Raw genomic sequence first — 53350 nt, 5'->3', positions numbered from 1 at the left:
GGGCGGCGCGATCGCGGCAGTGGTCCCGGGCGTGGGCCCTGTGGGGGTCTCGATCTGGCTGGAATCGCACACCGCGCCGGAGCCGGACCTCGCCGGCGACGATCCACTCGTGCGTCGCATGCGCGCCGTGCATGCGGCGACGAACGCCGTGCGGCCCACCGAGCCTCATGTCCACCTCGCATCGATGGCGGTCCTCCCGCGGAGCCGGGGGCGCGGGGTCGGTGCCCTGATGCTCGCAGAGGGGCTGCGTCGCGCCGGCGCCCGAGGGCTGATGTGTTACCTGGAGGCGTCGTCGCAGGACAATCGGCGCCTGTACGCGCGGAACGGCTTCGTCGACCTCGGTTCGCCGATCATCGTCGCCCCCGACGCACCGCCGTTGTGGCCGATGTGGCGCGCTCCGCGCTGACCGGCAGGCGGGCGTCAGCGCGGCGTGAGGACGAAGACCCTCGCGCCGCCCTCGAACGCACGGCGTAGATCCTCCGGATCGGGGGAGCCGTCGGCGGTGAAGCCGATGTGGTTGAACGAGGCGAAGTTCGCGTTGTCCGCTGCGATCACGCCGTACAGGTCCACCACTCCGGCCTCGTCGGAGACCACTCGGACATCGGCGGTCCGGCGGCGGCCTGCGAGCTGAATGTCGATGGGCTCGCCCGTGCGCAGGTTCTTCCCCCAGGCGAACGGAGAACCGACGAGCAGGTTCCCCTCGTGTTTCGTGTAGGCGACGGGTACCTCGAAGACCTTGCCCGACTTCCGCCCCACGACGTACAGCGTGAGCAGGCGCTCGCCGAGGAATCGCGAGACACCGGGCGCTCTGAGCAGCGTCCGCATCACGGCGTTCACGACGCCCTGCAGCGGCATGGTGCTGGCGGTCCCCGCGGTTCTGCTCATGTCTCGACAGTAGACCCGCCCGACCGCGCCGACCAGGTCGTCGGCGCTCGTGAAAACCGCGGAAATCGGGCACACGAGGCCGAATCCGGCCTCGTGTGCGCGTAGAACGCGGAATTCACAGATCAGACCGGCGGCCGATGTCGAAAAACCTGTCAGTGGTTCGTCGTATTGATGAGGGCGATCGACAGGTCGCCGGGAAAACTACTTCGAGGAATCCACCATGACCACGCACACTGAACAGATGGACCAACCCCCGACCGACCTGACGAAGCCCGCCGAGGTGCCGTCGACCGAGCGGATCGTGCAGGCCGGGCGCACGCCGCTGGTGATCAAACTGCTGGTGGCGGCCACGTTCGTCGTGATCCTCAACGAGACGATCATGATCAACGCGATCCCGCGGCTCATGACCGATTTCCACGTCGACGCCCGCGCGGCCCAGTGGCTGTCCACCGTGTTCATGCTGACGATGGCCGCGGTGATCCCGGTGACGGGCTGGTTCCTGCAGCGGGTCAGCACCCGCACCGCGTACGCGGTCGCCATGGCGACGTTCAGCGCCGGCACCGCCCTCGCCGCGATCGCGCCGACGTTCGAGGTGCTGCTCGCAGCGCGCGTGGTCCAGGCGGGCGGCACCGCCGTGATGATGCCGCTGCTCATGACCACACTGATGACCGTCGTGCCCGAGAACGACCGCGGCCGCGTGATGGGGCAGGTGACCCTGGCGATGTCGTGCGCCCCGGCGCTCGGCCCGGCAGTGTCCGGCATGATCCTGCACCTCGGCTCGTGGCGCCTGATCTTCGTCTTCGTGCTCCCGATCGCGGTGGCGGTCGGCGTCGCCGGGATGCGGCAGCTGCAGAACGTCGGGGAGACGGAGAGCACCCCGATCAGTTGGCTCAGTGTGGCGCTGGCGGCCGGCGGCTTCGGCAGCCTGGTGTACGGGCTCAGCGAGATCGGCACGGGCGACCTCACCGGTCCCGTCCTCATCGTCGTCGCCGGTGTTCTCCTGATCGCCGCTTTCGCCGCCTACCAGGTGCGCCTGCAACAGCGCGAGATGCCGCTGCTGGACCTGCGGGCCCTGCGGCACCGCACGTTCACGGTCTCCCTGCTGCTGATGACCGCCGGGTTCATGGCGTTCCTCGGCTCGATGATCCTGCTGCCCCTGTACCTGCAGGACCTGCGGGGCCTGTCCGAACTGCAGACCGGCCTGCTCGTCATGCCGGGTGGCCTGGCGATGGGCCTGCTGGGCCCGCAGGTCGGCAAGCTCTACGACCGCGTCGGCGCTCGCCCGCTCGTCATCCCCGGCGCCATCGGCATCGTCGTCGCCCTGGCGGCCCTGAGCCGGATCGGCGCGACCACCCCGTATCCGGTCATCGTCGCCGTGCACATCGGGCTCATGGTGTCGCTGGCCGCCGTCTTCACTCCGGTCTTCACCGTGGGCCTCGGCGACCTCCCGGAACACCTGTACTCGCACGGCTCGTCGCTGCTGGGCACGCTCCAGCAGGTGGCCGGCGCGATCGGCACCGCGGCCCTCGTCGTCGTCATGTCGAACCGCTCGTCGCACCTCGCCGAGGCGGGCGCGTCCCAGCCCGAGGCCTTCGTCGGCGGCCTGCAGTGGGCCTTCGCCGCTGCCGCGCTGATGGGCCTCGTGGTCGTTCTCTGCGCACTGTTCCTGCCGTCGAAGGTCGCCGGTGCCGCCCCGGCCGCACACCACTGATCGGGGCGCGTCATGGACCTCTTCGCACGCCTCGCCGTCACCGACCTGCCCCGGGCGATCGCGTGGGGCGACCGACTCTTCGGCGACGTGGAGTCGTTCGCGCCCAACGAGGTCGAGCACGTGTGGACGCTGGGGGAGCACGTGCACGTCTACGCGGAGCTGCTCCCGGAGCACGCGGGACACGCGGCGGTCACGCTGTTCCTCGACGGTTACGAGGACTTCCTCGCCGCGGCGGCGGAACGGGGAGTGCGCCCGCAATCGGAGGAGATGTACGAGAACGGCGTGCGCAAGGCGATCTTCGTCGACCCCGACGGCAACGAGGTCGGCATCGGCGGTGCCCCCGCGTAGGCCGACATCGGGCACGGTCCGGTGTTCGTATCCCGCCCCGCGCCGCAGCGGGCACCATGGACGCATGGCACTGCGCGTACGAACCACCCTGGAACCCGTCGGTCCGGCCACGGCGATCGAATTGAGCGACGCGCAGGTGGAGCAACTCGGTGGCGGCAAACGTGCAGCGGTACGGGTCACCATCGGCGACCGCACCGCGCGGTTGCGGCTCGCGGGCATGGGCGGATGCAATCTGATCGGCCTGTCCAAGGCCGCGCGGAAGGACTTGCAGGTCGAGATCGGCGACACGGTCGACGCCCTCGTCGAACTCGACGAGGATGAGCGCACCGTCGACATCCCGGACGACCTCGCGGCCGCGCTGCACGAGGCCGGTGTCAGGGAGGCGTTCGACGCGCTCAGCTACACCCGCCGCAAGGAGGCGGCGCGGGGCGTGACCGAGGCGAAACGCGCGGAGACCCGGGAGCGGCGCATCGGGGCGGTCGTCGAGAGCCTGCGCGCGCCGCGGAGGTGACCTATCGCCTGGCCTGCTCGGGGACGGCTCGCGCGGGCGGTGTCCGCGGAATCCGGCGGCTCCGCACGAGGATCGTGACCTCGCGGGTGAGGCTCATCGCGAGTGCCGCGACGAGGAAGAACGCGGCCACCCCGTCGGGGCTGCCGTGGATGCGATCCAGGAATGCGCCGAACCGGATCGCGAAGTCCTCCGAGTGCTCCACTGCGGCGATGAAGGCGCAGCGGCTGAGCAGGACGCCCACCCAGATGGCGAGGTAGGGGAGCCCGGCCCGGGTCACGAGGTGTCCGCCGCGGGCCGGGTCCCGTCGAACGTCCATCACGGCGTTCAGTGCCAGACCGCACACCGCGCCCACGACGATGCCGGCGGCGATGAGCGCGCCGTCCCCCGCCGCGTACCGGTGCGACCCCGTGCCGAGGACGGCGTAACCGATCACCGCGCTGGTGATGAAGGGCATGACGGCGAGGACGAGCGTGTGACGTCGGGTGCCCAGCTGCGTCGTGAGCACGAGCACCAGGAAGATCGCGGCCACGATCACGGCGTCGGCCATGAGGTCCACCTTCCGTCTTATTTAGCATTCCTCTGCCAAATCAATGTAGCAGAGTCGTGCTATAAAAAGATGTGCCCAAGATCGTCGATCCCGACCAGCGACGCAGCGCGATCGCCGACGCCGCCGTCACGGTCGTCGCTCGGGGCGGCGCCGATCATGCGACGCTCGCGAACGTCGCCGCAGAAGCGGGGCTCGCCATCGGCTCGGTGCGTCACTACTTCGACGGCCAGGCCGCGATGGTGGAGTATGCGATGCGGTGGCTCGCCGATCGCATCGGCGATCGTGTCCGGTCGATAGCGCAGCCCGTCCTCGACGGTGACGTGACCGGCGCCGACGCCCGCCGCCGCGCCACCGTCGACCTGCTCAGCGAGCTGCTTCCGCTCGACGAGAACCGGCGTCGTGAGGTGACCGCGTGGCTCGCGCTGAGCACGTCGGCCATCCACCGCCCGGAACTCCGCAGAATCGTCGACGACCTGCACGGCGCGGTCCGGGCGCTCACCCGGGCGATCGTCGAACGGTCCACGGCCGCAGGCGGCGTCGATCCTGGCGACCGCGCCGTCGTGCTCGATGCCGAGCGGCTCGCGGCGCTCGTGGACGGGCTCGCCGTGGATGCGGTGCTGTGTCCGGACCTGTATCCGCCGGAGCTGCTCCGCGCGGTGATCGAGCGGCACCTGGACCGGGCGGGGCAGGCCGATCCGGGGCGGACGTAGCATCGCGGGAAAGCTGCCGACACCCAGGAGACACATGATGACCCAGTACCGGGCACTGATCGCCGATCGCGCCGACGACGCCGTGACCTCCCGTGTGGAGACCCGCGAGCAGGCGGCGCTCGAGCCCGGTCAGGTGCGGATCGCCGTCGAATTCTCCGGCGTGAACTTCAAGGACGCGCTCGCCCTCACGCCCGGTGGCGGCGTGGTACGCGAGTACCCGATCGTCCCGGGCATCGACGTCGCCGGGACCGTCCTCGAATCCACCTCCGGCGAGTTCGCGGAAGGCGACCGGGTCATCGCGCACGGCTACGAGATCGGCACCGCGCGCGACGGGGGCTACGCCGAACAGGTCGTCGTCCCCGCCGACTGGGCCGTCAAGCTCACCGAGCTGAGCACGCGCGAGGCCGCCGCCATCGGCACCGCCGGCTTCACCGCGGCCATGAGTGTCGCCGCGATCATCGATGCCGGCATCGCCCCCGGGGACGGCCCCGTGGTCGTCACCGGGGCGACCGGCGGTGTCGGTTCCACGAGCATCGACCTTCTGGCCGGCCTCGGTTACGAGGTCGTCGCCTCGTCGGGCAAGCCCGCCGCCGCGGATCGGCTGCGCGAACTGGGCGCGGCCGAGGTCATCGGCCGGCTTCCGCTCGATCCCGACGCCAAGCCCCGACCGCTCGGGAAGAGCCGCTGGGCCGCGGCCGTCGACTGCGTGGGCGGCGCGGCGCTGGCCGATGTCCTCAGCACCCTGAACTACGGCGGCGTGGTCGCCGCCAGCGGCCTCACCGGTGGCGCCGGGCTCGCGACCACGGTCATGCCGTTCATCCTCCGCGGGGTCACCCTGGCCGGCATCGACTCGGTGCTCATGCCGATCGGGCCCCGCCGCGCCCTCTGGCAGCGGATCGAGACGGATCTGCGGCCGCGGCACCTCGACCTCGTCGCCAACGACATCGGGATCGACGGTGTCGGTGCGGTCGTCGAGGCCCTCCGCGCCGGCGAGTACACGGGGCGTGCGGTCGTGGACCTCGGCCGCGGCTGGTGACCCTCACGCCGCGGCGATGATCTCCCGCATCGCCGCGACGGTCAGCGCCCGCCACTGATCCCGCGGTGGCTGCGCCGGTGCGGCGGATCTCGTCAGGTGCGCGAGGGCGACCCCGAGGATCGGGGCGTGCGACGGGAAGAGCGCGCGGGCCCGGCGCGCACCGTCGGCCTTGCTGACGACGACGCCCGTCGTGGTCGTGACGTGCATTCGTGCCGGGCCCGCGAGGCACCACGCGACCCGGCCCGCGCGCAGCGGCCGGACGCCGCGCTCCACGCGGCACGCGAGGGGGAGCCAGTAGTCGCGGAGATTGCCGCGGACCCACTCGGCCAGCCGGTCGGGCTCGGGGTCGAGACCCCACGACGCGACATCGGGGCCGCGGACCGTTGCTCCGCCGACGGCGAGCTCCGCCCACACAGCGGGGTTGACATCGAACGCGCCACGCGGGTCGAAGATCTCACCGACGTGCGAGGCGACCGGCGTGATCTCCGTGACGGGGCGGCGCAGGTCCGACGCCCAGATGAAGGACGTGTTGACCGTCGCGCTCACCCCGAGCCCGCGTGCGATCCGGCCCGCGATGCGCGGCACCTGGGACAGGTGCAGCATCCGCAGCCTGTTCGTCAGGCCGGGCCGCCCCCGCCAGGTGTCGTCGAGTGCGGCGACCATGTCCAGGTCGCTCGCGCCCGGGCGATAGGCGTCCAGCGCTACGGAACCGCCGAGCGCGGCGGCGGTCACCGCGCCGGGGAGCAGGCGGTCGGCGGCGGTGAGGTACCGGCGCACGGCGTCATCGATCTCGGGATGCGGAAGAGGAGCCACACTGCACAGTACGTGCGGGAGCGGAGGCGCCGCCGTGCCGCGGAAATCAGGTCGTGAACCGACCTGATCGCTCGCTACGGTGATCCCATGACTGTCAGGCAGATCCAGGTCACCTTCGATTGTGCGGACCCGAAGCGCGTCGCGCTGTTCTGGTGTGAGGTGCTCGGGTACGTCGTGCCGCCGCCCCCGCCCGGCTTCGCGGACTGGGACGCCTTCGAGGCGACGCTGCCGGCGGAGGTGCACGGCTCGGCCTTCGCGTGCGTCGATCCGAACGGCATCGGCCCGCGCCTCTTCTTCCAGCGCGTGCCCGAGGGCAAGGCGGTCAAGAACCGGGTGCACCTCGACGTTCGCGTCGGCACCGGGATGGTGGGGGCCGAGCGCCTCGCGGCGTTGGAGGCGGAGGGCGCGCGGCTCGAGAAGTTGGGCGCGACCCGCCTCTACCTGCAGGAGGCCGATGGCGAGAACGAGTCCTGTCTCACCATGGCCGACGTCGAGGGCAACGAGTTCTGCCTCGATTGAACGGGTTCGCCCTGGACGAACGGGGTGGCCGTCGACTCGCCGGGCGTGGACACTGGAGTCACGGGGGTCCCTACGGCTCGAGGAGTCAGACATGGCAGGCAACGACAACCCGTTCGGGTTCGGTCCGGGCGAGTTCGACGACCTCGCGCGCGAGGCCCGGGACATGATCGGCAGGCTCGTCGGAGGCACCGCGGGCCGGGAGGCGTTCTCCGGGCTGTTCGACGATGCCGTGCGCCGCCCGAAGCGCCGGCCGGAGACCGCGGGCGAGACCGGCGACGGGGTGTGGGCGATCATCGCCACCGACGAGGACGGTGGCGCCCGCGTCGAGCAGGTGTACGCGACCGAGATCGACGCGCTGCGCGCCAATCAGCACAACACCGACGTCACGCGAAAGGTCCGGTTCCTGCCCTACGGGATCGCCGTCACTGCTCTGGACGACTGATCGCCTGATCGGGGTCCGGCCCGGCCGTGGGCTCGGGGGCCTGCGGGTCATCGGGCGTGGGCTCCTGCGCGTCGCCGGGCATCGGCTCGGGCCGCAGCCAGAGCCAGATCGCGACGACCGCCATGATCCCCGTGCCGATCGTGGCGATCCACCACGCCGGGGTCACGAGGAACAGGATCACCGCGCACACGGCCATACTGCCGACCGCCATGTACTTGGCTTTGCGGCTGACGGCGCCGGTGGCCTGCCAGTCCCGGATCATCGGGCCGAACACCCGGTGCTCGAGCAGTTTGCGGTGCAGCGTGTCGGACCCGCGGGCCGCGCAGTACGCCGCGATCAGGATGAACACGGTGGTCGGCATGAGGGGGACCACAACGCCGACGATGCCCAGGCCGAGGGCGATGTAAGCGAAGATCCACCACATCCACTTCAATCGGGACCGGCCTGCCATGGAACCAGTGTAGGGAGGCGGAACGGGATCAGGCATCGCCGTGCTCGACCAGCCAGTCGAGCAGAGGCGAGGTCTCGCGCCAGTGCTTGCGGATCTGCGGTACCAGCTTCGGCGTGTGGATGATCTCCTCGAAGCCGTAGTCGCGCATCACGGTCAGCGACTTGTGGCGCAGGAGCTCGATCCGCGGGTGGTCGGCGTCCCAGCCGCGGGGCGCGGTCTTGAGGGTCTCGCCGCCGATCTCCCAGCCCTTGCGGCGCAGCTTCGCGATGATCTGCTCCAGCGCCGGGCCGTACAGGTCGTTGTCGATGGCCTTCCGGAAGGCGGCCAGCCGGGTGGGGCTCGCCTCGTAGAAGCCCGCGCCCACCCGCACTCCGGGTGCGCCGATCTGCAGGTAGTAGCCGGTCGCCGGGCCCACGGCGACGAAGGCGCCCTGATGCGTCTTGTACGGCGTCTTGTCCTTGGAGAAGCGGACGTCCCGATAGGGGCGGAAGATCTTCGCGGCGCCGAATTCGTCGGCCAGCTCCTCGGTGAGCGCGGCCATGGGTGCGGCGACGGCGGTCTTGTAGACCTCCTTGTGCGCCTCCCAGAAGACCTTGGAGTTGTCGGCCTCGAGGTCGTCGTAGAAGTCCAGCGCGGCCTCGGGGAATCCGGTGAAGCTCATGCCGCCGAGGCTACCGCCGCCACGGATATTCGGTGGCGCCGGTCGGCGGCTCCGCCTACCGTTCGTCCGATGCCCATCGACTTGACCGGCGAGAACCGGGACGTGACGCGCGCTGTGGAAGTGATCCGCGCGCTGCTCGGCGATGCGCACATCACGCCGCGCACCGCGACCTCGTTCGCGGAGGACGCACTGGGCGTGCTCGAAGCGCAGCACACGGTCATCAAGATCGAGACCACTCCCGCGACCGCCACCGCGATCGGCCTCGCGGTGGCGCGGCTCGTCGCCGAGCATGACGCCGAGTCCGGTCCGGCCAGTCACACCGATCCGCCGTCGTGGATCTCGGTCGACCTGGGAGGCGCGCCCGACCGCATTCCGGGCGACGCGGCGTTCGCCTTCCGCGCCGGAACCCTCTCCGGTGTGCCGGTCGTGCTGCGCTGCGAGACCGAGTACCGCGAGACGCTCAGTGTCGGCGTCGTGACCCGGTCGGACGACGTCGCGGCGGGGGAGGCAGTTCGCGACCGGATCCGCACGGCGGCAGAGGAACTCAACCCGCTCAAGGGGCGGGCGCTCGCCGCAGCGTTCCAGGGCGGCCTGGCCTTTCGCGCGTTCGAGCTCACGGGCGATCGCGCCGACGTGGTGGTCCCGGATCGGGTGTGGGCCGAGATCGATCTCTCGGTCCGCGCGGTGACCACGCACGCGGAACAGTTGCGGCGCCTCGGCTTCCGGGCTGCGCGCGGTGTCCTGCTCTGCGGACCTCCGGGCGTCGGGAAGACCGCGGTGTCCCGCGCGGTCGCCGCCGAGCTGGTCGGCGATTTCACCGTGATCGTGGTCGGCGCCGCCGCGGTCGGTACGGGCCTCGCGTCGGTCTACGCGGCGGCGGTCGAGCTGGGGCGGTGCGTCGTCATCCTCGACGACGTCGACCTCGCGGTTCGTCGGCGCGGTGACGGCGACGATTCCGCGCTCGCCTCGCTGCTCGACGCGCTCGACGGCGTCGACCAGTCCGCCGAGGTGCTCACCATCGCGACGACGAACGACCCGCGTTCGCTCGACGGTGCCGCCACCCGCGCGACCCGCTTCGACAGCGTCGTCGAGGTCGGGTACCCGAGCCGAGAGGCGCTGATCGGAATCCTCGGGCGGCGCACCGTCGGCCTCGGTCTCACGGGCGATGACGTCGCCGTGATCGTCGACTCGCTGCCGCCCGAGACCAGCGGCGCCGACGTGGGCGCGCTCGTCCGGCGCGTCGTCCTCGCCAACACCGGTACCGGCCTCGACGCCTTCCTCGCGGAGGTGCGTCGCCGCGGCTGGCTCGCGGCCGTCCCGGTCGGTCAGTACCTGTGACGCCGCCGACGCGGGCGCTCGCGCGGACAGGGGACTAGCGTGGACGACATGAAACCCGGTGACACCGCTCCCGACTTCGAACTGCCCGATCAGGACGGCACTCTGCGGAAGCTGAGCGAGTTGCTCGCCGCCGGCCCCGTCGCCCTGTTCTTCTACCCGGCGGCGTTCACGCCGGGCTGCACCAAGGAGGCGTGCCACTTCCGCGACCTGGCCGCGGAGTTCGCGGAGGCGGGCGTGCAGCGTGTCGGCATCAGCCGCGACGCGGTCGCCAAGCAGCAGGACTGGACCGCCAAGTACGGACTGGATTACCCGCTGCTGTCCGACGTCGACGGTGCCGTCGCGACGGCCTACGGCGTCAAGCGCGACGGCCTGCTCAAACTGGCGGGCATGCCCACCAAGCGCACCACCTTCGCGATCCGCGCCGACGGCACCGTCGCCGACGTGATCGCCTCCGAGGTGAACATGCAGGTCCACGCCGACCGCGCCCTCGCCGCTCTCCGGGGCTGAGGTTCCGCGGGGCCCCGACGCAGATTTGCTTTCAACCTCGCGAGTGTTCATGATCACGGATATGAGTCGAAGGTTCGGCAGTGGAGCTCTCGGCCACGAGGTCCCGTCGGCGCTCGTCGTCGGGTTCGGGTTCCGCGGTGCGGGGTTCATCGCGCTGGCGGCGTATGGCAGCCTTGCGGTGCTCGCACTCATAGCGAGCTTCGGCCTGGCGACTGAGGGCGAGTCGGCCTCCGCGGTGGCACTCGTGGGCGTACTGGGGGTGGCTTCGGCGGGTTTCGCAGTGGCGCTCGTGGCTCTCCTGGCGTCGCGCCGCGTCGCAGCGATCCTGTCGCCGGGTGGGATCACTCTGCCCTGGGTCGCGGATCCGGCACTCCGCGAATGGGATTGGTCGGAGATCCGGATGATTCAGGTGATGACGCGAGATGCGAGGGGCGTGACCTATCGGTCGGACTTCCTACTTCAACTGCATCCGTCCGCGCGTGCCTCCGCACTGGAATCGGTGCCGGACGACCTCACAGGTTGGCAACGGCGATGGGTTCATCCCGCCGGTCCCGCGTCGTTCTCGATCGGGTGGATGACCGCGCCCGCACCCCGCCACGTGAAGCGTTACATCTACGGGGTCGCACCGGAACTCGGCTTGCCGTTGATCCCGCCCAGGCATCGCCCCAAGGGATACCCGTGGGGCGAAAACCGCTCGACAGGTCCGGAAGAATGACCGGAGTGATCACGCTCCGCAATGGCACCGGCGCCGACCATCCCGCGCTCGTGCGAGTGTGGCGCAGTTCCGTCGACGCCACCCACGACTTCCTCGCCGAGGCCGACCGCGACGCCATCGAGGCGCGGCTCGCGAGCGACTACTTCCCGCAGGTCCGGCTCACCGTCGCGGAGGTCGACGGTGCGGTGGCCGGGTTCGCCGGCACGGTCGGTAACGACCTGGCCATGCTGTTCGTCCACGACGACGCCCGGGGGCGCGGCGTCGGACGTGCGCTGGTCGACCACGCCGTCCGCGAGCTCGGCGTGCGCACCGTCGACGTCAACGAGCAGAACGCGCAGGCGGTCGGGTTCTACGCACACAGCGGCTTCGTCGTGACCGGCCGCAGCGCGACCGACGGCGAGGGCCGCCCGTACCCATTGCTGCATCTGATGCTCGAGCGCGCCTAACCCGCGCAACCGTCGCGCGACGTCCGGGCCACGATCGCGACCGCGCGGCGCAGCGCGTCGGCATCGGCGGGGGAGAGGGGCCCGAGCAGCTCGGCCTCGGCGGCGCTCACCTTCGCGACCACCTCGCGCAGCATCGCCAGGCCGGCGTCGGTCGGCACGACCCGCCGTGCGCGCCGGTCCGTGGGCGAGGGCTCCCGGCGCACCAGGCCCGCGTCGACGAGGTCGTCCACCACGTAGGGCATCACCGACTTGTCGATCAGCAGGTAGTCGGCGAGCGCGAGTTGCGTCGGCAGGTCGTAGGTCGCGGCGGCGTACAACGTCTGGTAACCGCGCACTCCGCGCGGGATCCGGTCGAGGATCGGCGCCACGGCCTCCGCGTACGCCTTGTTCAACACCCCCACGGACCAGCCGAAATCGCAGGTCTCCTCGTGCTCCGCCACCGCACCATGCTAGCAGGCATCACATATCAGTTGATTCACATATCAGTTGTGATACGGTTCAGTTGTTGGACAAATCAAATTGGAGGAGTACATCGTGAGCCGTGTCCTTGTCGTCACCACCAGCGTCCCGTCCTACGCCGTGAGCGGCCGCCGCACCGGCCTCTGGCTCGGCGAGCTGACGCACTTCGTCGATGCCGTCGAAGCCGCCGGGCACACCACCGTCATCGCGAGCGTCGACGGGGGCTTCGTCCCCATCGATCCCGAGTCCCTCAGCCACGAGGTCCTCGCGCAGGGCGGCACGCGCGCCCGGTACGACGACCCCGAGTTCATGGATCGCCTGCGGAACACGCCCTCCCTGTCGGAGGTCGACGCCGCCGACTTCGACGCGATCTACCTCACCGGCGGGCACGGCGTCATGTTCGACTTCCCGACCGACGAGCGTCTCGCCGCCCTGCTCCGCGAGTTCGACGGTGCCGGCAAGGTCGTCTCCGCCGTCTGCCACGGCACCGCCGGGCTGCTCGGTGCGACGAAGGCCGACGGCGCGCCGCTCATCGCCGGTCGTCGCATCGCGGGCTTCTCCTGGAACGAGGAGGTCCTCGCCGGGCTGGACGCCATCGTCCCGTTCAACCTCGAACAGCGGATCGCCGAGCGCGGCGCCACCTATGTGCAGGCCGACGAGGCCTGGGCCCCGTTCGCCGTCACCGACGGCACCGTCGTGACCGGGCAGAACCCGGCCAGCGCCCACCCCGTCGCCGAGGCTGTCCTCGCCCTGCTCGCGACGCGGTAGGAAATGCCGTAGAGAAATCCTGCGCGGTGTGTCGATTCCGCGTCGCCTCGATCGTCATCACTGTGCCCCGCCCCTGGGGCACAGTGGACATCAGGAGGAATCATGCATTACGCACTGCTGCTCAACAACGCCGAGCCCGCCGAGGGCGAGGTCCCGCGCGAGACCATGCTGCAGATGCAGCAGGCGATGGCCGACTACACCGCCGCGTTGCAGGCGGCGGGTGTACTGATCGGCGCCGAGATCCTGGAACCGCAGGCGCAGACGGTGACGGTCACCCGGCGCGACGGCGACCTCCGGATCGAGGACGGCCCCTTCGCCGACACCCGCGAGGCACTCGCGGGCGTCTTCCTCCTCGACGTGCCGGACCGTGACGCCGCCCTCGCCTGGGCTCAGAAGCACCCCGCCACCCAGTACGCGGTGATCGAGGTCCGCAAGGTCGCCGCGGCCTGCGACGAGGGCATCTGGAACGTCGCGGCCTGCACGGACTGATGACCGTCGACGCCGAGGTGCGGGCGGAGCTCGCCGCCCGCACCTCGTACGGCCGGTTGCTCGCGCTGCTCGCCGCCCGGTCGCACGATCTCGCCGCAGCGGAGGACGCCCTGGCCGACGCCTTCGAGCGGGCACTGACCCGCTGGCCGGTCGACGGAATACCCGACGACCCGGACGCGTGGTTGCTCACCGTCGCTCGGAACCGGCAGCGCGACCGGTGGAGGTCGGCGGCCGAGCGTCGTTCCGTGCCCTTCGACGAGGCGGCGCACGACGCGGCCGCGGAGGGCGAACTGCCGGACCGGCGGCTCGAACTGCTCCTCGTCTGCGCGCACCCCGATCTCGCCGGCGCGAGCGTGCCGCTCATGCTCAACACCGTGCTCGGGTTCACCGCCGCGCGGATCGGCGCGGCGTTCCTCATCCCCACCGCCACCATGGCGGCTCGCCTGACCCGCGCGAAGAAGCGGATCGCGCGGGAGAAGATCCCGTTCGCCCTCCCCGGAGCCGGGGACCTCGCCGCCCGGCTGGCCCCGGTTCTCGAGGCCGTCTACGGCTCGTACTCGATCGAGTGGCCCACCCCGCCGCGCGAGCGGCACGCGCTGCTCCTCGGCCTCGCCGGCACCGTCGCCGAGGCCGCCCCCTCGGTGGCCGAGGCGCACGGCCTGGCCGCCCTGATGTACCTCTCGAGCGCCAGGCTGCCTGCACGGGTGGACGAGGACGGACGGTACATCCCACTCCCGCAGCAGGATCCGCGACGCTGGGACGGGAACTTCATCGCTGCCGGGCATCGGCATCTGCGCGCCGCGCATGCACTCGGCACCGTCGGACGGTTCCAGCTGGAGGCGGCGATCGGTGCCGTGCACTGCGCCCGCCGCCCCGGTGCGGCGCCCGATTGGGCGCACCTGCGGAGCCTGTACGACGCGCTCGTCGCTCTCGCTCCGACCCGTGGCGCGGCCGTGGCACGTGCCGCCGTCGTCGCCGAGACCGACGGTGCGCGTGCGGGACTGGAAGCCCTTGAGGCGGTCCACGGCGTCGAGCGGCTGCAGTCCGCATGGGCACTGCGCGCATCCCTGCTCGAGCGTCTCCGTGACCCCGCCGCGGCCGCCGCGTACGCCAAGGCGATCTCGCTCACCACCGATCCCGCAGAGCGTGAACACCTGCAGCGCCGCGCCCGCGGAATCGGGCGGTAGCGGCGGAATCCGGACGTGATCGCTAGGGTCGGGCCCATGACGGACAGCGATGGTATCCGGGTGGGCGACCCCGAACGGGAACGCGCCGTCGAACTGCTCGGGGAGGCGATGGCCACCGGCTACCTGACGGTGGAGGAGTTCGACCAGCGCACGCACGCGGCGTACGCCGCCGTGAATCGCGGTGAACTGCAAGCGCTCATCAACGACCTGCCGATCCGCGACCGGCTCTTCCCGGCGGCGCCGGACGCCGCCGACCGTCCGGTCGAGGTGCTCGACCTCGAATGGACGACGGTGCATCGCAAGGGCGTATGGACGGTGCCCGCGCGACTGCGCATCGCCGGTTCGACGGGCACGGCGAAGATCGACTTCCGCAGCGCCGACTTCCCGTACGGCGGGGTCGAGATCGACGTCCAGGTCTCGTGGAGCACGATCAAACTGCACCTGACGCCGACCATGCGCGTGGACGCCTCCGGAATGGGTTACTCGGGCTGGAGCTCACTCAAGGACAAGGCGGGGCCCGCCGCCGGCACCGCGGGCCCGCTCGTGGTGCTGCGCGGCTCGGCGTCCGCGGGGAGCACCATCCAACTTCGCCGGTGAGGGCGCGGGTTCCGCGCTACGGTGAGCGGGACGAAGGAGTCGCATGTCCGATGTCTGGCAGCTGGTCCACGCGGAACGCCGCGCCCTGATCGCCTTCCTGGAAGGCATCGACGACGCGCGGTGGGACACCCCTTCGCTCTGCCCGGGGTGGCGCGTCCGCGACGTCGTGGCCCACCAGATCGCCACCGCCGACACGACGCGCCTGGGCTTTCTCAAGGGGATGCTCCTCGCCCGCTTCGATTTCGACCGGGACAATCAGAACGGCGTGGATCGTGAACTCGGCCCGGCCGCGCAGATGCTCGACCGGTTCCGCTCGATCGTCGACCGCACCTCGGGGCCGCCCGCGCCGCTCGACACGCGCCTGGTCGAGGTCGTCGTGCACGGCGAGGACGTCCGCCGTCCGCTCGGCACCGTCGGCGACTACCCGATGGAGGCCGTCGAGCGTGCGCTCCGGCTGCAGGCGCGGACGGGGAAGGGGATCGGCGGTGCGAAGGAGCACGTCGCGGGGCTCACGCTGCGCGCCACCGACGCCGACGTCACGATCGGCGACGGCCCCGAGGTCACCGGACCGCTGCTCGACCTGCTGCTCGTCGTGAGCGGGCGCACCGTCGCCCTCGGGGCACTGGGCGGTCCCGGCGCGCCGTCCCTCGCCGCGCGCGTCGCCTGACGACGGCCGTCATTCCGGCGTGTACGCCGACAGCACCTCGCGCACCGCCTCGTCGATCATCGTGTGGTCGACGCCGAGCTCGTTCAGGATGACCGCCCCGGGGCCGTCGCCCTCCGCGAGAACGCCGAGCAGGACGTGCTCGGTTCCGACGTAGTTGTGCCCCAGGCGCAGCGCCTCGCGCAGCACCATCTCGACCGTCTTCCTCCCGGCCGCCGAGAACGGGATCTGCTCGGGCGCGTCGCCGTCCTCGGCCACGGGGACGCGAACCCGCACCGCGGTCTCGGTGACGCCGCGTCCGACGAGGAGGCGCGCGGCGATGCCCTCCGGTTCGCGGAACAGCCCGAGCAGCATGTGATCGGTGTCGATCACTGGGCTCCTGGCGGTACGGGCCTCGTCCTGTGCGGCGACGACGACGCTGCGGGCGCGCGGCGTGAAGCGCGAGTAGGGCGAGCCGGTCGCCTCGATCAGCGCCGACGGGTCGATGCTCGGCGGCGCTGAGCGCTGCTGCGCCGCCTGTTTGGTCATACCCATGGACGCGCCGATCGACGTCCAGGTCGCGCCACTGCGCCGCGCCTGGTCGACGAAGTGCCCGACCAGGTGGTCGGCGGTCTCTCCCAGGTGCGCGGCGACCGCGACGGCGTCGCCGAGGTGATCGAGCGCGTCTCCGTCCGGGTGGAGCGCGTGCACGGTGCGGATGAGGGCGTCGAGGCTGACCGGCTCGTTCTTCTCAGGCATGCGTCAAGCATGAGTTGACGCGGCGTGCTTGTCAAGCGTTGATTGACGACAGCTCAGGCGGCGGCCTCGCCGAGGGTGCGTGCAGCGATCTCCGCAGCGGCGTCCTCGGCCGCGGTCTCGCGGGCGCGATGCCGCTCGGTGTCGGCCGATTCCCCGTCGCCGAACAGGAACAGCCCGGAATCCTCCGCGCCCATGTAGTTCGCGAGCCCGTCGACCAGCTGGGCGCGCATCGCGTCGAGATAGCCGTGCTTGCGGTACGTCGACTCGCCGGCGGCGCCGATCGCGAAGAAGTACAGGCGCTTCGGTGCCGCGAGCACCGCGCCGGAACCGGTGTCGTCGTACGCCCAGTCGCGTGTGAAAACCCGGTCGACCCAGCCCTTGAGCGGCCCGGGCAGGCTCCACCAGTAGACGGGGAAGACGACCGCGATCGCGTCGAACTCCTCCAGGTGCCGCTGCTCGGCCCGGACGTCCGGAGGGACGGCGCCGCCGGCGCGGTAGGCCCCGAGATCGGCCCGACCGAAGGTCGGATCGAAGCCGGCGATGAGGACGTCGTGCCGCTCGACCTCGGCGTATCCGCCGCGCAGCAGGCCGCGGGCGACGGCCGCGGCGGTGCGGGCTGTGGCGGAGTCGGCGTCGGGGTGAGCGGTCACCACGACCGCGCGGGACTGCTGCTGATTCGTCATACTGAGAGCATGAACTCTGACACCAGTGTCATGGTCAAGTCGGGGCTGCGGATGCGCGACCTGTGCGCCCGCACCGGCGCCACGCCGCGCATGATCCGGCACTACGAGAAGACGGGCATCCTCGCGCCGGGGCGCGAGTCGAACGGCTACCGGGTGTTCACCGAAGAGGACGTGCGCACCGTCGCCGATGCGCGGTGCCTCATCGAGGCCGGGCTGTCGGCCACCGAGACGGCGGAGCTCGTCGGCATCGTGTGCGGCGAGGGCGACGCCCGGCCCGAGGAACTCGACGCCGCACTGGTCCGCATCGGGGAGCGCCGCGCTGTGCTCGACGAGCGGATCGCGCAACTCGTCGCGGCGAAGGCGAAACTCGACGAGCTCCGCGACTACGTTCACGGTGTTCGCGGCGTCACCAGATGACGGCGAGTCCCGCGGCGGTCAGCGACAGCAGTCCCGCGGCGTAGAACATTCCGCGTGGGACGGGCTCGCCGGTGCGCTTCTGGCGCGCGCTGCCCATGCCGAGCAGGCCGCCGAGCACGAGCAGGATGACGAGCTTGATGCCGATCTTGGGGTAGTTCAACTCGATTCCGGCGGGCCATGGCGCGGCGAGCGCGAGGCCCGTGACGAGCGAGACCAGGAGTCCGTAGTCCATGACCCGCTCGAATCGGAACCGGCCCGCGGCCGCCGAGGCGACCCAGCCGCCGAACGTCACGGCGAAGCCCACGATGTGCACCAGAACTATGACGTTGCGTAGTACTTCCATGCTTCGAGCGTAGCGAACCGGACGAATCGTGCAGCCGGTACGCCGATTCCGGAGGATTCGCCGGTCATCTCCGAACGAACCGCGCCGAGGGGTTCCGCTCTCCGGCGGACGCGGCTACGGTCTACAGGCATGGCTGCGATCATCATCGTCGGAGCAGGGCTTGCAGCCGCGAAAGCGGCGGAGGCGCTGAGGGATCTGGGCCACGACGGCCCGATCACGCTGATCGGCGCGGAATCCCACCCGCCGTACGAGCGGCCCCCGCTGTCCAAGGACTATCTGCAGGGCAAAGCCGACCGTGACAGCGTCTTCACGTTCGACGCCGCCTGGTACACCGACCACGACGTCACCGTGCGGACCGGTGTCCGCGCCACCGCCCTCGACCGCGAGGCGCGCACCGTCGGCCTCGACACGGGGGAGTCGCTGCCCTACGACCACCTCCTGCTCGCCACCGGATCCCGGGCGCGTCCGCTGCCCGGGGCCGACGGGGTGCACTACCTGCGCACGCTCGACGACAGCGACGCCCTGCGCGCGGTGTTCGACAAGGGCGGCTGCCTCGGCGTGGTCGGCGGCGGGTGGATCGGGCTCGAGGCGGCGGCCGCGGCGCGCGAAGCCGGACTGGAGGTCACCGTCGTCGAGCCCGCGGAGCAACCGCTCCTCGGCGCGCTCGGCCCCGAGCTCGGCAAGGTCTTCGCCGACCTGCATCGCTCGCACGGCGTGGACCTGCGCACGGGCACCGGCGTGCGGGCCGTCGAGCCCGGCGGCAGGGGACTGGTCCTCGAGGACGGGACCAGGATCGAGACCGACGCGGTGCTCGTCGGAATCGGGGCGATACCGAACATCGAGCTGGCCGAGGCCGCCGGCCTGGAGACCGCGGAGGGCGGTGTCGCCGTCGACGCGGGTCTGCGCACCTCCGACCCGCACGTCTTCGCGGTCGGCGACATCGCCGCCGCCGAGAACCCGACGGTGGGCCGGCGCGTGCGGGTCGAGCATTGGGCGAACGCGCTCAACCAGCCCCGCGTCGCCGCCGCGAACATGCTCGGCGGTTCCGAGGTCTACGACCGCCTGCCGTACTTCTTCACCGACCAGTACCAGCTCGGCATGGAGTACCTGGGGCTGTCCACCGGCTACGACGACGTGGTGATCCGCGGCGACCTCGACGCCCTGGAGTTCGTGGCGTTCTGGACCAAGGAGGGGCGCGTGCTGGCGGGCATGAACGTCAACGTCTGGGACGTGGGCGACGACGTGCGTGCATTGATCACGTCGGGGAGGGCGGTCGACGCGGCCCGCCTCGCCGACCCCGGCATCCCCCTCGCCGAGGTCTAGGTCGATGACGCGCCGGCGGGCGTGGATCGCCGGCGCGGTGCTCGCCGTCGTGATCCCGGCGGGCGTTGCGACGACCGCCGCCGCGGCACCGTCGCACTACTGCGGCAGCGCGCTGAGCCCCGCGGAGAACGCCCGCGTCGTCGCCCTGTCCGACCCGCACGCGCTGCCGACCGCGCCGACCTTCGCGAGCCTCGACGACGTCACGGAGCGGCAGCGCGGCATCGCCGACATCCTGGCCGCCCACCGCGACCGGCGCGGCCTGTTCGGGGTGGGCATGGACGGCGTCATCCGTGACGCCGTCACCCCGACGCAGCGCGACGAGGCCGGGCTCGACGATCCGCGCTACGCCAAGTCCCTCTCGATCGACCTGGTGAGCCGCTACCTGCGGGCGGTCCACGCCCAGTGGACCGGCGGCGCCGTGCCGCAGTGGTGGGGCAACTACTTCCACCTGGCCGCACGGTGCGACCTCCCGCCGGGGAGGGTGGCCATGGCGGGGTACAACGCGCACATCACCGTGGACCTCGCCTACACCGTCGCGTACAGCCGCAGCACCCCGGCGAACGCTCTCGACTTCTATCGCATCGTCGACTCGATCGCGAAGAACGGCAACGTGATCCCGGAGCGCAGCAAGCGGATCTACGGCGCCGACCTGTGGGGGCTGTGGACCTTCTACTTCTTCGGTCAGGGGCTCGACCGCATCGCCGGCGCGGGCGTCGCGTCGAACCTGATGCTCCGCGCCGCCGACGACGGCTACAACACCCTCACCTTCGCCAACGGCCTCGCGCTGCAGAACCCCGGCGCGCGCCCGGTGACCGAGGGCGAGATCCTCGCGTTGTGGCAGACGGGTGAGATCGCCTTCGACGTCCTCTCCGGTCTCGGTGGCCTCGGCACCCCCGTCGCGCCCGCCGCCCCGGCGCCCCGCCCCGCCCCGGCTCCGGTGCTCGCCGCGAGCGGGCGCTGAGCGCCGGGTGCGATAGTGCTGGGGTGACCTTCGAGGAACTCGTCAAGTACAACGCGTCCCTGCCGTTCAACCGGTGGGCCGGTATCGAGGTGCTCAGCGCCGACCCGCAGGAGGTCGTGCTCCGCCTCGAGCGCCGGGACGATCTGTGCCAGAACGTCGGCGGCCTGCACGCCGCGCTCATCGTGGGCGTCCTCGAGAACGCGTGCGGTTACGCGCTCGCCATGCACCCCGGCGCGGGCGGCCTCGTCACTCAGATGGACACGCAGTTCCTGCGCCCCGCGCAGGGTGAGGCCTTCCTCGCCGTCGGTCGGGTGATCAAGCCGGGCAGCAAGCAGAGCTTCTCCGAGGCCGACTTCTTCGTCGAGGTCGACGGTGCGCGCGGGCCCCGGTTCGCCACGGCGCGCGCGCTCATCGTCCCCTCCTAGCGGTTCAGGAGCGGCGGACACGGCGCACCGCCCGGTAGGCGCCGTAGAGCACCAGCAGCAGCGCGGCCCAGGGCAGGACCGCGCCCAGGATCACGAGCATCCACCGTCCGGCGCCGAGCAGCGCGTCCCAGCCGTCCTGCAGCCCGCCGGTGAACCCGGACCGGTCGGTGGTGACCGTCGGCTTCTCGATCGTCACCGTCACCGTCGACAGCGCGACCTGGTCCCCGATCGACGCGCGCCGCGACTGCAGCGTCTCGAGCTCCTGTTGCCGGGTGGTGAGGGCGGACTCGGCTGCGATCACCTTGTCGGTGGTGTCGGCCTTCTCGAGGATCGCCGTCAGCCGGTCGACCGAGACCCGGGTCGCGCGGATCCGCGCCTCGAGGTCCACGACGGTGCCGGTCACGTCCTCGTGCTCGAGCCGCACGGACCCGACCTCGCCGAGCCCCCCGACGTTCTCCACCAGCTCGTTCACCTTGTCGTTCGGCACCCGCAGCGTCAGCCTGGCGCGGGCGTCCTCGCCGCCGGACTCGGTACGCGCGTCGACCCGGCCGCCGAGCCGCTCGGCGGTCGCGGCCAGTTCCCGCGCCGCGGACGCCGGGTCGGCGTTCGTCACATCGACGGTGCCGGTCGTGATCACCTGCCGGTTCGTCGGCGCGTTGGCCGGGGTCGACGGTGCGTTCGGCGCGGTCGTGGGCGCCGCGTTCGGGGCGGTCGTGGGCGCCGCGATCGGTGCGCCGCCGGTGATCGGCGCGGATTCGGCGGCCCGGGTGCTCCCGGCCTGCGGGGCCGGGGGCCGGTAGAAGGCGGATTCGCTCGCGCTGCCCTGGAACTGGCTCACGACGACACCGCCCACGGCCACGACCGCCACCGCGGCGGCCGCGGCGATGCCGATGGTCCGGTGCCTACGGCTCCGCCGGCGCGTACGCAGGTCGTCGTTCACCTCGGACATGACGGTGGACCGCATGGCGGCGAGCCGGTCGTCGGTGAGGATGTCGTCGGGGGTGGTGCGGGTGGTCATGACTGCTCCCTCAGGGTGCTCAGGTCGGCGCGCAGGCGGCCGCGCAGCCGGGAGACGCGGTTGCGCACGGCGGCGTGGGTCACGCCCACCTCGGCCGCGGCCCGCTCGTAGGTCTGTTCGCCCTCCACGCACAGGCGGTAGAGGCGCTGGTCGGTGGGCGACAGGGCGCTCACCGCCTCGGCGATGATCGTGCGGACCTCGGCGGCGAGCACCTCGTCCTCGGGCGAGGGCGCCGCTGCCGGCGGCGCCGCATCGTCGAGCGGTGCGGCCCGGTCCCGGACCACCGAGAGGCGCCTGCCCGCGTTGAGCGCGGTGTACCGGGCGGTGGTGAGGAGCCACGGGAGCACCGACTCGTCGACGATGCGCACCGAGTCGATGCGGCGCCAGAGCGTGAGGAAGGTGTCCTGGGCGACTTCCTGCGCGGCGTCGGCGTCGCGCAGGACGGTGTACGCCTGCCAGTAGACGGGGCGCACGTGGCGGTCGTGGATCGCCGCGAACGCCGAGCCGTCGCCACCCGCGGCGCGGGCGAGGAGGGTCCGGTCCGCGGACTCGTCGGTTCTCATCGTGGACGTCACACCCCCTCTATGTCGCCGGGCCGGGCGACCGTCTCATCCCCGGCGGCGGGGTCGTCAGATCGCCACGTGGATGCCCTCGCCGTCGACGGTGACCGTCACCGCGGTGAGATCGTCGACCTGCACGTCGGGGGCGAATCGCGCCGCCTGGGGCCCGACGCCGACCACGCGCATCCCGGCGGCCCTCGCCGCGGCGATGCCGGCCTCGGAGTCCTCGAAGACGATGCAGTCGGCGGGGTCGATGCCGAGCAGTTCCGCGCCGCGGAGGAAGCCCTCGGGGTCCGGTTTGCTGGCCCGCACGTCCTCCGCGGTCACCCGGACGGCCGGTAGCGGCAGCCCCGCGGCCCCCATCCGCGCCGTCGACAGTGCGACGTCCGCGGAGGTCACCAGGGCGTGCGGGGCGCCGCCGAGCGCGGCGAGGAAGGCGGGCGCCCCGGAGACGGGCACGATGCCCTCGGTGTCGGCGGTCTCCTGCGCGAGCAGTGCGCGGTTCTCCGCGAGGTTGACCTCCACGGGGCGCTCGGGCAGCAGCGCCGCCATCGTCGCGTGCCCCTGCCGGCCGTGCGCGACCGCCAGCACCTCGGCCGGGTCCAGGCCCTTCTCCCGTGCCCACCGGCTCCAGCACCGTTCGACGACGGCGTGCGAATCCACCAGCGTGCCGTCCATGTCCAGCAGTAGAGCGCGACCGGTGAGCATGCATGTCCTCCTGGGATCGGCGTGGTGGGCACCACGATACGGACCGGCCCGGGAGCGGCGGTGCGGATCAGCGGGCGACGACGAGGTCCGGCGACAGCTCGCCGAGGCGCGTCGCGCCGGCCAGGCCCATGCCGTGCCGGAGTTCGTCGTGCAGCCCGGCCAGGACGGAGCCCACCCCGTCGGCGCCGGCGTCGGCCAGGCCCCACAGGACCGGGCGCCCGACGAACACGGCGTCCGCGCCGAGCGCGAGCGCCGCCAGCGCGTCGAGGCCGTCGCGGACGTCGCCGTCCACGAGGACCGCGGCGTCGGCACCCACGGCGGTGGCGACCTCGGGCAGCGCCCGCGCCGGGGCGACGGCGCGGCCCAACTGCCGCCCGCCGTGATCGCTGACCCACACCCCGGCTGCGCCCGCGTCGACGCACCGTCGCGCCTCGTCGGCGCGCAGGACGCCCTTGACGATCACCGGCAGCCCCGTCAGCGCGGACAACCGGGCGATGTCGTCGACGACCGCGCCCGCGTGTTGCTCGATCGATGCCCACGCGTCGGCCCCGGGCGGCAGGTGACGGGCCACGTTGACCAGCGCGAGGTCGTCGTCCAGCGGCGGTAGCCCGCGGCCGCCCGAGCGGCCCACGTACGGTGTGTCGCCGGTGAGTACGAGCGCCGTCGCGCCGGCCGCCGCGGCACGTTGCACCAGAGCCTCGGTGATGCTGCGGTCGCGCATGAGGTACACCTGCTGCCACCACGGCCCGGCGACCGCGGCACCGATGTCCTCGATCAGCGTGGTGGCCCGCATGGACAGCACGAACGGGGCGCCGCAGTCGGCGGCGGCGCGGGCCACGGCGGCCTCGCCCTCGGGATGGATCAGGCGATGGAAGGCCGTCGGTGCGACGCCGATCGGGGAGCGCCAGGCCCCGAAGAGGCTCGTCGCGGTGTCGACGGACCGGACGTCGCGCAACACCCGCGGCGCGAACCTCCACCGTTCCCAGGGGGACTCGCCGACGGTCGCGCCGCGCATCAGATAGGCCCAGACCTCGGGCGTGAGCTCCCGCTCGGCGCGTTCTGCGAGGCCGGTCATCCTGTCGTCCCCCACACTCATGGCGCTGACGCTATCCGACCGGATGCCGGCCGCTCTCGCGCGGCTTCGCAGTGGGTACGGCACGACGCGCGACGTCTTCTGCTTCGACACGGTGGTCGTCAGCGGCGGTCGCAACGTCGTCAAGGTCACCGCGCACTGCAACACGCTCGTCGTCTCCGGTGACGACAACGTGGTCCGCGTGACCAGCCCGGTGAAGTCCGTCGTGGTGAGCGGCAACCGGAATTCCGTGCTCTGCGACTGGAGTTTCGCGAAGACTTCCGACACGGGGCTCGGCAACACCGTCAAGTGCTAGCCGGCCGGGGCGATCGCACCGGTTCCCCGCGCGACGACCGGAGCGCAGGACTAGGCTGAGCGGCATGACGAGGTTCAGCCCCCTCGAATGGCCCGTGCTGCGGCAGCTCCGCTCCGGGGACGTGTTCGGCCGCGGCCCGGCCGTCGAGTCCCCGCGTACCCGCGCACTCGAGCCGCGCACGAAGACCGCCGACCGGGTGGTGCAGAGCGTCTGCCCGTTCTGCGCCGTCGGCTGCGGCCAGAAGGTGTACGTCAAGGACGAGAAGGTCATCCAGATCGAGGGCGATCCGGATTCGCCCATCTCGCGCGGGCGGCTGTGCCCCAAGGGCTCGTCCAGCGAGCAGCTGGTGAACAATCCGCTGCGGCAGACGAAGATCCGCTACCGCGCGCCCTACGCCACCGAGTGGCAGGACCTCGACCGGGACACCGCGATCGACATGATCGCCGACCGGTTCGTCGAGGCGCGGCGCCACGGCTGGCAGGACTTCGACGAGCACGGGCGGCCGCTGCGCCGCACCATGGGCATCGCCTCGCTCGGCGGCGCCACGCTCGACAATGAGGAGAACTACCTCATCAAGAAGCTGTTCACCGCGGCGGGCGCCATCCAGATCGAGAACCAGGCCCGCATATGACACTCCGCCACGGTTCCCGGTCTGGGAGCCTCGTTCGGGCGCGGCGGCGCCACCCAGTCCCTGCAGGACATGGCCAACGCGGATTGCATCGTGCTCATGGGCGGCAACATGGCCGAGGCGCACCCCGTCGGATTCCAGTGGGTCGCTGAGGCGAAGGCCCGCGGCGCACGGGTGATCCACGTGGACCCGCGGTTCACGCGGACCTCCGCGGTGGCGGACCGGCACGTGCCGATCCGCGCGGGCTCCGACATCGTGCTGCTCGGCGGGCTCATCAACCACGTGCTCGCCACCGACGCGTACTTCCACGACTACGTCGTCGCGTACACCAACGCGGCGGAGCTGGTGGGCGAGGACTACCGCGACACGGAGGACCTCGACGGCCTGTTCTCGGGGTTCGACCCGGAGACCGGGAAGTACGACCAGTCGACGTGGCAGTACGCCGAGGGCCGCGACGAGACGCTGCAGGACCCGCGGACCGTCTTCCAGGTGCTGCGCCGCCACTACGCGCGCTACACCCCGGAGGTCGTGGCCGACATGTGCGGCATCTCGCCGGCCGAGTTCGCCTACCTGGCGGATTCGATCACGAGCAACTCGGGGCGCGAGCGCACGACGTGCTTCGGCTACGCGACCGGCTGGACGCAGCACACGATGGGCGCTCAGTTCATCCGCACCGCGGCGATCCTGCAGCTGCTGTTGGGCAACGTCGGGCGGCCGGGCAGCGGCATCATGGCGCTGCGCGGGCACGCCAGCATCCAGGGCTCGACCGACATCCCCACGCTGTTCAACCTGTTGCCGGGATACCTGCCGATGCCCTCGGTCGGCAAGCACGACACCCTGGCCGACTACATCGCGTCGGTGAGGCCGGACACGGGCAAGGGCTACTGGCAGTACGCGGACGCCTACATGATCAGCCTGCTCAAGGCCTGGTGGGGCGACGCGGCGACGGCGGAGAACGACTACGCGTACGACTACCTGCCGAAGCTGAACGGTCCCGCAGGCACCTACCAGACCGCCGTCGACATGCTGGACGGGAAGGTCGACGGGTACTTCGTGCTCGGCCAGAACCCTGCCGTCGGCTCCGCGAACGGCCGGCAGCAGCGCATGGGCATGGCGAAGCTCAAGTGGCTCGTCGTGCGCGACCTGAACATGATCGAGTCGGCCACCTGGTGGAAGGACGGCCCGGAGATCGCCTCCGGTGAGCTGCGCACCGAGGACATCGGCACCGAGGTGTTCTTCATGCCCGCCGCCACGCACGTCGAGAAGGCGGGCTCGTTCACGCAGACCCAGCGCATGCTGCAATGGCGGCACCAGGCCGTGCAGCCGCCGGGCCAGGCGCAGAGCGAGCTCGACTTCTTCTACGAGCTGGGCCTCCGGATCCGGGAGCGATTGGCGGGCTCGACCGACGAGCGCGACCGTCCGCTGCTCGACCTCACCTGGGACTACCCGCCCGATGCGCACGGCAATCCGGACCCCGAGGCGGTGCTCGCGGAGATCAACGGCCGCTTCGTCTCCGGTCCCGACGCGGGCCGCGATCTCACGTCGTACACGCAGTTGAAGGCCGACGGCTCGACGATCGCGGGCTGCTGGATCTACACCGGCGTCTACGCCGACGGCGCCAACCAGGCGGCCCGCCGCGTGCCGCAGGGCGGCGGCGGGATCACCCAGTCCGAGTGGGGCTGGGTGTGGCCCGCGGACCGCCGCATGCTCTACAACCGGGCGTCCGCGGACCCGCAGGGGCGCCCGTGGAGCGAGCGCAAGAAGTACCTGTGGTGGGACGAGACCGAGGGCCGGTGGACAGGGCCCGACGTCCCGGACTTCCCGGCCACGCTCGCCCCCGGCACCGTCCCCGAACCCGGGGCGACGGGGGCCGAGGCCCTCGCCGGCGACGATCCGTTCATCATGCAGTCCGACGGCAAGGGCTGGTTGTTCGCGCCGACGGGCCTCGTCGACGGTCCGCTGCCGACGCACTACGAGGCGCAGGAGTCGCCGGTGCGGAACGCGATCTACCCGCAGCAGCAGGCCCCGGCCCGGGTGCTGTTCCCGCGTGAGGACAACCTCGACGCGCCGAGCGCCGGTGACCCGGGGGCGGACGTGTACCCGTACGTCTTCACCACGTACCGGCTCACGGAGCATCACACCGCGGGCGGCATGAGCCGCTGGTCGCCGTACCTGGCGGAGCTGCAGCCCGAGATGTTCTGCGAGGTCTCGCCGGGGCTGGCCGCGGAGTGCGGGCTCGAGAACGAGGGCTGGGCCACCATCATCTCCCCGCGCGCCGCGATCGAGTGCCGCGTCCTCGTCACCGAACGGATGCGTCCGCTGACCATCGGCGGGCGCACCGTCCACCAGGTGGGCCTGCCCTACCACTGGGGCGTCGGCAGCGACGCCGTCGTGACGGGCGACGCCGCCAACGACCTGATCGGCGTCACGCTCGATCCGAACACGCAGATCCAGGAGTCGAAGGTCGGCTCCTGCACGGTGATCGCCGGCCGCCGGCCGCGCGGCGCGGCGCTCGAGGATCTGGTGCAGAGCTACCGGGACCGGGCCGGCGTCACCACCGCGACGGACAACGTGCGGCTGACCGCCCCGAAACCGGGCGACATCTACCCGGACCCGCGGCGGGACGATCCCGAGCAGGAGGGATGGACCCGATGGTGACGTGGACACGGCGACGAGGAGGTGCGAGACGATGGGACAGCTGACCGGCCCCACCGACCCGAGTGCCGACGCGCACTGGCACGTGCACGAGGCCCGGCGCGGCTTCTTCACGGACACGTCCATCTGCATCGGCTGCAAGGCGTGCGAGGTGGCGTGCAAGGAGTGGAACCGCAACCCGCGCGACGGTGACCTCGAGCTCACGGGCATGTCCTACGACAACACCGTCGCGCTCGGCGCCAGCACGTGGCGGCACGTGGCCTTCATCGAGCAGGACCGCGAGCGGATCGAGCAGGCCCGCGAGTCCGGCCGCGCCCTCGTCGGCCTGGGCATGCCCGCCGTGCGGGGCGCCGCGGCGCCGGTGAGCGACGAGATGCCGGCCTGGGGCGAGGCCGACATCACGCCGCCGGACACCCCCGAGTTCCGCTGGCTCATGTCCTCCGACGTGTGCAAGCACTGCACCCACGCGGGCTGCCTCGACGTGTGCCCCACCGGCGCCATGATGCGCACCGAGTTCGGCACCGTCGTCGTGCAGAACGACATCTGCAACGGCTGCGGCACCTGTGTCGCGGGCTGCCCCTTCGGCGTCGTCGAGCGGCGCAGCGACGGCACCGTCGCCCCGACAGTGCGCGAGGGCCACCGCAAGGGCGAGCAGCCCCCGGTCGACAACCGCGGCATCGCCCAGAAGTGCACCCTCTGCTACGACCGGCTCCGCGACGACGAGACGCCGGCGTGCGCCAAGACCTGCCCCACCACGTCGATCAAGTTCGGTGAGCGGGAGGAGATGGTCGCGACGGCCCGCGAGCGGGTCGCGCAGCTGCACGCCCAGGGCATGCCCGAGGCGCGCCTGTACGGCGCCAACGACAACGACGGGGTCGGCGGCACCGGCTCGGTGTTCCTGCTGCTCGACGAGCCCGAGGTCTACGGCCTGCCGCCCGACCCGCGGGTGTGCACCGCCGACCTCATGACGATGTACAAGCGCGCCGGCACCGCCGCCGCGGGCATGATCGCCGCCGCCGCGGTCTCCTTCCTCTCGGCGCGGAAGAAGGGCCGCCGGTGACCAGCTCCGAGTTCGACCAGTTCCGCCCGCCGAAGCCCGAGCGCCGCGGCAAGCGCGGCGACGGTGCCCCGAAGCGCCGGCGACCGGACGACCTGATGGTGCCCGAGGCCGTGATCGAACACGTCGACGGCTACTACGGCCACCCGATCGTGAAGCCGCCGCCGTGGGAGGCCCCGGTCGGCGCGTACCTCTTCCTGGGCGGCGTCGCCGGCGGCTCGGGCCTCCTCGCCGCGGGCGCGCAGCTCGCCGGGTATCCGGCGCTGCGGCGCAACGCCCGCCTCGCCGGGCTGGGTGCCGCCGGCGTGGGCGCGCTGGCCCTCGTCGTGGATCTCGGCCGCCCCGAGCGCTTCCTGCACATGATGCGCACCTTCAAGGTCACCTCGCCGATGAGCGTGGGCTCCTGGATCCTCTCCGGCTACAGCGGGATGATCGGCGTCGCGGCCGCGGCGGAGGTCGACCGCCTCCTCGGTGAGTGGCTCCCGCTCGGCCCGCTGCGGAAGGTGCTCCGGTTCGGGGAGGCGCCCGCGGGGCTCGGCGCCGCCGTCTTCGCGACCCCGCTGGCCGCGTACACCGCGGTGCTCCTCGCGGACACGGCGATGCCGACCTGGAACGCGGCGTACAAGGACCTGCCGTTCGTGTTCGTCAGCTCGGCGAGCCTGGCCGCCGGCGGCCTCGCGCTGGTCACGACCCCGGCCGCCGAGGCCGGTCCGGCCCGGAACCTCGCGGTGCTCGGTGTGATCGGCGATGTGGCCGCGACCCGGATCATGGAGTCCCGCATGGATCCCGTCGCCGCCGAGCCGCTGCACCACGGCACGCCGGGGAAGCTCATGCGGTGGGCGGAGCGCCTCGCCGTCGCCGGGGGCGTGGGCGCGCTGCTCACGGGCGGTCGCCGGGGCCGGGTCCGACGGTGCCTCGCCGCCCTCTCCGGCGGGGCGCTCATGGCGGCATCGGCCTGTACGCGCTTCGGCGTCTTCGAGGCCGGCCTGGAATCGGCGAAGGACCCGCGCTACACGATCGAGCCGCAGAAGCGGCGCCTCGCCGCACGTCGCGCCGCCGGGAACACCGGCGACTCGATCACCGGATGACGATGCGCCCGGCCGGCCCCGCGACGGTCCGGCCGATCACGGGGTAGCCGGGGACCTCGCCGACCACCAGCAGGCCGCCGGAGGTCTGCGCGTCGGCGAGGAACAGCAGGTCGTCCTCCGCGACGCCGTCGGCGTCGAGATGAGGCGCGACCCAGTCCAGGTTGCGTCGCGTACCGCCGGAGACGAAGCCGTCCCGCAGGGCCTCCCGTGCACCGTCGACCAGCGGCACCGCGGCGGCGTCGATCTCCGCGGAGACCCCGGACGCCCGGCACATCTTGAACAGGTGGCCGAGCAGGCCGAAGCCGGTGACGTCGGTCGCCGCGCGGGCGCCCGCGTCGAGCGCCGCGGCGGCGGCGTCGCGGTTGAGCGTCGTCATGGTCGCGATGGCGGCGTCGAAGACCTCACCGGTGCGCTTGTGCCGGTTGTTCAGCAGACCCACCCCGATGGGCTTGGTGAGGGTGAGCGGCAGGCCGGCTGCTGCGGAGTCGTTGCGCAGCAACCGGTCCGGGTGCGCCACCCCGGTCACGGCCATTCCGTATTTGGGCTCGGGATCGTCGATGCTGTGCCCGCCGATCACCGGGCACGCCGCCTCCTGTGCGACGGCCAGGCCGCCGCGCAGCACCTCGGTCATCAGCTCCATGGGCAGCTGTTCGCGGGGCCAGCCGACCAGGTTGATCGCCATCACCGGACGCCCGCCCATCGCGTAGACGTCGGAAAGTGCGTTGGCCGCGGCGATCCGGCCCCAGTCGAAGGCGTCGTCGACGACGGGGGTGAAGAAGTCGGCGGTGGAGAGCACGGCGAGGTCGTCGGACAGCCGGACCGCAGCGGCGTCGTCGCCGTCGTCGAGGCCGACCAGGACGTCAGGCGCGACCTGCCCCTGCAGGCCACGGACCGCGTCCTCGAGCTCGCCCGGCGGGATCTTGCAGGCGCAGCCGCCGCCGTGCGCGAACGAGGTGAGCCGGGCGATCTGGTCGGTCATGATCCCACCGTAGCCCCGCACCGATCAGACCCTTCGCGGGGCCGGGGAGGCGACGTACGGCTATGTTGGTCGGCGGAGGTGTCCGGGTTCCTGGTGGGCCCCCCGGTCTTCAAAACCGGTGAGGTCGAGTATCTCGGCCTGGCGGGTTCGATTCCCGTCCACCTCCGCCAAGTGTCCGCGCGCCGCGGGACGAGGCCGGAGCCACGAGGAGGACGGATGACGGACCCCCGCAGGCGGATTCCCCGCACCGACCACCTCCTGGCCGCGCCGTCCATCGCCGCCGCGGCGGAGCGGCTCGGCGAACGCCGGGTGCGCGCCGCCGTCGCCGCCGCCCAGCAGGCCGCGCGCCGCGGCGAACTCGCGCCGGAGGATGTCACGGCGACCGTCGAGCGGGAACTCGCGGGGGCCTCGCCCGCCTCCCTGCGGCCCGTCCTCAACGCCACCGGCGTCGTCGTTCACACCAACCTCGGGCGGGCCCCGCTCTCGGCCGCCGCCGTCGCGGCACTCGTCGACGCCGCCGGATACACCGACGTCGAACTCGACCTGGGCACCGGCGCGCGGAGCGGGCGCGGGGTGGCCGCACGGGCGGCGCTGCTCGCCGCGTGTCCCGCTGCGGAGGAGGCGCTCGTCGTCAACAACGGTGCCGCGGCCCTCGTCCTCGCCACCACCGCGCTCGCCGCCGGCCGCGAGGTGGTCATCAGCCGCGGTGAGCTCATCGAGATCGGAGCGGGCTTCCGCCTGCCGGATCTCATCGCCTCCACCGGCGCCCGGCTGCGCGAGGTCGGCACCACGAACCGCACGCACGCCCGCGACTACGCCGAGGCCGTCGGCCCGGAGACCGGCTGCGTGCTCAAGGTGCACCCCAGCAACTTCCGCGTCGAGGGCTTCACCGCCGACGTTCCGCTCGCCGAGCTACGTGCCGTGTGCGGTGAGGTCCCGCTGGTGATGGACCTGGGCAGCGGTCTCCTCGCCGCAGACCCGGCCCTGCCGGGCGAGCCCGACGCCGCCTCCGCCCTCGCGGCCGGTGCCGACGTGGTGACCGCGAGCGGCGACAAGCTGCTCGGTGGACCGCAGGCCGGGATCCTGCTGGGCCGAGCCGAGCTGGTGTCCCGGCTCGCGAAACACCCGCTCGCCCGGGCCGTCCGCGCCGACAAGCTCGTACTCGCGGCGCTGGAGGCGACCGTCGGCGGGCCCGAGGCGCCCGTCCTGGCGTATCTGCACGCCGACCCCGCGGCCCTGCGGCGCCGCGCGGAGCGGCTCGCCGCGGAGGTGGGCGGCACCGTCGTGCCGCACGACGGCCGCGTCGGCGGCGGGGGCGCGCCGGGGGTTCCGTTGCCCGGCTGGGCGGTTCGGCTGCCCGAGGCGATCGCGGCGCCGCTGCGGGCCGGGAGCCCGCCGGTCCTGGCGCGCCTGTCCGACGGTGCCTGCCTGCTCGACCTGCGCTGCGTGCCGGAGGAGGCGGACGAGGTGGTGGCCGAGGCGGTGCGCGCGTGTACGTCGTAGCCACCGCGGGCCACGTCGATCACGGCAAGTCCACGCTGGTCCGCGCACTCACCGGGATCGAGCCCGACCGCTGGGCGGAGGAGCAGCGCCGCGGCCTCACCATCGACCTCGGATTCGCCTGGACCGCATTGCCGTCCGGTCGCGAGCTCGCCTTCGTCGACGTTCCCGGGCACGAGCGCTTCCTCGGCAACATGCTCGCCGGCCTGGGTCCCGTGCCCGTCGTGTGCTTCGTGGTCGCCGCCGACGAGGGCTGGAGCGCGCAATCGGACGACCACCGGGACGCGGTCGCCGCCCTCGGGATCGAGCACGGGCTGATCGTGGTGACGAAGGCCGACCGGGCGCCCGGCGCCGTCGCGGCGGTGACCGCACGGGCCCGCCGCGCGCTGGCCGGGACCGGGCTGAAGGACGCGCCCGCCGTTGCCGTGTCCGCCGTCACCGGTGCCGGGCTCGACGAGCTGCGTGGCGCGCTCGACGCCGTACTCGCCGATGTGCCGCGACCCGATCCGGATGCCCGCGTGCGGATCTGGATCGACCGCGCCTTCTCCGTGGTCGGCGCGGGCACGGTCGTCACGGGCACGGTCGCCGCGGGCACGGTGCGCGTCGGCGACGAGCTGGAGTTGCTCGGTGCCCGCGGCGCCCGCCGCGTCACGGTGCGCGGCCTGCAGCGGCACGGCACCGCCGCGGACGCCGTGGGCCCGGTCTCGCGCGTCGCGGTGAACCTGCGCGGAGTCGCGGTCGAGGAGATCCACCGCGGCGATGCGCTGCTCACCCCGGGGCAGTGGCCCGCAACCGGCGTCGTCGACGTGCGGCTGGCACCGTCGGATCCCGAGGCGCCGGTCCCCGAGTGGCTCACGGTCCATGCGGGGACCGTCGCGGTCCCGGCCCGCGTCCGGCCGTTCGGCGGCGTGCACGCCCGGCTCACGCTGGCACGCCGGCTGCCGCTGGTCCTGGGGGACGCGCTGGTGCTGCGGGATCCGGGGGAGAAGCGGATCGTCGGGGGAGCGCGAGTACTCGATGCGGACCCGCCGCCCCTGCGTCGCCGCGGCGACGGTGCCCGCCGGGGCGACGCCCTCGCGGGACGGGGCGCTGACGGGGACCTGCTGGCGGAGGTGGAGCGCCGCGGGGCGGTGCGGCGTGAGCGCCTCGACGACCTCGGTTACGGGGTGGACGTGCCGGAGGGGGTACGGGTGGTCGGGCCGTGGTGGATCCACGAGGCCGCGATCGACGCGTGGCAGGCCCGCCTGCGTGGGCTGGTCGCCGACCTGCACGATCGGGACCCGCTGGCCGCGGGGCTCTCCCTGGGCGCCGCGCGGGAGGGGCTGGGCCTACCGGACCCGTCGCTCCTGGCGACGGTGCTCGACGGCGCGGGGCTCGAGTCCGAGGGCGGGCGGCTTGCGCTGCCGGGGCACCGCACGGACCTGGGGCCGGCGGAGTCGGCCGTGGCGGACATCGAACGCCGTCTCGCGGAGGCGCCCTTCGCCGCCCCGGAGGCCGACGATCTGGCGGCACTGCGGCTCGGCACCCGCGAGCTCGCGGCGGCCGAGCGCGCGGGACGGCTGCTGCGGCTGGCGGAGGGCGTCGTGCTGGCCCCGCGTGCGCCCGCGCTCGCCATGCGGGAGTTGGCGCGGCTGCCGCAGCCCTTCACCGTGTCGCAGGCGCGGCAGGCGCTGGGCACCAGCCGGCGGGTCGCGGTTCCCCTCCTGGAGTTGCTCGACGCACGGGGCTGGACCCGGCGGCTCGACGCCGGCCGGCGCGAAGTCGCGCGCTGACGGCTCGACGGAAAGTGTTCCAGCGCACAGTGTCCGCGGTCACATTTTAGGTCATTGCTTAAAGATTGGCGGCACGGCCCCGGCGCTAGGACACTCTTGGTCATGACCAATTACCGTGATTTCAAGAGCCTCACCGCCGACCCGACCGCCGGCACCGTCTACGCCCGTCTCGCGGACATCCACGACGACGCCGCACTGCCCACCGCCGCGCCCCGCTCCGGATTCGCCGCCGCCGGCCTGCGCGCCGCCCTGCAGCGTTTCGTCACCGCGAACCCCGAGTACACCGGCCCCGCCGCGCTGCGCTTCTGATCCTCCCCGCTCCATCCCTCAGGCGCGGTGGCCGCGCACCAGCCGGTCACCGTCCGGCGTGCGCCGGTAGAGCACCTCGCGTCCGCTCCGAGCCCGGTCGACCAGCCCGTTCTCGTGGAGCACCCGCAGGCTCTGCGACGCCGCCGACGGCGTGACCTCCAGCCGCCGCGCCAGTTCGCTGACCGCCACCGGCTCGTCCAGGGCGTGCAGCACGTCCGCCTTCGCCCCACCGATGAGACGCCGTAGTGCGCCCGGTGGAACCTCTCGCATCGACTCCATGAGGGTCGCGCTGCCGCGCGCCGGATAGCCCGCGTGCGGCATCGCCGTCTCCGGGGAGTGCGCGCTGACGAGGCGGGTGAGGAAGACGCTGGGGATCAGGATGAGTCCGCGCCCCGCGGAGGCGTATTCGCCGGATCGCGTGTACGCCAGATCCAGCCGCAGCCGGCCGTCGCGCTCCCAGGTCAGATTCGGGTTGAGCGAGGCGAACAGCTGCGTCGGGCCGCCGATCGCCAGCTCGCGGCCGCGGAACGTGATGTCCGATTCCAGGATCCGGTTGACCGACGGCCAGATCGGGGCGATCACCACCCGGTGGTAGCGCTCCAGCGCGCCCGCGATCCGCGGCCCCGCCCGCTCGGGATCGTCGAGGAGGCGCGCGAGCGCGGGCGACGGTTCCTCGCCCTCACGGAGTTCGTCCAGCTGTGCGTGGATCAGCGCCGGATCGGTCGACGCGATGGCGGCGAGTCCGTCGTCGAGGGACGGCCGTGCGTTGCCGGGCTCCGGCATCGGGGTGAGGAAGTCCGGGATCGCGGTCCCCGACGGTGCCACCAGCGCGCTCACGAGCCGGTGGTCGTACCGGTCGCGCTGCGCCTGGGCATTGCTGCGCCAGCGCTGCAGATGGGCGGAGCTCTCGTGCGTCGTGTTCAGGTGGAACAGGCTCAGCGAGGTCTCGTTCATCGGCGCCAGGACGAAGCGCACGTCCGAGAGGTCCCGGACGTCGAGCACGTAGGTGAGCATGAGACGCCCAGCTTAGGGCGGTGTCGGCGCCCGCGCGCGCCCTTCGCGACTTAACGGCGTTGGCCCTGATCCCTTCCTGGCGATTCACGTGCGACGCGTGCTCGCCACTCCCCGGTAGTCAGCGCGCGCGGCTCATCAGGTGCAGCAGCGCGGGGCCGAGGAGCGGCGTCGTGAGTGCACGGATCATCAGGTCCTGTACGCCGAGGTGCAGGCGGCTGGGCGGGGCGAAGCGCGCCATCCCGGCGCGCGCCTGCCGTTGGCGCTGCGTGATCTCCGGTCGCAGCGCCGCCTCCCAGGCGTCCAGTGCCGCCTCGACGTTCTCGGGGTGCTCGACGATCGCGCGCCCCAGTCGGTCCGCGCCCGCGAGCGCGAGCCCCGCCCCGTGGCCCGCGAACAGGGAGACGCACCACGCCGCATCGCCGACCAGCACGACGCGGCCGCGACGCCATCCGTCCATGACCACCTGGCTCACGGAGTCGAAGTAGGCGTCCTGGGTGCCCGCGGCCCGTCGCGCCGCCTCGTGCACCGGGCCGGTGAGGTCGCCGAAGTGCGCGGCGACGGCCGTGGCGGGGGAGGTGGCCGGGCCGGCGTCCCCGGTGCGGTAGGTGAAGAACGCCGACGGTGCGTGGCTGCGGGGGTGGAAGACCGCCGCGGTGCGCCCGACGTCGATGAACGTGCTCGCCGTCTGCTCCGGGAGGCCGCGCGGAGCCTCGCCCAGGGGGAAGGCCGCCACTGCGTGCCGCAGGTCGCGGACGTACTCCTGTTCCGGCCCGAACGCGAGCTCGCGGACCCCGGAGTGCAGGCCGTCGGCGCCGACGAGCAGGTCGGCGCCGTGGACGGTGCCGTCGCTGAACGTCACGCGGAGCGGACCGTCGATGTCGTCGATCGCGGTGATGGTGGTGCCGAACCGGACCTCGACGGTCCCGTCGATCGCGCTCCACAGCGCCTCCTCGAGGTCGCCCCGGAACACGGTCAGTGCCCGCGACCCGAGTGACTGTTCGGCGAGGGCGGCGGGCATCGTGAGCCTGGTCGAGCCGTCGGCACGGACCAGGAGCGAGGTGAAGATTCCCTGGTCGCGCTCGAGAAGGGCGGGCACCATGCCCAGGCGCTCGGCGGCGTCGAAGCCCGGGCCCAGGAGGTTCACCAGGTATCCGCCGGTGCGGCGGGCAGGCGCGCGCTCGGCGACGAGAACGCGGTGACCGTCGCGGTGCAGTCGCAGCGCGGTCGCCAGGCCGGCGATCCCGGCACCGGCGATGACGATTCGCAAGGGATGTTCGGTGGGCATGCCGTCCTCCTGGTTTGAGCGACTGTTCAGACCGAGTATGAGCGAATGTTCATACTGGGCGCAAGGCGACCCTGCCGACTCGTAGAATCGACGCATGCCCAGGGGAGTCGCGATCGACGGTGCGCGCCAGCGCCTGTTCGCCGCCGCCGAGGCGGTGATCCTCCGCGACGGCGCGGGCGGACTGAAGGGCCGTGCGGTCACAGCGCGGGCCGGGGTCGCCACGGGGCTGCTGCACGCGCACTTCGACGACTTCGAGGGCTTCCTCGCCGCCTACGTGATCGACCGCAGCTTCCTGCTCGGCGCGGAGGCGGGGGACGTGGCACCGTCGGGGCAGGGGGCGGAAACGACGGTGGCGGAGGCGCTCTGCGCGCAGCTCGATGCGTTGCCGCAACCCGCGGCCACCGCCTTCGCCCGCCTGCTGGCCGCGCGACCGGACCTTCGCGACCGCGCCGCCGATGTCCTGGGCGCCGACGCGGCCGGCTTCGAGGCGGTGACGAGCGCCGTGCGCGAGCGTCTCGCCGCCGAGGAGTGCGCCGGCCGCCTGCCGCCGGCCGTGCACGTCGGGGATCTCGCCTACGCGGTGGTCGCGGTCGCGCTGCGAGCCTGGTGCGCCGGCGATCCCCCCGAGCGATGGCATGCCGCGGTACGCGCGATCGTCGACGCGCCCGCGGACCGCACGAGGAGCTGACGCCCGGGGCCGTGTCCGGGGCCCGGGATCAGCCGCGCGTGACCGCGTACTGAATGAGGTCCGGTCGCTGCCGGAGGCGCCCGATCGCTCTCCGCCCCATCAGCCACCAGAAGGTCGCACCGAGCCCGACGCCGACGAGGACGCCGAGCCACGCCAGCGGGCCGGGAAGCAGAACCGCGAGCAGTGCGCACGGGAGTGTGGTGAGCGCGAGGACGCCCATGGAACCGAATCCCCACCCGATCGCGGCGCCGCTCGACGAGGTCCGGGTGGAGAACGACATCATCTTCCGGGCCTCCGGGACCGGGTAGGGAGCGGTGGCGGAGGCGAGGGCGACGAGACCGGCACCCACGCCGATCATGCAGGCGGTCACGGCCACGGGCACGGCCACCCGGTCGAACGGGGCGCCGCCGAAGGCGCGGACCACGATCACCGGCACCACCGCGATCGGGGTGACGACGATCGCCCACGCCAGTTGCCGGCCGCGGACGTCCGCCGGCGCGGCCTCGGGGACGAGCGCGACGTGCCAGAAGGACTTGCCGTCCAGCCCGTACAGGTTCAGTGCACCCAGGACCGCCATGAGAAGCACCATCCATGCGCCCCATCGCGCGTTGAACGGGAAGTCGTCGAGGAACAGCGGGAGGACGCCGCTCATGACGGCGAACGCGATCGGGGAGAGGAGCTGGTAGCGGCGCCGGATGTCGCCACCCCAGAGGGAGAGCTCGCGCGCCACGACGGCGCCCCGCGGGCTCGCGCGCCATCCGCCGCGCCGGTAGCCGCGCCGCTCGCGACCGGTGCGGGACTCGGTGGGCGCGGGGACCCGGCCGGCGAAGGTCCGATCGATGAGGCGCTGCCAGGTGCCGAGGAGCGCGGCGTCGAGCGCCGCGAGCCCCAGCACGGCGGCGATGGCGATCGCCCACTCGCCGTGCGCCGCGCGCGCGACGGCGGCGATGCCCCAGGCGAACGGGACCGCGGTGGCGACACTCCAGCCCTTCCCGTCGGAGGCGGTGATGATGCCGTTGAGCAGGAACTGCCCGGCGTACAGCGCACAGAATCCGGCGACGAAGAGCAGCAGCGCCGCCTCGCGCGCTCGCCGGGTCCGCGCCGCCTGCGACAGGGCCAGCGAGATCACGCGGGACAGGGCGACGACCAGGACCAGCGTGAGGACCGCCGCGGGCACGGCGAGCACCAGCGTGACCGGCGCCAGCGCGGCCGAGTAGGCGACGACGGAGAGGAGCGCGAGCGCGGTGAGCGGAACGGGCACGCCGATCAGCGAGGCCAGGAGCAGCGCGCGGGCCAGGGGCGCCGAACGGAGCGGCAGGAGGGTGAACTGGCGCGGCTGCAGGGTGTTGTCGGAGAAGCCCGACAGCGCGGGCAGGTACGCCCACATCACGCCGATGCCGACCAGCCCGGCGCCGATGAACCCGCCGGCGGAGTCGCTACCGTCGAGCCCCGCGGCCACCGCGCCGACGACGAGCGCCACTGCGCCGCAGGCGCCCAGCACGCCGACGACGATCGTGGCCGCGAGCCGCCCGCCGGTGGACCGCCGCTTGTACAGGGTCCACTGCATCGAGGCGACGACCCGGTTCAGGGACGCATCGGGCGTCGTCACGACTGCAGCCACGACAGTCCGCCCGTGTGCGCGGGCCCGCCGACCAGGCGCACGAACGCCTCGTCGAGCGTGCCGCCCGCGCGGATCTGGTCGACGGTGCCGGCCGCTGCGACCCGTCCGCCGTTGATGACCGCGACGTGGGTGCAGAGTTCGGCGACGGTGGCCATGACGTGGCTGGAGAGGATCACCGTGCCGCCGCCGCGGACGTACTCCACGAGGATCGTCCGGATCGTGGTGCTGGACACGGGGTCCACGGACTCGAAGGGTTCGTCGAGCACCAGGAGCCGCGGGCTGTGCAGGAGGGCCGCGGCGAGGCCGATCTTCTTCGTCATGCCGGCCGAGTAGTCGGCGATCACGGTGCGATCGGCACCGGCGAGACCCAGCACGTGGAGGAGTTCGTCGCGCCGGGCCGCGATCACCCCCTCCGGCATGCCGCGGAGTCGGCCGAGGTAGGTGAGGAGCTCGGCGCCCGTGAACTGGTCCGGGAGTGACAGGCCGTCGGGAAGCACCCCGAGGAGCTGTTTGGCGGCGATCGGATCGCCCCAGACGTCGACGCCGAAGACGAGGCTCCGGCCCTGTGCGGGCCGGAGCAGGCCCACGGCCATCGACAGCGAGGTGGTCTTGCCCGCGCCGTTCGGGCCGACGAGGCCGAACATCGATCCCTGCGGCACCCACAGGGACACGCCCGACACCGCCGGCGTGCCCCCGAAGGCGACGTGCAGGTCCTCGAGGAGCAGTGCCGGCGGTGCTGGTGTGGTCATGCCACGAAACTAGTTCACGATCTAGAACATGTCGATGCGGATCGCCGCGTGGGCGGCGCGCGGGTCAGGACTCGCGGAACTCCGCGGAGGTCAGGCCCTGTTCCTCGGCCTTGCGCAGCTCGACGCGGCGGATCTTGCCGCTGATCGTCTTCGGCAGCTCGGCGAAGGCGATGCGGCGCACGCGCTTGTAGGGCGCGAGGTGCTCGCGGCTGTGGTCGAAGATCGACTTCGCCGTGGCCTCGTCCGGGCTGTGGCCCTCGGCGAGGACGATGTACGCCTTCGGCACCGCCAGGCGCAGCTCGTCCGGTGCCGGGACGACGGCTGCCTCGGCCACCGCATCGTGCTCCAGCAGAACCGATTCCAGCTCGAAGGGACTGATCTTGTAGTCGCTCGACTTGAAGACGTCATCGGTGCGGCCCACGTAGGTCAGGTAGCCGTCCGCGTCCTTCGAGGCCACGTCGCCCGTGTGGTAGACGCCGCCCTCCATGACCTTGGCCGTCTTCTCGGCATCGCCGTGGTACCCGACCATGAGGCCGAGCGGGCGCGGGTCCAGGCGCAGGCAGATCTCGCCCTCGTCGACGCCCTGCTCGCCGGTGGCGGGGTCGACGAGCACCACGTCGTACCCGGGGCAGGGGCGGCCCATCGAGCCGTCCTTGAGCGGCTGGCCCGGCGTGTTCGCGACCTGCACCGTGGTCTCGGTCTGTCCGAAGCCGTCGCGGATCGTCACGCCCCACGCGTTCCGGACCCGGGAGATCACCTCGGGGTTGAGCGGCTCGCCCGCGCCCACGACGACCCGCGGCGGGGTCGACAGCGCGCTGAGGTCGGCCTGGATCAGCATGCGCCACACCGTGGGCGGCGCGCAGAAGCTGGTGACGCCCGCGCTCTCCATCTGCTTCATCAGCGCGGCGGCGTCGAACCGGTTGTAGTTGTAGATGAACACGCAGGCCTGCGCGATCCACGGGGTGAAGACGTTGCTCCACGCGTGCTTCGCCCAGCCGGGCGAGCTCACGTTGAGGTGCACGTCGCCGGGGCGGAGGCCGATCCAGTACATGGTCGACAGGTGACCGACGGGGTAGCTCGCGTGCGTGTGCTCGACCAGCTTCGGCGCGCTGGTGGTGCCCGAGGTGAAGTAGAGCAGCAGGGTGTCGTCCGCGTGCGTGACGTGCGAGGGCGTGAAGTCCGACGGTGCGGTGTACGCCGCGGCGAAGGACTCCCAGCCCGGTACGGGATCGCCGACGGCGATCCGGGTGACCTGCGCGTCCGCCGGGACCCGCTCGGTGAGCTCGCTCCGGACGATGACGTGCTTGGCGCCGCCGCGCGCGATGCGATCGGCGATGTCGGCCTCGGCCAGCAGGGTGGTGGCCGGGATGACCACGGCGCCGAGCTTGATCGCGGCGAGCATCACGTCCCACAGCTCGACCTGGTTGCTGAGCATGAGGAGGATGCGGTCGCCCGGCTGCACGGCCCGCTCGCGGAGCCAGTTCGCGACCCGGTTGCTCCGCGCGCTCATCTCGGCGTAGCTGAACTTCGACTCGGAGCCGTCCTCCTCGACGATCCACAGGGCGGGGGCGTCGTTGCCCTCGGCCACCCGGTCGAACCAGTCGAGCGCGAAGTTCCACTCGTCGAGCTGCGGCCAGCTGAACCGCTCCCGCGCCGCGTCGTAGTCGTCGGCGAGCTCGACCAGCAGGTCGCGCGCGGCGAGGAACTCTCGATACCCCTGTGTGCTAGCCACTTTCAGATCCTCCGGTTGATTACTTGGATATCCAAGTATATAGTGATGACCGACACATCGCGCAAGAACCCGCGATGTACCTCGATCGAAGAGAGAAGGACACACCATGGCTGTACGGGCGATCCCGCACTTCATCGATGGGCGACGGGTCGAGGGCACCGGCCGTTCCGCGGACGTCTTCGACCCGAGCACCGGCCAGGTGCAGGCCACCGTCCCGCTGGCGAGCACGGCCGAGGTCGACGACGTGGTCGCGCGGGCCAAGAAGGCGCAGGTCGAGTGGGCGGCGTTCAACCCGCAGCGCCGCGCCCGCGTCTTCATGAAGTTCATCGAGCTGGTCCATCAGAACGTCGACGAGCTCGCCTCGCTGCTCTCGAGCGAGCACGGCAAGACCGTCGCCGACGCCAAGGGCGACATCCAGCGCGGCATCGAGGTGATCGAGTTCTCGATCGGGATCCCGCACCTGCTCAAGGGCGAGTACACCGAGGGCGCCGGTACCGGCATCGATGTCTACTCGATGCGGCAGCCGCTCGGCGTGGTCGCGGGCATCACGCCGTTCAACTTCCCGGCGATGATCCCGCTGTGGAAGGCCGGCCCGGCCCTCGCGTGCGGCAACGCCTTCGTCCTCAAGCCGTCCGAGCGCGACCCCTCCGTGCCGGTGCGCCTCGCCGAACTGTTCATCGAGGCGGGCCTGCCCGAGGGGGTCTTCCAGGTCGTGCACGGCGACAAGGAGGCGGTCGACGCGCTGCTGAACAACCCGGACGTCAAGGCCGTCGGCTTCGTCGGCAGCTCCGACATCGCGCAGTACATCTACGAGACCTGCGCCAAGAACGGCAAGCGCAGCCAGGCCTTCGGCGGCGCCAAGAACCACATGGTGATCCTGCCGGACGCCGACCTGGACCAGGCCGTGGACGCCCTCATCGGCGCCGGCTACGGCTCCGCCGGCGAGCGGTGCATGGCGATCTCCGTCGCCGTGCCCGTCGGCGAGGAGACCGCGAACCGCCTGCGCGAGCGCCTCGTCGAGCGCGTGCAACAGCTGCGCGTCGGCCACAGCCACGACCCGAAGGCCGACTACGGGCCGCTCATCACCCCGGCGGCCGTCGAGCGCACCAGGAACTACATCCAGCAGGGCGTGGACGCCGGCGCCGATCTCGTGGTCGACGGCCGCGAGCGCACCAGCGACGAGCTGACCTTCGGCGACGCCGACCTCTCGGGCGGCAACTACCTCGGCCCCACCCTGTTCGATCACGTCACCAAGGACATGTCGATCTACACGGACGAGATCTTCGGTCCCGTGCTGTGCATCGTCCGGGCCAACACCTACGAGGAGGCCCTGGCACTGCCCACCGAGCACGAGTACGGCAACGGCGTCGCGATCTTCACCCGCGACGGTGACGCCGCGCGCGACTTCGTCTCCCGCGTCGAGGTCGGCATGGTGGGCGTCAACGTCCCCATCCCGGTGCCCGTGGCGTACCACACCTTCGGCGGCTGGAAGCGGTCCGGCTTCGGCGACCTGAACCAGCACGGCCCGCACTCGATCCTCTTCTACACCAAGACCAAGACGGTGACCTCGCGCTGGCCCTCGGGCATCAAGGACGGCGCGGAGTTCTCCATCCCCACGATGCACTAGGAGCGGCACGTGCCCTACCCGAACCTGACGGGGGACGACCTCGCCATCGTCGAGATGGCGCGCGACTTCGCCCGCAAGCGCCTCGCGCCGTACGCACTCGAATGGGACGCCGCCAAGCACTTCCCGGTCGCGGAGATGAAGGAGGCGGGCAGCCTCGGCATGGCCGCGATCTACACCCGCGAGGACGTGGGCGGGTCCGGCCTGCGCCGGCTCGACGGTGTCCGCATCTTCGAGGAGCTCGCCAAGGGCGACCCGGTGACCGCGGCGTTCATCTCGATCCACAACATGTGCACCTGGATGGTGGACACCTACGGATCCGAGGAGCAACGGCGGGAGTGGATCCCCAAGCTGGCGCCGATGGACGTCATGGCCAGCTACTGCCTCACCGAGCCGGGTGCCGGCTCGGACGCGGCCTCACTGACCACCCGGGCCGAGCGTGACGGCGACGACTTCGTCCTCAATGGCACGAAGCAGTTCATCTCCGGCGGCGGCGCCTCCGACCTGTACGTCGTCATGGCCCGCAGCGAGGGCGAGGGCGCGCGCGGCATCTCGACCTTCCTGGTGGACAAGGGGACCGAGGGCCTGTCCTTCGGGCCGCCCGAGGTCAAGATGGGCTGGCACAGCCAGCCCACCACGCAGGTGATCTTCGAGAACGTGCGGATCCCCGCGTCGCGCATGCTCGGCGGCGCCGAGGGGGCGGGCAAGGGCTTCGGCATCGCCATGAACGGGCTCAACGGCGGCCGCCTCAACATCGCCGCCTGCTCCCTCGGTGGCGCGCAGGCCGCCTACGACCTGGCGCTGCGGTACATGACAGAGCGCGAGACGTTCGGCCGGAAGCTGATCGACGAGCCGACCATCCGGTTCGCCCTCGCCGACATGGCCACCTCGCTCGAGGCCTCGCGCCTGATCCTGTGGCGTGCGGCCACGGCGCTCGACGAGAACGATCCCGACAAGGTCGAGCTGTGCGCCATGGCGAAGAAGTTCGTCACGGAGACCTGCTTCCAGGTCGCGGACCAGGCGCTGCAACTGCACGGCGGATACGGCTACCTGCACGAGACCGGCGTCGAGAAGATCGTCCGCGATCTGCGCGTGAACCGGATCCTCGAGGGCACCAACGAGATCATGCGGATGGTGATCGGCCGCGCCGAGGCCGCCCGCATCCAGGGCAAGTAGGAGGAGACCTCTCATGAGCACGATCGCATTCCTCGGCCTCGGCCACATGGGCGGCCCGATGGCGAAGAACCTCGTGGCCGCGGGGCACACCGTGCGCGGCTTCGACCTCGTGCCCGCGGCGCAGGACGCGGCGCGCGCGGCCGGCGTCACCGTGATCGACACCGCCGAGGAGGCCGTGACCGGCGCCGACGCCGTGGTCACGATGCTGCCCAACGGGGCCATCGTGACGTCCGTGTACGAGGCGGTCCTCCCGAACGCGGCGAAGGGCACCCTGTTCATCGACAGCTCCACCATCTCGGTCGACGACGCCCGGGCCGTGCACGCGCTGGCCGAGGCGGCCGGGATGCAGCAGGTGGACGCGCCGGTCTCCGGCGGCGTCAAGGGGGCCGACGCCGGCACCCTCGCCTTCATGGTGGGAGGCGACGACGCCGCCTTCGCCGCGGCCCAGCCGGTGCTGGAGCCGATGGCGGGCAAGGTCATCCACTGCGGCGGCTCCGGCAACGGGCAGGCCGCCAAGGTGTGCAACAACATGATCCTCGCCGTGCAGCAGATCGTCGTCGGCGAGGCCTTCGTCCTCGCCGAGAAGCTGGGCCTCGCGGATCAGGCGCTGTACGACGTGGTCACCGGCGCCACCGGCAACTGCTGGTCGCTGCACACCAACTGCCCCGTGCCGGGGCCGGTGGCGGGGGCACCGTCGGGCAACGGCTTCAAGCCCGGCTTCGCGACGGCCCTCATGAACAAGGATCTGGGCCTGGCGATGGACGCCGTCTCGTCCACCGGTGCGAGCGCGCCGCTCGGCACGCACGCCGCGGAGCTGTACTCTGCGTTCGCGCAGGACAACGGCGACCTGGACTTCAGTGCGATCATTCAGACGCTGAGGTAGGAACCACGACGAGGAAGGCGGGCGCGATGGCAGAGCCGGACCCCCGGGACCCGATCGCCCGCGCCCGCCGCAACTGGGAGGACGCGGGCTGGGGCGGCGAGATCGCCTCCGGCATGGAGGCGGTCACGTCCGTGATGCGCGCGCACCAGATCCTGCTCGCGCGGATCGAAACGGCGCTCAAGCCCTTCCGCCTGTCCTTCTCCCGATTCGAGCTGCTGCGGCTGCTCGCCTTCACCAAGCGCGGCGAGCTGCCGATCTCGAAGGCGAGCACCCGGCTGCAGGTGCACGTCTCGTCGGTGACCCACGCGATCGACCGGCTCGGAGAGGCCGGGCTGGTCGAGCGCAAGCCGCACCCCACCGACGGTCGCACCACCCTCGTCGCCATCACGCCGGACGGTCGGGAACTGGTGGAGAAGGCGACCGTGGTGCTCAACGACGTCTTCGCCGACATCGGCATGCCCGACGACGAATCCGCCGCGCTGGTGGAGGCGATCCGTTCCCTGCGCCGCTTCAACGGCGACTTCTGACCGGCGCGCCCGGGGCGCGGGCCACCGTGCCGTCGTCCGACGGTGCGCGGTGCAGGCTCCGAGCGCACGACGCGAAGGCGGCCGCGAGCCCCGCGTGCACGACCAGGACCACCGCGAAGGCACGCTGCGCGGGCATCCCGGAGGCCAGCGCCGTGTAGCCGGTTCCGAGCGTGGCGACACCCAGTGCGAACGCGGCCTGCTGCGCCGTCGAGACCAGCCCGCCCGTCAGGCCGGCGATGCGATCCGGCACCGAGCCCATGATCGTCCCGACCAGCGGCCCGAACTGCATCGCCTGGGCCGCGCCGACCACGATCAGGGCGGGCTGCACCGCCCACGCCCAGACCTGCGGCGCGGCGAGGCCGCTCACCGCGAGCGCGAGCAGCCCGACGGCGTTGAGTGCCGCGCCCACCGGCATGGTCCGTTCGCCGAGCCGGCGATGGATCACCGGCTGCGCCAGCGAGACCGCCACGAAGGCGGCGCCGTACGGCACCAGGGCCACGCCGGAGGCGAGGGGAGTCATCCCGAGCGCGTGCTCGCTCACCAGTGCGTACTCGAAGACCAGTGCCCCGTAGCCGGAGAAGAACAGCAGGGCCATGAGCAGCCCGACCCGGATCGGCCGGTGCGCGAACACCGACGGCGGGAGCATCGGGGCACCGCCCGCCGCCTCCGCCCGACGCTGCCCCGCCCAGAAGATGATCGCGGCCGCGGCCGCGACGGCGACCAGCAGCGCGGACTGCGGCGGCCAGCCGAGCGTCCCGCCCACCGAGAGCCCGGTGAGCAGGGCGAGCAGCGCCACCGTGAGCAGCGCCGCACCGCGGTAGTCCAGCGGGAGCCGGCGTTCCGCCCGGGTGTCGGGCACCGCCCGCGCGCCGGCGGCGGCGACCAGGGCGATTCCGGCGGCCGACCACCAGACCGTTCGCCACCCGAGCCCGGCCGGATCCCACGCGAGCAGGGCGCCCCCGAGCACCTGACCGCCGCAGAAGCCGAGGCCGGCGGTCGCCGCGATCACCGCGATCGCGCGGCGCCGCGCCTCACCCGTGGCGGTGGCCTGCACCGTCGAGAGCACCTGCGGCGTGAAGGCCGCCGCGCCGAGGCCCTGCGCCGCGCGCAACACGATCAGTGCGGTGATGTCCGGGGCGAACCCGGCCGCGACGGAGGTGATCCCGACCGCGGCGAGGCCGGCCAAGAAGATGCGCCTGCGTCCGCGATTGTCGCCGAGCCGCCCGAACAGGACCAGCGCCGTCGCGAACGTCGCCGAGAACGCCGCCAGGATCAGCGTCTGCTGCGCCGGTGACGCGGAGAGCCGCCGCGCCACCTCCGGGACGGCGACGTTCGCCGACGCGAAGAGGTAGGTCGTGAGGAAGTAGGCGACGCCGAGGACGGCGAGCCCGCGGTGGCCCAGGGACACGGGTGCGGAGGTCATGGCCCCGACGGTGCCCGGCGTTCATCCGGGTATCCAGATGGTCCGGATCCTAGTAGTGACACCACCGGGCTGCTCGCGCGGTCGCGGGGCGGGGCCGGGGGATACTCGGAGCATGGGTACCCGCAACAACGCCGAGCTGGCGCGGTTCCTGCGCACCCGCCGCGAGCAGGTGACCCCGGAACAGGTGGGCCTGCCGGCCGGTGGGCGCCGGAGGACGCCCGGGCTGCGCCGGGAGGAGGTCGCGGCGCGCGCCCACGTCGGCGCCACCTGGTACACGTGGGTCGAGCAGGGCCGCGATGTCAACCCCAGTCCTGAGGTGCTCTGCGCCGTCGCCGACGCACTCCTGCTCGACCCGGGGGAGCGGGACCACGTCCTGCGCTTGGCGGGCCATCCGCCGGGGCCGCCGGCCGAGCAGTCGGGTGCGGCCGCCACCGTCCAGCCGGTGCTCGACGCCCTCCTGCCCAACCCGGCCGCCGTGCTCAACACCCGTGGCGACATGGTCCTGTACAACCGCGCATTCCGGTTCCTCATCACCGATGTCGAGGAGTTCCCGCCCGAGCACCGCAACTGCCTGTGGCTCGACTTCACCGACGAGCTCTGGCTCGGCGCGTACGCCTCCGACCGGCAGGAACTCGAGGCCGTCGTGGCGCGGACGCGGGCGCTGTACGCGGGTAGCCACGCCGACCCGGCGTGGGAGCCGCTGCTCCGCCGCCTCCAGGCGGCCTCGCCGCTGTTCGCGCAGCTGTGGAACGCGGGCCTGGTGTTGGACGCCGCCGACTGGGAGAAGACGATCCGTAATCCTCGGGTGGGGGAGCTGCGCCTGCAGGTGAGCACCTTCAACCTGCGCGACCGGCCCACGCTACGGATGCTGACCTACCTCCCGCGCGACGAGGAGACCCGGGAGCGGCTCACGCGGATCGTCCCGCCGGAGCACCGCGACGCCTGAACGGGGCGGGTCGGCTCAGCGCTCGTCCCGCCCGGAGAGCATGCCCGACAGGTGTTCCCGGCTCAGCCGCGCAGCCTCCTCGGGGTCGCGGCGCTCGATCGCGGCGAGCAGCGCGTCGTGCGAGTGCTGGTCGTCCTCGCCGCCGAAGTCCCCGACGCGGGTGCGCAGCATGTCGATCATCGCCCGGCGCAGGTGGGCGGCGATGCCGTCGAACATCTCCAAGAGGACGGGGTTGTGGGCGGCCGCGATCACCGCGCGGTGGAAGTCCGTGTCGGTCTCGACGTGGCGGACGAGATCGGTGCGGTGCGCGGCCCGGATGGCGAGCGCGGCGCGGACCGTGACCAGGTCCTCCTCCGTCCGCCGCCGCGCCGCGAGCGCCGCGGCCTCCACCTCGACCGCGATCCGCGCCTCGATCACCGCGTCGATGGCGGCACCGTCGAGCAGCACGTCCAGGCCGGACGGCGCGTCGAGCCTGGTCACGAACACCCCGGAACCCTGCCGCGTGGCGAGCACGCCGATGCCCGCGAGCCGGCGGATCGCCTCGCGCACCGTCGACCGCCCCACGCCGAGCTGCGGGGCCAGGGTCGTCTCGCCGGGCAGCCTGTCGCCCACGTCCCACTCGCCGGACCGGAGGCGGGCGAGCAGTGCGTCGGCCGCCTGGTCGGCGAGGGAGGTACGGCGGAGCGGGGGCATGCGTCGAGGATACTTCTCAGCTTGTCTGAGGAGTTGTGCTAGGGTCGTCCCCATGACGCAGCACGGCCACCTCCTTCTCCTTCCGCGCCACGGCGGGGCCTGATTCTCGGGCCGGCCTCCCGCCGTGGGGAATCCGCGCCGGCCCTCCCGGACCCGACCAAGGAAACGTCATGCCCTTCCCCACGATCGACACGCCCCATGGACCCGTGCCCGCCGCCGCGCCGGCATGGAACCGGCAGCGCGGCTCGCAGATGCCGCATCACCGATACCGCGACGTCCACGCGCGCGTCGACGTCCCCCTCACCGACCGCACCTGGCCCACGCGGCGCCTGACCGCAGCACCGTTGTGGGTGCCCGTCGACCTGCGCGACGGCAACCAGGCTCTGCCCGAACCCATGGACCCGGCGCGCAAGCGCCGCTTCTTCGAACTCATGGCGGCCATGGGCTACAAGGAGATCGAGGTCGGCTACCCGTCCGCCTCGCAGACCGATTACGACTTCGTCCGCCTGATCGCGGAGACCGATCTCGCCCCCGAGGACGTGACCGTCGTCGTGTTCACGCCCGCGCGCCGGGACCTCATCGAGCGAACCGTCGAATCCGTCCGCGGGATCCGCAACGAGGTGGTGATCCACATGTACACCGCGACCGCGCCCACCTGGCGCGACGTGGTGCTGGGCCGGGGCCGGGACGAGCTGAGGTCGCTGATCCTCGACGGCGGCCGCGATCTGCTGGCCGCCGCGGGCGACCTCGACGGCGTGCGCTTCGAGTTCTCCCCGGAGGTGTTCAACCTGACCGAGCCGGAGTACGTGCTCGAGGTGTGTGACGCGATGACCACGCTGTGGGACGCGACCGTCGAGCGACCGGTGATCCTCAATCTCCCCGCCACCGTCGAGGTGGCGACCCCGAACGTCTACGCCGACCAGATCGAGTACATGCACCGCAACCTCGCCCGGCGCGAGGCCGTGATCCTCTCGGTGCACCCGCACAACGACCGCGGGACCGGCATCGCGTGCGCGGAACTGGCCGTGCTCGCCGGCGCGCAGCGCGTGGAGGGCTGCCTGTTCGGCAACGGCGAGCGCACCGGCAACGTGGACCTGGCGACATTGGCCCTGAACATGTTCGCGCAGGGCATCGACCCGATGGTGGACTTCTCCGACATCGATGAGGTGCGGCGAACCGTCGAGGCGTGCAACGGGATCGCCGTGCACGATCGGCACCCGTACGTCGGCGATCTCGTGCACACGGCCTTCAGCGGCACCCACCAGGACGCGATCAAGAAGGGCTTCGCCGAACACCGCGCCCGCGCCGCGGCCGAGGGGCGCGCCGAGCGCGAGATCGAATGGCGCGTGCCGTACCTGCCCGTGGACCCCGCCGACATCGGCCGGACCTACGACGCCGTCATCCGGGTCAACTCCCAGTCCGGCAAGGGCGGCATGGCCTACCTGCTGGAGCGCGACCTGGGACTGGAACTGCCGCGGCGCCTGCAGATCGACTTCGCGCGCCACGTCCAGGCGCACGCCGACGAGCACGGCGCGGAGATGGACACCGCGGCGCTGTGGGCGGTCTTCGAGCGGGCCTACCGGGCCGGAGCCGGCCGGTTCGAGCTCGCCGACTGCGTCGTCGAGGAGACCGCTGACGGCAGCCGCGTGACCGTGGGACTGCGCGTCGACGGCGCGCCGCACCGCACCGTGGTGGACGGTGCCGGCCCCGTCGAGGCGCTCGTCGCGGCGCTGGCCGAGCACGACGCGAAGCTCGACGTCCTCGCGCTGCACCAGACGGCGCTCGGCCGCGGCGACGACGCGGAGGCCCTGACGCTGCTGGAGTACCGCCGCGGCGGCGAGGTGCGCTGGAGCATGGGCCGCGATCGCTCCGTGCTGGCCGCGACCGCCGCCGCCGTGATCGGCGCGGCGCAGGCCACGTGACCCGCCGGTAACGTCGCGGGCGGCGCGGGCAACCAATAGGGTCGGTAGGCGTGCACGCAGAAGGAACCTTCACCGTCGAGCCCGCCTACCCCGAGTCGCTCGCGCCGCTCGCCGACCTCGCGCGCAACCTGCGCTGGGTGTGGCACGGACCCACCCAGGACCTGTTCTCCACCGTCGCGCCCGAGGTGTGGGCGGCCACCCGCGACCCGCTCGCGGCGCTCCGCGGCGCGGATCAGGACCGGGTCGCTGCGCTGGGCTCCGACCCCGAGTTCGCCGCGCTGGTCCGCGCACTCCACGCGGACCTGAACGACTACCTCACGCGCCCCGCCTGGGCCGACGAGCTCAAGGACGGCGCGAAGGGGATCGCGTACTTCTCGATGGAGTTCGGCGTGAGCCAGACGCTGCCGAACTACTCCGGCGGCCTCGGCGTGCTCGCCGGCGACCACCTCAAGGCCGCCTCGGACCTGGGGCTCCCGCTGATCGCGCTCGGGCTGCTGTACCGGCACGGCTACTTCCAGCAGTCCCTCTCCGCCGACGGCTGGCAACTCGAGGCCTACCCCGAACTGGACCCGGGGCAGCTGCCGCTGCGGCCCGTGACGCTCTCCGGCGGCCAGCAGCTGGTGGTCTCGGTGCCACTCGAAGGTCGGGTGCTCAGCGCCGCCGTGTGGCGGGCCGATGTCGGCCGGATCCCGCTGCTGCTCATGGACACCGACATCGAGAACAACGATCCCGACCTGCGCGGCGTCACCGACCGCCTGTACGGCGGCGACGCGGAACACCGACTGCGCCAGGAGATCCTGCTCGGCATCGGCGGCGTCCGCGCAGCTCGCGCGTTCTGCGACCTCACCGGCCATCCCGGCGTCGAGGTCTTCCACGCGAACGAGGGCCACGCCGGCTTCCTCGGCCTCGAGCGGATCCGCGAACTCATGGCCACCGAGGAGCTGACCTACGCCGAGGCGAAGACGCTGGCCCGAACCGCCACCGTCTTCACCACCCACACCCCGGTGCCCGCGGGCATCGACCGGTTCCCGGTGGACCTCGTGCGCCGCTACTTCGGCGACGGCGGCCAGATGTGCTCGCTCCTGCCCACGGTCCCGCTGGACGAGGTCATCGCGCTCGGCGCCGAGGCCGACCCCGGTGTCTTCAACATGGCCCACATGGGATTCCGGCTCGCCCAGCGCGCGAACGGCGTCTCGAAACTGCACGGGGCCGTGAGCCGGGAGATGTTCGCCGGGCTGTGGCCGGGCTTCGAGCCCGCCGAGGTCCCCATCGGCTCGGTCACCAACGGCGTGCACCACGGCACGTGGGCCGACCGCCTCGTCGCCGAACGCGCGACCGACCCCCTCTCCATGCCCGACGACGCCCTGTGGCGCCTGCGCACCGTGCTGCGGCACCGCCTCGTCGACGAGGTGCGCACCCGGACCCGCGCGGCGTGGCGCGAGCGCGGCGCCGTCGACGCCGAACTCGGCTGGACGGACCGGATGTTCGACCCCGAGGTCCTCACCATCGGCTTCGCCCGCCGCGTCTCCACCTACAAGCGGCTCACCCTGATGCTGCGCGACCCCGAGCGCCTGCGGGCGCTGCTGTTGGACCCCGACCGCCCCGTCCAGGTGGTCATCGCCGGCAAGAGCCACCCGCACGACGACGAGGGCAAGCGCCTGCTGCAGCAGCTGCTGCACTTCACCGACGACCGTACGCTGCGACACCGGATCGCCTTCCTGCCCAACTACTCCATCGGGATGGCCGGGTACCTGTACCACGGCTGCGACGTGTGGCTGAACAACCCGCTGCGCCCCCTGGAGGCCTGCGGCACGTCGGGCATGAAGAGCGCGATGAACGGCGGCCTCAACCTCTCCGTGCTCGACGGGTGGTGGGACGAGCTCTACGACGGGAACAACGGCTGGGCCATCCCGTCCGCCGTGGGCGTGGACCCGGGCCGCCGCGACGACATCGAGGCCGACGCCCTCTACGACCTGCTCGAGCACGACGTGGTGCCCGCCTTCTACGACCGCCGCGACACCGACGACGCGCCCCCGCGCTGGCTCGCGAAGGTACGGCACACCCTCTCGTCCACCGCGCCGGAGGTCTCCGCCGACCGGATGGTCCGCGAGTACGCCACCCAGTACTACCGCCCCGCCGCACGGTCCGCCCGCTCGACCCGGCCCGCCATCGGCGAACTCGTCGAGTACATCGAGAAGGTCCGCTCCGGGTGGGACGGGGTGCGCGTCGGCGAGACCGCCGCCGCCGTGCTGCCCGAGGGCGTGGAGATCGCCGCCGACATCGCACTGGGCGCGCTGGAGGACGGCGACGTCCGCGTCGAGGCGGTGATCGGCGGTGTCGACGAGGCCGGGGAGATCGTGGACGGCCGCGCCGTCCGCCTGCACTTCGACGGGGAGCGCTACCGGGCCGTGCTGCCCGGGCAGGTGGGCCGGTTCGGCTACGCGGTGCGGGTGCTCCCGCAGCACCGGTTGCTCACCGGCCCCGCCGAACTCGGCCTCGTGCGGTACGCACGATGACGGTACTGGCGGTGGACCTCGGCGGCACCAAGGTGGCGGCCGCGCTCGTGGAGGAGGACGGCACCGTCGTCGAGGCGTCGCGGCATCGCGCCCCGACCGGACCGGAGGCGACGACGGCCCGGCTCGAGGCCGCGATCGCCGGCGTCGTGCGCGACGCGCTGGCCGCCGCGGACGGGCCGGTCGAGGGCGTGGGCC

General features: G+C 72.3%; 58 protein-coding genes and 1 tRNA gene (2 of these 59 running past the window's edge). 38 read left to right on the top strand and 21 right to left on the bottom strand.

Going from position 1 to position 53350, the window contains the following annotated elements; genetic code table 11:
• Positions 1–406 carry the 3' portion of a GNAT family N-acetyltransferase gene (locus ELY19_RS02035; protein ID WP_126194714.1) on the top strand. It extends 203 nt beyond the left edge of the window, so only the last 406 of its 609 coding nucleotides appear in the window; its start codon lies beyond the left edge, outside the window; it ends in the stop codon at positions 404–406.
• Between the two features lie 14 nt (positions 407–420).
• Here ELY19_RS02035 and ELY19_RS02030 read toward each other — a convergent pair whose 3' ends face one another.
• A complete protein-coding gene (locus ELY19_RS02030) occupies positions 421–885 on the bottom strand; it encodes a PNPOx family protein (protein WP_227967128.1) in 465 nt (154 codons plus the stop codon).
• A gap of 220 nt (positions 886–1105) precedes the next feature.
• On the opposite strand from ELY19_RS02030, the gene ELY19_RS02025 reads away from it, so the two are divergent.
• The 3 genes from ELY19_RS02025 (at position 1106) to ELY19_RS02015 (ending at position 3455) form a co-directional block, all read left to right on the top strand.
• Positions 1106–2596: an MDR family MFS transporter gene (locus ELY19_RS02025; RefSeq protein WP_126194713.1), complete on the top strand. Its 1491-nt coding sequence runs from the start codon at positions 1106–1108 to the stop codon at positions 2594–2596.
• 12 nt (positions 2597–2608) lie between these two features.
• Complete coding sequence (locus ELY19_RS02020; protein WP_126194712.1) at positions 2609–2944, top strand: VOC family protein; 336 nt, start codon at positions 2609–2611, stop codon at positions 2942–2944.
• Positions 2945–3008: 64 nt separating this feature from the next.
• On the top strand, positions 3009–3455 hold the full coding sequence (locus tag ELY19_RS02015; RefSeq protein ID WP_126194711.1) for a YdeI/OmpD-associated family protein: 447 nt from the start codon (positions 3009–3011) through the stop codon (positions 3453–3455).
• 1 nt (position 3456) lies between these two features.
• Here the strand turns inward: ELY19_RS02015 and ELY19_RS02010 are convergent, their stop codons facing one another.
• Positions 3457–4002: a DUF1453 domain-containing protein gene (locus tag ELY19_RS02010; RefSeq protein ID WP_126194710.1), complete on the bottom strand. Its 546-nt coding sequence runs from the start codon at positions 4000–4002 to the stop codon at positions 3457–3459.
• 71 nt (positions 4003–4073) lie between these two features.
• On the opposite strand from ELY19_RS02010, the gene ELY19_RS02005 reads away from it, so the two are divergent.
• Entirely contained in the window at positions 4074–4712 is a 639-nt protein-coding gene (locus ELY19_RS02005; RefSeq protein ID WP_126194709.1) for a TetR/AcrR family transcriptional regulator, read from the top strand.
• Positions 4713–4749: 37 nt separating this feature from the next.
• The gene (locus tag ELY19_RS02000) at positions 4750–5748 is read left to right on the top strand and encodes an acrylyl-CoA reductase family protein (protein WP_126194708.1); all 999 of its coding nucleotides are present in this window, start codon (positions 4750–4752) and stop codon (positions 5746–5748) included.
• A gap of 3 nt (positions 5749–5751) precedes the next feature.
• On the opposite strand, the gene ELY19_RS01995 is transcribed toward ELY19_RS02000, so the two are convergent.
• Entirely contained in the window at positions 5752–6561 is an 810-nt protein-coding gene (locus ELY19_RS01995; protein WP_126194707.1) for a hypothetical protein, read from the bottom strand.
• An 87-nt stretch (positions 6562–6648) separates the two neighbouring features.
• Here ELY19_RS01995 and ELY19_RS01990 point away from each other — a divergent pair, with 87 nt between their 5' ends.
• Together ELY19_RS01990 and ELY19_RS01985 are read left to right on the top strand one after the other, a co-directional pair.
• Positions 6649–7080 carry a VOC family protein gene (locus ELY19_RS01990; protein WP_126194706.1) on the top strand — a complete coding sequence of 144 codons (432 nt, stop codon included), beginning with the start codon at positions 6649–6651 and terminating at the stop codon, positions 7078–7080.
• A 91-nt stretch (positions 7081–7171) separates the two neighbouring features.
• On the top strand, positions 7172–7522 hold the full coding sequence (locus tag ELY19_RS01985; RefSeq protein WP_126194705.1) for an Rv0313 family protein: 351 nt from the start codon (positions 7172–7174) through the stop codon (positions 7520–7522).
• Here the strand turns inward: ELY19_RS01985 and ELY19_RS01980 are convergent.
• Together ELY19_RS01980 and ELY19_RS01975 are read right to left on the bottom strand one after the other, a co-directional pair.
• Positions 7503–7973 carry a YbaN family protein gene (locus ELY19_RS01980; RefSeq protein WP_126194704.1) on the bottom strand — a complete coding sequence of 157 codons (471 nt, stop codon included), beginning with the start codon at positions 7971–7973 and terminating at the stop codon, positions 7503–7505. The two genes, ELY19_RS01985 and ELY19_RS01980, sit on opposite strands and share 20 nt — an antisense overlap.
• A gap of 28 nt (positions 7974–8001) precedes the next feature.
• The gene (locus ELY19_RS01975) at positions 8002–8634 is read right to left on the bottom strand and encodes a DUF2461 domain-containing protein (RefSeq protein ID WP_126194703.1); all 633 of its coding nucleotides are present in this window, start codon (positions 8632–8634) and stop codon (positions 8002–8004) included.
• 69 nt (positions 8635–8703) lie between these two features.
• Here ELY19_RS01975 and ELY19_RS01970 point away from each other — a divergent pair, with 69 nt between their 5' ends.
• The 4 genes from ELY19_RS01970 (at position 8704) to ELY19_RS01955 (ending at position 11640) form a co-directional block, all read left to right on the top strand.
• Entirely contained in the window at positions 8704–9972 is a 1269-nt protein-coding gene (locus ELY19_RS01970; protein WP_126194702.1) for an AAA family ATPase, read from the top strand.
• 48 nt (positions 9973–10020) lie between these two features.
• The gene (locus tag ELY19_RS01965; RefSeq protein ID WP_126194701.1) at positions 10021–10479 is read left to right on the top strand and encodes a peroxiredoxin; all 459 of its coding nucleotides are present in this window, start codon (positions 10021–10023) and stop codon (positions 10477–10479) included.
• A gap of 61 nt (positions 10480–10540) precedes the next feature.
• Positions 10541–11194 carry a hypothetical protein gene (locus ELY19_RS01960; protein WP_126194700.1) on the top strand — a complete coding sequence of 218 codons (654 nt, stop codon included), beginning with the start codon at positions 10541–10543 and terminating at the stop codon, positions 11192–11194.
• Positions 11191–11640, top strand: a complete 450-nt coding sequence (locus tag ELY19_RS01955) for an acetyltransferase (RefSeq protein WP_126194699.1) — start codon at positions 11191–11193, stop codon at positions 11638–11640. The genes ELY19_RS01960 and ELY19_RS01955 overlap by 4 nt, the downstream gene beginning before the upstream one ends.
• Here ELY19_RS01955 and ELY19_RS01950 read toward each other — a convergent pair.
• Positions 11637–12080, bottom strand: coding sequence for a MarR family winged helix-turn-helix transcriptional regulator (locus tag ELY19_RS01950; RefSeq protein ID WP_227967127.1), 444 nt, complete (start codon positions 12078–12080; stop codon positions 11637–11639). The two genes, ELY19_RS01955 and ELY19_RS01950, sit on opposite strands and share 4 nt — an antisense overlap.
• A 94-nt stretch (positions 12081–12174) precedes the next feature.
• Here ELY19_RS01950 and ELY19_RS01945 point away from each other — a divergent pair, with 94 nt between their 5' ends.
• The 5 genes from ELY19_RS01945 (at position 12175) to ELY19_RS01925 (ending at position 15807) form a co-directional block, all read left to right on the top strand.
• Positions 12175–12867, top strand: a complete 693-nt coding sequence (locus ELY19_RS01945; RefSeq protein ID WP_126194698.1) for a type 1 glutamine amidotransferase domain-containing protein — start codon at positions 12175–12177, stop codon at positions 12865–12867.
• A gap of 102 nt (positions 12868–12969) precedes the next feature.
• A complete protein-coding gene (locus tag ELY19_RS01940) occupies positions 12970–13356 on the top strand; it encodes a YciI family protein (RefSeq protein ID WP_126194697.1) in 387 nt (128 codons plus the stop codon).
• Positions 13356–14543, top strand: coding sequence for an RNA polymerase sigma factor (locus ELY19_RS01935; protein WP_126194696.1), 1188 nt, complete (start codon positions 13356–13358; stop codon positions 14541–14543). Before ELY19_RS01940 ends, ELY19_RS01935 begins: the two co-directional genes overlap by 1 nt.
• A gap of 36 nt (positions 14544–14579) precedes the next feature.
• Positions 14580–15140: a DUF1707 SHOCT-like domain-containing protein gene (locus ELY19_RS01930; protein ID WP_126194695.1), complete on the top strand. Its 561-nt coding sequence runs from the start codon at positions 14580–14582 to the stop codon at positions 15138–15140.
• Positions 15141–15183: 43 nt separating this feature from the next.
• A complete protein-coding gene (locus ELY19_RS01925; RefSeq protein WP_126194694.1) occupies positions 15184–15807 on the top strand; it encodes a maleylpyruvate isomerase family mycothiol-dependent enzyme in 624 nt (207 codons plus the stop codon).
• Positions 15808–15816: 9 nt separating this feature from the next.
• Here ELY19_RS01925 and ELY19_RS01920 read toward each other — a convergent pair whose 3' ends face one another.
• Positions 15817–16542 (bottom strand): Clp protease N-terminal domain-containing protein, encoded by a 726-nt coding sequence (locus ELY19_RS01920; RefSeq protein WP_126194693.1) that lies wholly within the window; start codon positions 16540–16542, stop codon positions 15817–15819.
• Between the two features lie 53 nt (positions 16543–16595).
• Positions 16596–17225, bottom strand: a complete 630-nt coding sequence (locus ELY19_RS01915; protein WP_126194692.1) for an NAD(P)H-dependent oxidoreductase — start codon at positions 17223–17225, stop codon at positions 16596–16598.
• 9 nt (positions 17226–17234) lie between these two features.
• Between ELY19_RS01915 and ELY19_RS01910 the strand changes: the two genes are divergently transcribed.
• The gene (locus tag ELY19_RS01910) at positions 17235–17642 is read left to right on the top strand and encodes a MerR family transcriptional regulator (protein ID WP_126194691.1); all 408 of its coding nucleotides are present in this window, start codon (positions 17235–17237) and stop codon (positions 17640–17642) included.
• Here the strand turns inward: ELY19_RS01910 and ELY19_RS01905 are convergent.
• Entirely contained in the window at positions 17632–17985 is a 354-nt protein-coding gene (locus tag ELY19_RS01905) for a Fe-S protein (protein WP_126194690.1), read from the bottom strand. The two genes, ELY19_RS01910 and ELY19_RS01905, sit on opposite strands and share 11 nt — an antisense overlap.
• 129 nt (positions 17986–18114) lie before the next feature.
• On the opposite strand from ELY19_RS01905, the gene ELY19_RS01900 reads away from it, so the two are divergent.
• The 3 genes from ELY19_RS01900 to ELY19_RS01890 are packed head-to-tail and all read left to right on the top strand — an operon-like array spanning position 18115 to position 20694.
• Positions 18115–19308 carry an NAD(P)/FAD-dependent oxidoreductase gene (locus ELY19_RS01900; RefSeq protein ID WP_126194689.1) on the top strand — a complete coding sequence of 398 codons (1194 nt, stop codon included), beginning with the start codon at positions 18115–18117 and terminating at the stop codon, positions 19306–19308.
• A 4-nt stretch (positions 19309–19312) separates the two neighbouring features.
• Positions 19313–20269 (top strand): DUF5995 family protein, encoded by a 957-nt coding sequence (locus tag ELY19_RS01895; RefSeq protein WP_197715965.1) that lies wholly within the window; start codon positions 19313–19315, stop codon positions 20267–20269.
• A gap of 23 nt (positions 20270–20292) precedes the next feature.
• Entirely contained in the window at positions 20293–20694 is a 402-nt protein-coding gene (locus ELY19_RS01890) for a PaaI family thioesterase (protein WP_164711487.1), read from the top strand.
• Between the two features lie 4 nt (positions 20695–20698).
• On the opposite strand, the gene ELY19_RS01885 is transcribed toward ELY19_RS01890, so the two are convergent.
• The 4 genes from ELY19_RS01885 to ELY19_RS01870 form a co-directional block, all read right to left on the bottom strand.
• Positions 20699–21712 (bottom strand): DUF4349 domain-containing protein, encoded by a 1014-nt coding sequence (locus ELY19_RS01885; protein WP_126194687.1) that lies wholly within the window; start codon positions 21710–21712, stop codon positions 20699–20701.
• Complete coding sequence (locus tag ELY19_RS01880) at positions 21709–22275, bottom strand: RNA polymerase sigma factor (protein WP_126194686.1); 567 nt, start codon at positions 22273–22275, stop codon at positions 21709–21711. The genes ELY19_RS01885 and ELY19_RS01880 overlap by 4 nt, the downstream gene beginning before the upstream one ends.
• A gap of 66 nt (positions 22276–22341) precedes the next feature.
• Positions 22342–22980 (bottom strand): HAD-IA family hydrolase, encoded by a 639-nt coding sequence (locus ELY19_RS01875; RefSeq protein WP_126194685.1) that lies wholly within the window; start codon positions 22978–22980, stop codon positions 22342–22344.
• Positions 22981–23047: 67 nt separating this feature from the next.
• Complete coding sequence (locus ELY19_RS01870) at positions 23048–24076, bottom strand: alpha-hydroxy acid oxidase (RefSeq protein ID WP_227967125.1); 1029 nt, start codon at positions 24074–24076, stop codon at positions 23048–23050.
• On the opposite strand from ELY19_RS01870, the gene ELY19_RS01865 reads away from it, so the two are divergent.
• The 4 genes from ELY19_RS01865 to nrfD all read left to right on the top strand — a co-directional run bounded on the left by ELY19_RS01865 (position 24075) and on the right by nrfD (position 29796).
• A complete protein-coding gene (locus ELY19_RS01865; protein ID WP_126194684.1) occupies positions 24075–24368 on the top strand; it encodes a DUF3060 domain-containing protein in 294 nt (97 codons plus the stop codon). The genes ELY19_RS01870 and ELY19_RS01865 overlap by 2 nt on opposite strands.
• A gap of 64 nt (positions 24369–24432) precedes the next feature.
• Positions 24433–27654, top strand: a complete 3222-nt coding sequence (gene fdnG, locus ELY19_RS01855; RefSeq protein ID WP_197715964.1) for a formate dehydrogenase-N subunit alpha — start codon at positions 24433–24435, stop codon at positions 27652–27654.
• Between the two features lie 31 nt (positions 27655–27685).
• A complete protein-coding gene (locus ELY19_RS01850) occupies positions 27686–28711 on the top strand; it encodes a 4Fe-4S dicluster domain-containing protein (protein WP_126194682.1) in 1026 nt (341 codons plus the stop codon).
• Positions 28708–29796, top strand: a complete 1089-nt coding sequence (gene nrfD, locus ELY19_RS01845) for an NrfD/PsrC family molybdoenzyme membrane anchor subunit (RefSeq protein ID WP_126194681.1) — start codon at positions 28708–28710, stop codon at positions 29794–29796. Before ELY19_RS01850 ends, nrfD begins: the two co-directional genes overlap by 4 nt.
• On the opposite strand, the gene selD is transcribed toward nrfD, so the two are convergent.
• Positions 29786–30775 carry a selenide, water dikinase SelD gene (selD, locus tag ELY19_RS01840; protein ID WP_126194680.1) on the bottom strand — a complete coding sequence of 330 codons (990 nt, stop codon included), beginning with the start codon at positions 30773–30775 and terminating at the stop codon, positions 29786–29788. The two genes, nrfD and selD, sit on opposite strands and share 11 nt — an antisense overlap.
• A 74-nt stretch (positions 30776–30849) precedes the next feature.
• Between selD and ELY19_RS01835 the strand changes: the two genes are divergently transcribed.
• From ELY19_RS01835 to ELY19_RS01820, 4 genes are all read left to right on the top strand, one after another.
• A tRNA-Sec gene (locus tag ELY19_RS01835) sits at positions 30850–30945 on the top strand.
• A gap of 46 nt (positions 30946–30991) precedes the next feature.
• Complete coding sequence (selA, locus tag ELY19_RS01830; RefSeq protein WP_126194679.1) at positions 30992–32278, top strand: L-seryl-tRNA(Sec) selenium transferase; 1287 nt, start codon at positions 30992–30994, stop codon at positions 32276–32278.
• The gene (selB, locus tag ELY19_RS01825; RefSeq protein ID WP_126194678.1) at positions 32266–34047 is read left to right on the top strand and encodes a selenocysteine-specific translation elongation factor; all 1782 of its coding nucleotides are present in this window, start codon (positions 32266–32268) and stop codon (positions 34045–34047) included. The genes selA and selB overlap by 13 nt, the downstream gene beginning before the upstream one ends.
• A 102-nt stretch (positions 34048–34149) precedes the next feature.
• A complete protein-coding gene (locus ELY19_RS01820; protein WP_126194677.1) occupies positions 34150–34356 on the top strand; it encodes a hypothetical protein in 207 nt (68 codons plus the stop codon).
• Between the two features lie 18 nt (positions 34357–34374).
• Here the strand turns inward: ELY19_RS01820 and ELY19_RS01815 are convergent, their stop codons facing one another.
• Together ELY19_RS01815 and ELY19_RS01810 are read right to left on the bottom strand one after the other, a co-directional pair.
• Positions 34375–35370, bottom strand: a complete 996-nt coding sequence (locus ELY19_RS01815; protein ID WP_126194676.1) for an ArsR/SmtB family transcription factor — start codon at positions 35368–35370, stop codon at positions 34375–34377.
• A 118-nt stretch (positions 35371–35488) separates the two neighbouring features.
• Complete coding sequence (locus ELY19_RS01810; protein ID WP_126194675.1) at positions 35489–36655, bottom strand: FAD-dependent oxidoreductase; 1167 nt, start codon at positions 36653–36655, stop codon at positions 35489–35491.
• A gap of 94 nt (positions 36656–36749) precedes the next feature.
• Here ELY19_RS01810 and ELY19_RS01805 point away from each other — a divergent pair, with 94 nt between their 5' ends.
• Positions 36750–37343, top strand: coding sequence for a TetR/AcrR family transcriptional regulator (locus tag ELY19_RS01805; protein ID WP_126194674.1), 594 nt, complete (start codon positions 36750–36752; stop codon positions 37341–37343).
• Between the two features lie 28 nt (positions 37344–37371).
• On the opposite strand, the gene ELY19_RS01800 is transcribed toward ELY19_RS01805, so the two are convergent.
• From ELY19_RS01800 to ELY19_RS01790, 3 genes are all read right to left on the bottom strand, one after another.
• Entirely contained in the window at positions 37372–38952 is a 1581-nt protein-coding gene (locus ELY19_RS01800; protein WP_126194673.1) for an ABC transporter permease, read from the bottom strand.
• Positions 38949–39713 (bottom strand): ABC transporter ATP-binding protein, encoded by a 765-nt coding sequence (locus tag ELY19_RS01795; protein WP_126194672.1) that lies wholly within the window; start codon positions 39711–39713, stop codon positions 38949–38951. The genes ELY19_RS01800 and ELY19_RS01795 overlap by 4 nt, the downstream gene beginning before the upstream one ends.
• A gap of 64 nt (positions 39714–39777) precedes the next feature.
• Positions 39778–41445, bottom strand: coding sequence for an AMP-binding protein (locus ELY19_RS01790; RefSeq protein WP_126194671.1), 1668 nt, complete (start codon positions 41443–41445; stop codon positions 39778–39780).
• A 106-nt stretch (positions 41446–41551) separates the two neighbouring features.
• On the opposite strand from ELY19_RS01790, the gene ELY19_RS01785 reads away from it, so the two are divergent.
• Genes ELY19_RS01785 through ELY19_RS01770 form a run of 4 tightly spaced genes read left to right on the top strand, consistent with a single transcriptional unit; the run spans position 41552 to position 45655 of the window.
• The gene (locus ELY19_RS01785; RefSeq protein ID WP_126194670.1) at positions 41552–43072 is read left to right on the top strand and encodes a CoA-acylating methylmalonate-semialdehyde dehydrogenase; all 1521 of its coding nucleotides are present in this window, start codon (positions 41552–41554) and stop codon (positions 43070–43072) included.
• 54 nt (positions 43073–43126) lie between these two features.
• Complete coding sequence (locus ELY19_RS01780; RefSeq protein ID WP_126198644.1) at positions 43127–44245, top strand: acyl-CoA dehydrogenase family protein; 1119 nt, start codon at positions 43127–43129, stop codon at positions 44243–44245.
• A 13-nt stretch (positions 44246–44258) separates the two neighbouring features.
• Entirely contained in the window at positions 44259–45128 is an 870-nt protein-coding gene (mmsB, locus tag ELY19_RS01775; protein WP_126194669.1) for a 3-hydroxyisobutyrate dehydrogenase, read from the top strand.
• A 26-nt stretch (positions 45129–45154) separates the two neighbouring features.
• On the top strand, positions 45155–45655 hold the full coding sequence (locus tag ELY19_RS01770) for a MarR family winged helix-turn-helix transcriptional regulator (RefSeq protein WP_126194668.1): 501 nt from the start codon (positions 45155–45157) through the stop codon (positions 45653–45655).
• Here ELY19_RS01770 and ELY19_RS01765 read toward each other — a convergent pair.
• Entirely contained in the window at positions 45639–47078 is a 1440-nt protein-coding gene (locus tag ELY19_RS01765; protein WP_126194667.1) for an MFS transporter, read from the bottom strand. The genes ELY19_RS01770 and ELY19_RS01765 overlap by 17 nt on opposite strands.
• 112 nt (positions 47079–47190) lie before the next feature.
• Here ELY19_RS01765 and ELY19_RS01760 point away from each other — a divergent pair, with 112 nt between their 5' ends.
• Positions 47191–48024: a helix-turn-helix transcriptional regulator gene (locus tag ELY19_RS01760; RefSeq protein WP_164711486.1), complete on the top strand. Its 834-nt coding sequence runs from the start codon at positions 47191–47193 to the stop codon at positions 48022–48024.
• Between the two features lie 15 nt (positions 48025–48039).
• Here the strand turns inward: ELY19_RS01760 and ELY19_RS01755 are convergent, their stop codons facing one another.
• Positions 48040–48717, bottom strand: coding sequence for a FadR/GntR family transcriptional regulator (locus tag ELY19_RS01755; protein ID WP_126194665.1), 678 nt, complete (start codon positions 48715–48717; stop codon positions 48040–48042).
• Positions 48718–48887: 170 nt separating this feature from the next.
• Between ELY19_RS01755 and ELY19_RS01750 the strand changes: the two genes are divergently transcribed.
• The 3 genes in view from ELY19_RS01750 to ELY19_RS01740 are tightly spaced (at most 50 nt apart) and all read left to right on the top strand, a layout consistent with a single transcriptional unit that may run on beyond the window.
• Positions 48888–50639, top strand: a complete 1752-nt coding sequence (locus tag ELY19_RS01750; protein WP_227967123.1) for a 2-isopropylmalate synthase — start codon at positions 48888–48890, stop codon at positions 50637–50639.
• 50 nt (positions 50640–50689) lie between these two features.
• Positions 50690–53155: an alpha-glucan family phosphorylase gene (gene glgP, locus ELY19_RS01745; RefSeq protein WP_126194664.1), complete on the top strand. Its 2466-nt coding sequence runs from the start codon at positions 50690–50692 to the stop codon at positions 53153–53155.
• Positions 53152–53350 carry the start of an ROK family protein gene (locus ELY19_RS01740; protein WP_126194663.1) on the top strand. 707 nt of this gene lie beyond the right edge of the window, so only the first 199 of its 906 coding nucleotides appear in the window; the start codon lies at positions 53152–53154; the stop codon falls past the right edge of the window. The genes glgP and ELY19_RS01740 overlap by 4 nt, the downstream gene beginning before the upstream one ends.

The sequence above is a fragment of the Tsukamurella paurometabola genome (assembly GCF_900631615.1).
GTDB lineage: Bacteria > Actinomycetota > Actinomycetes > Mycobacteriales > Mycobacteriaceae > Tsukamurella > Tsukamurella paurometabola_A.
Note: the sequence above shows the minus strand (reverse complement) of the source record. Positions and strands in the feature narration are given on the sequence as shown.

What these genes read in the sequence shown, in the direction of transcription:
- ELY19_RS02030 (WP_227967128.1), bottom strand. Translation starts at nt 885, where the DNA reads ATGAGCAGAACCGCGGGGACCGCCAGCACCATGCCGCTGCAGGGCGTC.
- ELY19_RS02025 (WP_126194713.1), top strand. Translation starts at nt 1,106, where the DNA reads ATGACCACGCACACTGAACAGATGGACCAACCCCCGACCGACCTGACG.
- ELY19_RS02020 (WP_126194712.1), top strand. Translation starts at nt 2,609, where the DNA reads ATGGACCTCTTCGCACGCCTCGCCGTCACCGACCTGCCCCGGGCGATC.
- ELY19_RS02015 (WP_126194711.1), top strand. Translation starts at nt 3,009, where the DNA reads ATGGCACTGCGCGTACGAACCACCCTGGAACCCGTCGGTCCGGCCACG.
- ELY19_RS02010 (WP_126194710.1), bottom strand. Translation starts at nt 4,002, where the DNA reads ATGGCCGACGCCGTGATCGTGGCCGCGATCTTCCTGGTGCTCGTGCTC.
- ELY19_RS02000 (WP_126194708.1), top strand. Translation starts at nt 4,750, where the DNA reads ATGACCCAGTACCGGGCACTGATCGCCGATCGCGCCGACGACGCCGTG.
- ELY19_RS01990 (WP_126194706.1), top strand. Translation starts at nt 6,649, where the DNA reads ATGACTGTCAGGCAGATCCAGGTCACCTTCGATTGTGCGGACCCGAAG.
- ELY19_RS01985 (WP_126194705.1), top strand. Translation starts at nt 7,172, where the DNA reads ATGGCAGGCAACGACAACCCGTTCGGGTTCGGTCCGGGCGAGTTCGAC.
- ELY19_RS01980 (WP_126194704.1), bottom strand. Translation starts at nt 7,973, where the DNA reads ATGGCAGGCCGGTCCCGATTGAAGTGGATGTGGTGGATCTTCGCTTAC.
- ELY19_RS01975 (WP_126194703.1), bottom strand. Translation starts at nt 8,634, where the DNA reads ATGAGCTTCACCGGATTCCCCGAGGCCGCGCTGGACTTCTACGACGAC.
- ELY19_RS01970 (WP_126194702.1), top strand. Translation starts at nt 8,704, where the DNA reads ATGCCCATCGACTTGACCGGCGAGAACCGGGACGTGACGCGCGCTGTG.
- ELY19_RS01965 (WP_126194701.1), top strand. Translation starts at nt 10,021, where the DNA reads ATGAAACCCGGTGACACCGCTCCCGACTTCGAACTGCCCGATCAGGAC.
- ELY19_RS01960 (WP_126194700.1), top strand. Translation starts at nt 10,541, where the DNA reads ATGAGTCGAAGGTTCGGCAGTGGAGCTCTCGGCCACGAGGTCCCGTCG.
- ELY19_RS01955 (WP_126194699.1), top strand. Translation starts at nt 11,191, where the DNA reads ATGACCGGAGTGATCACGCTCCGCAATGGCACCGGCGCCGACCATCCC.
- ELY19_RS01940 (WP_126194697.1), top strand. Translation starts at nt 12,970, where the DNA reads ATGCATTACGCACTGCTGCTCAACAACGCCGAGCCCGCCGAGGGCGAG.
- ELY19_RS01935 (WP_126194696.1), top strand. Translation starts at nt 13,356, where the DNA reads ATGACCGTCGACGCCGAGGTGCGGGCGGAGCTCGCCGCCCGCACCTCG.
- ELY19_RS01930 (WP_126194695.1), top strand. Translation starts at nt 14,580, where the DNA reads ATGACGGACAGCGATGGTATCCGGGTGGGCGACCCCGAACGGGAACGC.
- ELY19_RS01925 (WP_126194694.1), top strand. Translation starts at nt 15,184, where the DNA reads ATGTCCGATGTCTGGCAGCTGGTCCACGCGGAACGCCGCGCCCTGATC.
- ELY19_RS01920 (WP_126194693.1), bottom strand. Translation starts at nt 16,542, where the DNA reads ATGCCTGAGAAGAACGAGCCGGTCAGCCTCGACGCCCTCATCCGCACC.
- ELY19_RS01915 (WP_126194692.1), bottom strand. Translation starts at nt 17,225, where the DNA reads ATGACGAATCAGCAGCAGTCCCGCGCGGTCGTGGTGACCGCTCACCCC.
- ELY19_RS01910 (WP_126194691.1), top strand. Translation starts at nt 17,235, where the DNA reads ATGAACTCTGACACCAGTGTCATGGTCAAGTCGGGGCTGCGGATGCGC.
- ELY19_RS01905 (WP_126194690.1), bottom strand. Translation starts at nt 17,985, where the DNA reads ATGGAAGTACTACGCAACGTCATAGTTCTGGTGCACATCGTGGGCTTC.
- ELY19_RS01900 (WP_126194689.1), top strand. Translation starts at nt 18,115, where the DNA reads ATGGCTGCGATCATCATCGTCGGAGCAGGGCTTGCAGCCGCGAAAGCG.
- ELY19_RS01895 (WP_197715965.1), top strand. Translation starts at nt 19,313, where the DNA reads ATGACGCGCCGGCGGGCGTGGATCGCCGGCGCGGTGCTCGCCGTCGTG.
- ELY19_RS01885 (WP_126194687.1), bottom strand. Translation starts at nt 21,712, where the DNA reads ATGACCACCCGCACCACCCCCGACGACATCCTCACCGACGACCGGCTC.
- ELY19_RS01880 (WP_126194686.1), bottom strand. Translation starts at nt 22,275, where the DNA reads ATGAGAACCGACGAGTCCGCGGACCGGACCCTCCTCGCCCGCGCCGCG.
- ELY19_RS01875 (WP_126194685.1), bottom strand. Translation starts at nt 22,980, where the DNA reads ATGCTCACCGGTCGCGCTCTACTGCTGGACATGGACGGCACGCTGGTG.
- ELY19_RS01865 (WP_126194684.1), top strand. Translation starts at nt 24,075, where the DNA reads ATGGCGCTGACGCTATCCGACCGGATGCCGGCCGCTCTCGCGCGGCTT.
- ELY19_RS01870 (WP_227967125.1), bottom strand. Translation starts at nt 24,076, where the DNA reads ATGAGTGTGGGGGACGACAGGATGACCGGCCTCGCAGAACGCGCCGAG.
- ELY19_RS01850 (WP_126194682.1), top strand. Translation starts at nt 27,686, where the DNA reads ATGGGACAGCTGACCGGCCCCACCGACCCGAGTGCCGACGCGCACTGG.
- selD (WP_126194680.1), bottom strand. Translation starts at nt 30,775, where the DNA reads ATGACCGACCAGATCGCCCGGCTCACCTCGTTCGCGCACGGCGGCGGC.
- selA (WP_126194679.1), top strand. Translation starts at nt 30,992, where the DNA reads ATGACGGACCCCCGCAGGCGGATTCCCCGCACCGACCACCTCCTGGCC.
- ELY19_RS01820 (WP_126194677.1), top strand. Translation starts at nt 34,150, where the DNA reads ATGACCAATTACCGTGATTTCAAGAGCCTCACCGCCGACCCGACCGCC.
- ELY19_RS01815 (WP_126194676.1), bottom strand. Translation starts at nt 35,370, where the DNA reads ATGCTCACCTACGTGCTCGACGTCCGGGACCTCTCGGACGTGCGCTTC.
- ELY19_RS01810 (WP_126194675.1), bottom strand. Translation starts at nt 36,655, where the DNA reads ATGCCCACCGAACATCCCTTGCGAATCGTCATCGCCGGTGCCGGGATC.
- ELY19_RS01805 (WP_126194674.1), top strand. Translation starts at nt 36,750, where the DNA reads ATGCCCAGGGGAGTCGCGATCGACGGTGCGCGCCAGCGCCTGTTCGCC.
- ELY19_RS01795 (WP_126194672.1), bottom strand. Translation starts at nt 39,713, where the DNA reads ATGACCACACCAGCACCGCCGGCACTGCTCCTCGAGGACCTGCACGTC.
- ELY19_RS01785 (WP_126194670.1), top strand. Translation starts at nt 41,552, where the DNA reads ATGGCTGTACGGGCGATCCCGCACTTCATCGATGGGCGACGGGTCGAG.
- ELY19_RS01780 (WP_126198644.1), top strand. Translation starts at nt 43,127, where the DNA reads ATGGCGCGCGACTTCGCCCGCAAGCGCCTCGCGCCGTACGCACTCGAA.
- mmsB (WP_126194669.1), top strand. Translation starts at nt 44,259, where the DNA reads ATGAGCACGATCGCATTCCTCGGCCTCGGCCACATGGGCGGCCCGATG.
- ELY19_RS01770 (WP_126194668.1), top strand. Translation starts at nt 45,155, where the DNA reads ATGGCAGAGCCGGACCCCCGGGACCCGATCGCCCGCGCCCGCCGCAAC.
- ELY19_RS01765 (WP_126194667.1), bottom strand. Translation starts at nt 47,078, where the DNA reads ATGACCTCCGCACCCGTGTCCCTGGGCCACCGCGGGCTCGCCGTCCTC.
- ELY19_RS01760 (WP_164711486.1), top strand. Translation starts at nt 47,191, where the DNA reads ATGGGTACCCGCAACAACGCCGAGCTGGCGCGGTTCCTGCGCACCCGC.
- ELY19_RS01755 (WP_126194665.1), bottom strand. Translation starts at nt 48,717, where the DNA reads ATGCCCCCGCTCCGCCGTACCTCCCTCGCCGACCAGGCGGCCGACGCA.
- ELY19_RS01750 (WP_227967123.1), top strand. Translation starts at nt 48,888, where the DNA reads ATGCCCTTCCCCACGATCGACACGCCCCATGGACCCGTGCCCGCCGCC.